Source organism: Deinococcus yavapaiensis KR-236 (genome assembly GCF_003217515.1).
GTDB classification, from domain to species: Bacteria; Deinococcota; Deinococci; order Deinococcales; family Deinococcaceae; genus Deinococcus_A; species Deinococcus_A yavapaiensis.
Genome location: NZ_QJSX01000012.1, coordinates 113061 through 164237 on the forward strand (window position 1 = coordinate 113061; position 51177 = coordinate 164237).

Annotated in this window: 42 protein-coding genes, 1 tRNA gene and 2 pseudogenes (1 of these 45 cut by a window edge); 14 read left to right on the forward strand and 31 right to left on the reverse strand. The window is 64.6% G+C overall.

Features of this window, described 5'->3' with window-relative positions; translation table 11 throughout:
* The 5 genes from DES52_RS15200 to DES52_RS15220 form a co-directional block, all read right to left on the reverse strand.
* Positions 1 to 302: the 5' portion of a 6-pyruvoyl trahydropterin synthase family protein gene (locus DES52_RS15200; protein ID WP_110887670.1), read on the reverse strand. Its footprint begins 109 nt before the window's first position; 302 of the gene's 411 nt are visible here — the first part of the coding sequence; it begins with the start codon at positions 300 to 302; its stop codon lies off the left edge, out of view.
* A gap of 2 nt (positions 303 to 304) precedes the next feature.
* On the reverse strand, positions 305 to 745 hold the full coding sequence (queF, locus tag DES52_RS15205; RefSeq protein ID WP_110887671.1) for a preQ(1) synthase: 441 nt from the start codon (positions 743 to 745) through the stop codon (positions 305 to 307).
* Between the two features lie 122 nt (positions 746 to 867).
* Positions 868 to 1068 (reverse strand): hypothetical protein, encoded by a 201-nt coding sequence (locus DES52_RS15210; RefSeq protein ID WP_146237313.1) that lies wholly within the window; start codon positions 1066 to 1068, stop codon positions 868 to 870.
* 56 nt (positions 1069 to 1124) lie between these two features.
* Complete coding sequence (locus DES52_RS15215) at positions 1125 to 2093, reverse strand: SRPBCC family protein (RefSeq protein ID WP_110887673.1); 969 nt, start codon at positions 2091 to 2093, stop codon at positions 1125 to 1127.
* 254 nt (positions 2094 to 2347) lie between these two features.
* On the reverse strand, positions 2348 to 5818 hold the full coding sequence (locus tag DES52_RS15220) for a TSCPD domain-containing protein (protein ID WP_110887674.1): 3471 nt from the start codon (positions 5816 to 5818) through the stop codon (positions 2348 to 2350).
* 282 nt (positions 5819 to 6100) lie between these two features.
* Here DES52_RS15220 and DES52_RS15225 point away from each other — a divergent pair, with 282 nt between their 5' ends.
* The gene (locus DES52_RS15225) at positions 6101 to 8443 is read left to right on the forward strand and encodes a penicillin acylase family protein (RefSeq protein WP_110887675.1); all 2343 of its coding nucleotides are present in this window, start codon (positions 6101 to 6103) and stop codon (positions 8441 to 8443) included.
* On the opposite strand, the gene DES52_RS15230 is transcribed toward DES52_RS15225, so the two are convergent.
* Entirely contained in the window at positions 8424 to 9098 is a 675-nt protein-coding gene (locus DES52_RS15230; protein WP_110887676.1) for a tRNA (adenine(22)-N(1))-methyltransferase TrmK, read from the reverse strand. The genes DES52_RS15225 and DES52_RS15230 overlap by 20 nt on opposite strands.
* On the reverse strand, positions 9095 to 9577 hold the full coding sequence (locus DES52_RS15235) for an MOSC domain-containing protein (RefSeq protein WP_110887677.1): 483 nt from the start codon (positions 9575 to 9577) through the stop codon (positions 9095 to 9097). The genes DES52_RS15230 and DES52_RS15235 overlap by 4 nt, the downstream gene beginning before the upstream one ends.
* A gap of 154 nt (positions 9578 to 9731) precedes the next feature.
* Here DES52_RS15235 and DES52_RS15240 point away from each other — a divergent pair, with 154 nt between their 5' ends.
* Entirely contained in the window at positions 9732 to 10235 is a 504-nt protein-coding gene (locus DES52_RS15240) for a vitamin K epoxide reductase family protein (protein WP_110887678.1), read from the forward strand.
* Between the two features lie 141 nt (positions 10236 to 10376).
* On the forward strand, positions 10377 to 11588 hold the full coding sequence (tyrS, locus tag DES52_RS15245; protein ID WP_110887679.1) for a tyrosine--tRNA ligase: 1212 nt from the start codon (positions 10377 to 10379) through the stop codon (positions 11586 to 11588).
* A 157-nt stretch (positions 11589 to 11745) separates the two neighbouring features.
* Here tyrS and pyk read toward each other — a convergent pair whose 3' ends face one another.
* From pyk to dnaA, 4 genes are all read right to left on the reverse strand, one after another.
* Entirely contained in the window at positions 11746 to 13167 is a 1422-nt protein-coding gene (gene pyk / locus DES52_RS15250) for a pyruvate kinase (protein WP_110887680.1), read from the reverse strand.
* 107 nt (positions 13168 to 13274) lie between these two features.
* Positions 13275 to 14567 (reverse strand): phosphopyruvate hydratase, encoded by a 1293-nt coding sequence (eno, locus tag DES52_RS15255; protein ID WP_110887681.1) that lies wholly within the window; start codon positions 14565 to 14567, stop codon positions 13275 to 13277.
* Between the two features lie 109 nt (positions 14568 to 14676).
* Positions 14677 to 15759, reverse strand: a complete 1083-nt coding sequence (gene dnaN / locus DES52_RS15260) for a DNA polymerase III subunit beta (protein ID WP_110887682.1) — start codon at positions 15757 to 15759, stop codon at positions 14677 to 14679.
* 314 nt (positions 15760 to 16073) lie between these two features.
* Positions 16074 to 17411, reverse strand: a complete 1338-nt coding sequence (gene dnaA / locus DES52_RS15265) for a chromosomal replication initiator protein DnaA (RefSeq protein ID WP_245901045.1) — start codon at positions 17409 to 17411, stop codon at positions 16074 to 16076.
* 104 nt (positions 17412 to 17515) lie between these two features.
* Here dnaA and mnmG point away from each other — a divergent pair, with 104 nt between their 5' ends.
* The 5 genes from mnmG to DES52_RS15290 all read left to right on the forward strand — a co-directional run bounded on the left by mnmG (position 17516) and on the right by DES52_RS15290 (position 21958).
* Positions 17516 to 19324: a tRNA uridine-5-carboxymethylaminomethyl(34) synthesis enzyme MnmG gene (gene mnmG / locus DES52_RS15270; protein ID WP_110887684.1), complete on the forward strand. Its 1809-nt coding sequence runs from the start codon at positions 17516 to 17518 to the stop codon at positions 19322 to 19324.
* 2 nt (positions 19325 to 19326) lie between these two features.
* Positions 19327 to 19662 (forward strand): hypothetical protein, encoded by a 336-nt coding sequence (locus tag DES52_RS15275; RefSeq protein ID WP_245901047.1) that lies wholly within the window; start codon positions 19327 to 19329, stop codon positions 19660 to 19662.
* Positions 19663 to 19715: 53 nt separating this feature from the next.
* Positions 19716 to 20381, forward strand: coding sequence for a 16S rRNA (guanine(527)-N(7))-methyltransferase RsmG (gene rsmG / locus DES52_RS15280; protein WP_245901049.1), 666 nt, complete (start codon positions 19716 to 19718; stop codon positions 20379 to 20381).
* Between the two features lie 7 nt (positions 20382 to 20388).
* Positions 20389 to 21138 (forward strand): ParA family protein, encoded by a 750-nt coding sequence (locus DES52_RS15285; protein ID WP_110887687.1) that lies wholly within the window; start codon positions 20389 to 20391, stop codon positions 21136 to 21138.
* Between the two features lie 70 nt (positions 21139 to 21208).
* Positions 21209 to 21958 (forward strand): ParB/RepB/Spo0J family partition protein, encoded by a 750-nt coding sequence (locus DES52_RS15290; protein WP_425451130.1) that lies wholly within the window; start codon positions 21209 to 21211, stop codon positions 21956 to 21958.
* A 61-nt stretch (positions 21959 to 22019) separates the two neighbouring features.
* Here DES52_RS15290 and DES52_RS15295 read toward each other — a convergent pair whose 3' ends face one another.
* The 5 genes from DES52_RS15295 to DES52_RS15315 all read right to left on the reverse strand — a co-directional run bounded on the left by DES52_RS15295 (position 22020) and on the right by DES52_RS15315 (position 28417).
* Positions 22020 to 23285 (reverse strand): VanW family protein, encoded by a 1266-nt coding sequence (locus DES52_RS15295; protein WP_245901051.1) that lies wholly within the window; start codon positions 23283 to 23285, stop codon positions 22020 to 22022.
* A gap of 46 nt (positions 23286 to 23331) precedes the next feature.
* On the reverse strand, positions 23332 to 24969 hold the full coding sequence (locus tag DES52_RS15300) for a ribonuclease J (protein ID WP_110887689.1): 1638 nt from the start codon (positions 24967 to 24969) through the stop codon (positions 23332 to 23334).
* 190 nt (positions 24970 to 25159) lie between these two features.
* Positions 25160 to 26095, reverse strand: coding sequence for a hydroxymethylbilane synthase (hemC, locus tag DES52_RS15305; RefSeq protein ID WP_110887690.1), 936 nt, complete (start codon positions 26093 to 26095; stop codon positions 25160 to 25162).
* Between the two features lie 152 nt (positions 26096 to 26247).
* Positions 26248 to 27156: a ribokinase gene (gene rbsK, locus DES52_RS15310; RefSeq protein WP_110887691.1), complete on the reverse strand. Its 909-nt coding sequence runs from the start codon at positions 27154 to 27156 to the stop codon at positions 26248 to 26250.
* 19 nt (positions 27157 to 27175) lie between these two features.
* Positions 27176 to 28417 carry an MFS transporter gene (locus DES52_RS15315; protein WP_110887692.1) on the reverse strand — a complete coding sequence of 414 codons (1242 nt, stop codon included), beginning with the start codon at positions 28415 to 28417 and terminating at the stop codon, positions 27176 to 27178.
* Between the two features lie 124 nt (positions 28418 to 28541).
* Here DES52_RS15315 and DES52_RS15320 point away from each other — a divergent pair, with 124 nt between their 5' ends.
* Positions 28542 to 28850, forward strand: a complete 309-nt coding sequence (locus DES52_RS15320) for a hypothetical protein (protein WP_110887693.1) — start codon at positions 28542 to 28544, stop codon at positions 28848 to 28850.
* 329 nt (positions 28851 to 29179) lie between these two features.
* On the opposite strand, the gene nagA is transcribed toward DES52_RS15320, so the two are convergent.
* The gene (gene nagA / locus DES52_RS15325; protein ID WP_110887694.1) at positions 29180 to 30286 is read right to left on the reverse strand and encodes an N-acetylglucosamine-6-phosphate deacetylase; all 1107 of its coding nucleotides are present in this window, start codon (positions 30284 to 30286) and stop codon (positions 29180 to 29182) included.
* Positions 30287 to 30353: 67 nt separating this feature from the next.
* Between nagA and DES52_RS15330 the strand changes: the two genes are divergently transcribed.
* From DES52_RS15330 to DES52_RS15340, 3 genes are all read left to right on the forward strand, one after another.
* Entirely contained in the window at positions 30354 to 31487 is a 1134-nt protein-coding gene (locus DES52_RS15330) for a deoxyguanosinetriphosphate triphosphohydrolase (protein ID WP_110887695.1), read from the forward strand.
* Between the two features lie 63 nt (positions 31488 to 31550).
* Positions 31551 to 31627: transfer RNA gene (locus tag DES52_RS15335), tRNA-Ile, on the forward strand.
* A gap of 293 nt (positions 31628 to 31920) precedes the next feature.
* Complete coding sequence (locus DES52_RS15340; RefSeq protein ID WP_110887696.1) at positions 31921 to 34056, forward strand: sensor histidine kinase; 2136 nt, start codon at positions 31921 to 31923, stop codon at positions 34054 to 34056.
* 385 nt (positions 34057 to 34441) lie between these two features.
* Here the strand turns inward: DES52_RS15340 and DES52_RS15345 are convergent.
* The 7 genes and pseudogenes from DES52_RS15345 to DES52_RS15380 all read right to left on the reverse strand — a co-directional run bounded on the left by DES52_RS15345 (position 34442) and on the right by DES52_RS15380 (position 41225).
* Positions 34442 to 35263: pseudogene (locus DES52_RS15345) on the reverse strand (YoaK family protein).
* Positions 35151 to 35966: a cysteine hydrolase family protein gene (locus DES52_RS15355; protein WP_110887699.1), complete on the reverse strand. Its 816-nt coding sequence runs from the start codon at positions 35964 to 35966 to the stop codon at positions 35151 to 35153. The pseudogene DES52_RS15345 and the gene DES52_RS15355 overlap by 113 nt, the downstream one beginning before the upstream one ends.
* Positions 35967 to 36097: 131 nt before the next feature.
* On the reverse strand, positions 36098 to 36487 hold the full coding sequence (locus tag DES52_RS15360) for a hypothetical protein (protein ID WP_146237314.1): 390 nt from the start codon (positions 36485 to 36487) through the stop codon (positions 36098 to 36100).
* 130 nt (positions 36488 to 36617) lie between these two features.
* Positions 36618 to 37925, reverse strand: a complete 1308-nt coding sequence (locus tag DES52_RS15365) for an alginate O-acetyltransferase AlgX-related protein (RefSeq protein WP_110887701.1) — start codon at positions 37923 to 37925, stop codon at positions 36618 to 36620.
* 11 nt (positions 37926 to 37936) lie between these two features.
* Positions 37937 to 39073, reverse strand: a complete 1137-nt coding sequence (locus DES52_RS15370; protein ID WP_170131082.1) for an alginate O-acetyltransferase AlgX-related protein — start codon at positions 39071 to 39073, stop codon at positions 37937 to 37939.
* A 9-nt stretch (positions 39074 to 39082) separates the two neighbouring features.
* The gene (locus DES52_RS15375; protein ID WP_110887703.1) at positions 39083 to 40519 is read right to left on the reverse strand and encodes an MBOAT family O-acyltransferase; all 1437 of its coding nucleotides are present in this window, start codon (positions 40517 to 40519) and stop codon (positions 39083 to 39085) included.
* 10 nt (positions 40520 to 40529) lie between these two features.
* Positions 40530 to 41225 carry an alginate O-acetyltransferase AlgF gene (locus tag DES52_RS15380; protein ID WP_110887704.1) on the reverse strand — a complete coding sequence of 232 codons (696 nt, stop codon included), beginning with the start codon at positions 41223 to 41225 and terminating at the stop codon, positions 40530 to 40532.
* A 759-nt stretch (positions 41226 to 41984) separates the two neighbouring features.
* On the opposite strand from DES52_RS15380, the gene DES52_RS15385 reads away from it, so the two are divergent.
* Positions 41985 to 43172, forward strand: a complete 1188-nt coding sequence (locus tag DES52_RS15385; RefSeq protein ID WP_110887705.1) for a branched-chain amino acid ABC transporter substrate-binding protein — start codon at positions 41985 to 41987, stop codon at positions 43170 to 43172.
* Between the two features lie 346 nt (positions 43173 to 43518).
* Here DES52_RS15385 and DES52_RS15390 read toward each other — a convergent pair whose 3' ends face one another.
* The 6 genes from DES52_RS15390 to DES52_RS15415 form a co-directional block, all read right to left on the reverse strand.
* A complete protein-coding gene (locus DES52_RS15390) occupies positions 43519 to 44187 on the reverse strand; it encodes a hypothetical protein (protein ID WP_110887706.1) in 669 nt (222 codons plus the stop codon).
* Between the two features lie 139 nt (positions 44188 to 44326).
* Positions 44327 to 45334, reverse strand: coding sequence for an adenosine deaminase (gene add / locus DES52_RS15395; RefSeq protein WP_110887707.1), 1008 nt, complete (start codon positions 45332 to 45334; stop codon positions 44327 to 44329).
* Positions 45331 to 46266, reverse strand: coding sequence for a nucleoside hydrolase (locus DES52_RS15400; protein WP_245901053.1), 936 nt, complete (start codon positions 46264 to 46266; stop codon positions 45331 to 45333). Before DES52_RS15400 ends, add begins: the two co-directional genes overlap by 4 nt.
* Before the next feature lie 36 nt (positions 46267 to 46302).
* Positions 46303 to 46797: a carbohydrate kinase family protein gene (locus DES52_RS15405; protein ID WP_110887709.1), complete on the reverse strand. Its 495-nt coding sequence runs from the start codon at positions 46795 to 46797 to the stop codon at positions 46303 to 46305.
* A 74-nt stretch (positions 46798 to 46871) separates the two neighbouring features.
* On the reverse strand, positions 46872 to 47897 hold the full coding sequence (locus DES52_RS15410) for a LacI family DNA-binding transcriptional regulator (protein ID WP_211317936.1): 1026 nt from the start codon (positions 47895 to 47897) through the stop codon (positions 46872 to 46874).
* Positions 47898 to 48208: 311 nt separating this feature from the next.
* Positions 48209 to 49414 carry a mechanosensitive ion channel gene (locus DES52_RS15415; RefSeq protein ID WP_110887710.1) on the reverse strand — a complete coding sequence of 402 codons (1206 nt, stop codon included), beginning with the start codon at positions 49412 to 49414 and terminating at the stop codon, positions 48209 to 48211.
* An 869-nt stretch (positions 49415 to 50283) separates the two neighbouring features.
* Between DES52_RS15415 and DES52_RS23020 the strand changes: the two genes are divergently transcribed.
* Positions 50284 to 50754 (forward strand): CAP domain-containing protein, encoded by a 471-nt coding sequence (locus DES52_RS23020; RefSeq protein WP_170131083.1) that lies wholly within the window; start codon positions 50284 to 50286, stop codon positions 50752 to 50754.
* Positions 50755 to 50880: 126 nt separating this feature from the next.
* Here the strand turns inward: DES52_RS23020 and DES52_RS15425 are convergent.
* A pseudogene (locus tag DES52_RS15425) lies at positions 50881 to 51177 on the reverse strand (hypothetical protein); the annotation flags it as partial.

The following is a 51177-nucleotide window of genomic DNA, read 5'->3' on the forward strand; positions in this document are numbered from 1 at the left end:
GTCTCGTGGTGGATGAAGGCGGCGATGACTTCAGCGGTGGTGTCGTCGCCGAGGGCGGGCAGATCGTTGAGGTACGCGTGGTCGAGACCGCCCGCGTCAACGTCCTTCTTCGGCCACTTGAGGGTCTTGAAGTCGGCGACCATGATGTTGCGCTTGACGTGCGCGCTCGGTCTGAGGCGGTCCGATTGCAGTTCTATGCGCACGCGGTAGGTGTGGCCGTGCAAGCGACCGCAGGGACCGTCGTACCCGGTGATGGTGTGCGCGGAGTCGAACGTGAACTCCGTCGTTAACTTCCAAGGCACGTTTACTTCCCGGGCGCCGTGTACTTCGCCGTGACGACGGTGTTGATGCCGCCGCGCACGCCGTAGTCGGCGGTGACCGTCATGCTCAGCGGATCGAGGAGTTTCACGAGGTCGGCGAGGACGCGGCGCGTGGCGTGCTCGTGGTAGATGCCGACGAAACGGTAGCTCGTGAGGTAGTACTTCAAGCTCTTGAGCTCCACGCACTTGTCGCGCGGCACGTAGCGAATCTCGAGCTTGCCGAAGTCGGGCAGACCGCTCCACGGGCAGACGGGGCTGAACTCGTCGGTGGCGATGACGATCTCGATGGGTTCGCCGGGGTAGGGCGAGAGGTCGTCTTCGCGGACGTGCTCGAAGGTGTCGAGGACTTGGGTGTCGATGGCGTCGAGGCCTTGCACGTCGTAACGGCGCGCGAAGCCCTGAGCGGGCGCTTCCTGCGTAGTCATTTGTAGGGTCTCCTTCTCGGCGGCATGTCACCGCCAGATCAGCAAAACAGGCCGATCCGCCGGTGATTCTAGCGCTCGCGGCGCACCGAATTGTGTACGCGCCGAGTCGGAGGGAGGTGTGATCACGCCGGTTTGGACGGTTTGCCCTCCGGGACTTTGGTCTTGTCGGCGTGTTCGATGGCGACGTCGCCGCCTTGTGTCTCGCCGAGGTCTTGGAGTTCCTCCGCGACCTTCTTCGACGTCTCGGGCGTCCAGTTGCGCGCGTGCTTTCCCGTCAAGAGGGCGGCTTCGCTCGTCTCGTCTTGTTCGTTCTCGTGCGGCATGACCAGACCATAGGGGGACGGGGCGGCGAGCGCGTGATGATCGGCTTTGCATCGATTCACTCTATGAACGCGCGACTCCTCGTCATGCCCGGCTCGCTTTGCGCTCGCTTGCGAACGACGTTCAGGATGCTTTGCTGCAAGTCGCTCATGATGGCGTTCACGGCCCAGCCCACGTAGCGGCCCACGTGCGAGTGAACGCGTTGCGTACTCGTGAGGTGCAGCAGCACGAGGCCGTTCCCGAGGCTCTCGATGTCGTAGCGTCCGGACACGACATCGAACGTCTCGCCGCCCACGCGGACGTGCCGATCGAGTCGGCCCGGATCGCGCGCCTCGATACGAAAGGCGAGACTTCGGCCCGGCTCCCACACAGTCACGGTCTCCCGAAAGCTCAAGCCGTCCGCGAAGGTGGCGGTGCGCACCCCGCCCACCCCCGCGCGGTCCAAAACGGCCGCCACCGGACGCGGCAACCCGATCGCGTGCGACCAGCTCGGCGTGAATTCGTCGTCGCGAATTCGAGGAACGCTTTGGATTTGACGCCACACGTCCGCGGGCGTGGCTTGGATGACGACGCTGTTTTGAGTGGTTCGGTACGTCGCGTCGACCGAGCGGGCGCGTTCGAGCGGCGCGGCGACGTACGGCACGGCGAGCGCGAGCATCACCGCGCCGACTTTCGTGGACCGTCCTCGCAAGAGAAAGCCGAGGCCGCCTCCGACGAACGCGGCGAGGTACAAGATCGGCAGGGCGAACACGAGGCAGATCAACCCTTCCCAAGCGAGCAGGAGGGCGGTGAGCGCGAAGGTCATGACCGACAGCAGCACCCGCAGGGCGACCGTTCCGAATCCCTCCTCGCGCCGCGTCAGGGCGCCCGAGGTCACGCCGAGCGCGAAGGGCACGAGCAGCAGGAACGACCAGATCATGAGGTCGCCCGCACGATCGAACAGAGCGTAGGCGGTGAGGCCGTACGCGACTCCGACGACCGCGCCGACGACCGTGACGATCCAAGTGTTGCGTCGTTCTTGCCTCATGGCTCAGCGTAACGTCCAAAGGCTTGGGCGGAAAAGGAGATGGCTCGAACGAAGTTCCTCCTGCCCGTTCCCCCGATCGAGCGCGCCTCGGGAGCCCGAGTTCACCCGCGAAGGCTCGCACGACAAGCGCGGTGACGCGGGAAGGATCAATCCGTCGAGGCGTCGAGCGAAAAACGAAAAAAGCGGTCTTTCGACCGCTGATAAGAAAAGGATACCGTGTTATTCGTCGTGCGTCAACGTATGCAGCCCGAAATTCAGCCGCACTTGCTGTAACCGCATGCTTGGCACTTGATGCAGCCTTCCTCGCGCACGAGGGCTTGCGATTCGCACACGGGGCACTTCGCGCCGCCCGCCGCCGCTTCCGCCGACACCACCTCGGCGATTGGCGCTTCACCGCTGCCGCCCGCGACGGGGGGCAGGTTCGCCGCGTTTTTGCCTTGGCTGAACGTCTCCAGGGCCACGGCGATGAGGTCGGCCTTCGAGCCCACGAGGCGCCCGTTGTACGAGCCGTACAGGCCGCCGTTGATGCCGCGCAGCGTCTTCACGAGCGCGTCGGCGGGCACGCCGTACTGCAGCGCGATGCTCACAACGCGGCCGAGCGCTTCGGAATCGGCGTTCGCCTCGTCGCCCGCGCGGCCCGAGATCACCATGACTTCGATGGGAGTGTTCTCGATGCAGTTCACCGTCACGAGGAAGGAGCGGCGGTGTCCGCTCGTCGGGTCGGTGAGCTTCACCATGTCGGTGATGCCGCTGAGGCGCGCGGGACGCTCGTAGACCGGCTTGCCGGGCTTGAAGGTAGGCGCTTGGGGTTGGGAAGGTTTCACGTCCGTCTTCACCTCGCTCTTGACCGGCTCGGGCGTCGCGGTCGCCTCGCCGAGCACTTCGGCGCCCGCGGCGCTCACGGCTTCCGACTTCTTCTCGTCCTTCTTCTTCTTGCTCGTGGACAGCACTTGGAATTGACGGCTGCCGTCACGGTACACGGTGATGCCCTTGCAGCCCGTCTTGTACGCTTCCGTGTACGCGTCTTGCACGTCTTGCACGGTCGCCTCGTTGGGCAAGTTGATGGTCTTGCTGAGCGAGTTGGCGGCGTAGCCCTGGGCGTCGAAGGCGCGCTGCACGACGCCTTGCATGCGCACGTGATCGACGGGCTTGATGTCGTGGGCGCACACGAACACCTGTTGAAGAGCCGCCGGAATGAAGTCGAGGCCGACGAGGCTGCCGTGGTTGCCGCTCACGGCGTCCGTCACGCGGTCCCAATCCCACGAGCCGTCCTTTTCCATGTTGCGCGCGGGCGGGTACGTCTCGAGGAGTTCCACGAACAGCGGGTGCAGCAGGGCGCGGTACTCGCTGCCGATCTTGCGCCAGATGAACGGGCTGAACACCGGCTCGATGCCGCTCGACACGCCCATCAGCATCGACGTCGTGCCCGTCGGCGCGACGGTCAGCACGGCGACGTTGCGGCGCGGCGCGTGCGGGATCTTGTCGGCGTTGTCGGTGTAGACGCGGTACACGCCGCGCTCGTGCCCGAGACGCTCGGACTCCGAGATGGCCTCTTCGCGCAACGCGCCCATGATCTCGTAGATGGCTTCGCGGCCCGCTTCCGAGTCGTAGCGCAAGCCCATTTTGATAAGGCAGTCGGCGAGGCCCATCACGCCGAGCCCGAGGCGACGCAGCGACTGCGACGCTTCGCGGTTGTCCTCCAACGCGAAGACGTTGACGTCCAGCACGTCGTCGAGGAAGCGCACGCACGTCCTCACGTCCGCGCGGAACTCGTCGAAGTCGAAGGTGCTGCCCTTGACGTACGCCGCGAGGTTGATCGCGCCGAGGTCGCACGGCTCGCCGACGGTGAGCGGAATCTCACCGCAGTTGCCGACGAGCAGGCCGCACGCGAGCGTGAACGTGTGCTCGACGGGCACGTTGCAGCAGTACACGTACTCCTCGGCGCCCGCACTTTCGAGCGCGAGCACGGTGTAGTTGCCTTCGACGTTCCCTGCCAAGGTGAGGGGCGGCACGTCGTGCACTTCGCCGCCGCGTCCCATCGCCACGACTTGCGCTTGCAAGTTAGGCACGCGCCGCACGGTCGCCAGCTCGTCTCCGACGCGCAGCTCGTCGAGGGCTACCCGCTCTCCGTCGGCGAGGATGAAGGTGTGGTACGGCGTCGCGACGATTTCCACGCCGCCCGACAGCGTCAACTTCTTGACGTTCGCGTGACGGCCCGTCACGTCGAACTTCGTTTGTGCCCAGTGCGTGCCCGTCCAGACGCGCACGAACTGCCCGGTCAGCATCTCGATCGGAAACGTTCCCTCGTCCGTCAGGACCATCGTTCCCGCCGCGAAGCACGGATTGGTAGAGCGGATTTCGTATCGCTCGCCGAGGTTCTTGAGGGCCGAGAGCTCGTTGATGCGATCGGCGAAGATCAGGCCGGGCTCGCCCGTGCTCCACGCGTGCTTGGCGATTTCCTCCCACAGCCACTTGGCGGGAATGCCGTCCTTGCCGTCTTTGGTCTTGAACAGGGGCACGCCGCGCGCGCCGTCCTCGGCGCGGTCGTGCAGTTCGGGCAGCTTGCCCGTGTACTTGCCCTTTTGCGGCTCCAGGTAGTACTTGCCGGGCACTTCCTGCGCGGCGATGCTCCACAAGCCGTCGGCTTGCAGCGTTTCCCAGAACTTATCGGACACGAGAATCGAGATGTTGAAGGTGGAGATGTCGCCCTCGGCGGCTTCGCGGTCGAGGTCCTTGGCGGTGAGGAAGTCGAGGACGTCCGGGTGGGCGATGTCGATGGTGGCCATGCCCGCGCCGCGCCGCGTGCCGCCTTGACGCACGACCCTCAGCACGGGCGCGTACACGAAGCGCAGGGTGTTGACGGGACCGCTTTCCTCGCCGCCTCGGTTGGCCCACTCCAAGAAGTTGTCGAAGATCTCGACAAGGAAGGACACGGGGCCGCTGCTGGTGCCGCCGGAGCCTTTGATGGGAGCGCCTTCGGGCCGCATGGCGCTGAGATCGATGCGCGGCTCCAAGCCGAGCTTGGCGTTCTCGGAAACGGCGCGCGCGGCGTCGACGATGCCGCCCATGTCGTCGGGAACGCCGTGCACGCCTTCGGGCAGGGCGCGGACGATCTGCACGCCGTTTTGCCGGGCGAGGGCGACGAGGTCGGGCGCGATGACGGCGCCGTACACGACGCGCGTCCAATTGCGCAAGCTCGTGGGCTGCTTGTCGCCGTCGGGTTGCGTGGGCGGACGCATCATGCCTTCGATGAAGTCGGTGACGTCGGGATGCGAGGCGCTCATGTACGCCCAGCCGCGCACGCCCGCGTCAGGGCGGGACGTGACGGCGCGCGGGCGGTACACGTCGAGGTTCACGCCGTTGCCGCCGCCGACCTTCGTGACGAGCGCGAGCTTCTTGGCGACTTCCATGACGCCTTCGAACGAGGACGGGTCGTGGTCGGTCGCGCCTTGAACGAAGCAGTTGAGCACGTTGCCGTGCTGCGTGCCCGCTCCCGCCAGGACGCGTCCGCCGGGGCAGAACTTCTTGTCGGCCATGAGATCGAAGAAGGCGCGGGTCCACACCTCGCGTACGCCCGCCTCCTCGGCGCTCGCCACCCAGTTCGCGACGCGTGAGAACAGCCCGGCGATGTCGCCGTCGCTCGGTTGCATGTACTGGCGTTTGGCGATGTGATGGGCGTTCTCGTCGAAGTTGGGAAGGCTGATGCGTTCGAGGGGCGTGGTCATGGAGCTCCTTGACAATGGGCTGGGGTTCCCGGCGAAATCGGCGGGAGAGGGGCTGGATGGGGTGGCACGACGAGTGGACGACGAAGCTCGCTCGCTTTAGGCATATGTTGTACCTGTTTGGCCGTCTCGATACAAGATCTTGACAGGAAGCGGCAGCTCCTCTATGGAAGCTGAGCGAGCGATGAGCTTGAAGCGAGGGTATTAAAGCACACCCGCCCGAACCGTTCCACCAAATGAGAAGCGCGCTACACTGACCTTCAGTTCAAGATTGGGAGGTCGTTCTTGCGTCTCTTGCTTCGTGTGCTCGGCTCACTGCTGGGCCTCATCGTCCTCGCGGCGGTCGCCGCGTTTCTCTTCGTGTCGTTCACGGCCGCGCCGCGAACGACAGGCACGGTTCGTGTGTCGGGCCCGAGCGGTCCCGTCACCATCACGCGCGACGTGCACGGCGTTCCCCACATCGTCGCGACGGCGAGCGACGAGGACGCCTTGTTCGGCCTCGGCTTCGTCCACGCTCAAGACCGCTTGTGGCAGATGGAATTCCAAAGGCGCGTCGGCGCCGGTCGCCTCAGCGAGGTGCTGGGATCCGCCGCCGTGGAACAGGACAAGTTTTTACGCACCTGGGGCTTTTACCGCGCGGCGCGCCAAGCGTTGCCCGCCTTGAGCGCACGCACGCGACGCCTGCTCACGGCTTACACGGCGGGCGTGAACGCGGGCATCGCGCAAGGCAAGCGCCCGCTGGAGTTTCGTTTGCTGCGCTTCGAGCCCGAGACGTGGACGGACGTCGACTCGCTCGTGTGGTCGAAGCTCATGGCCTTCGACCTCGGCGGAAACTGGGAAGAGGAACTCGGCGGGCAGGACGTCGCCGAGAAGCTCGGCAAGGACCAAGTTCCCCTCCTCTACCCCGCCTATCCGAAGGACGGCCCGACGATTCTCAGCGCGGTCGACTTGCAGCACGGCAACTCGGCGCGCGTCGCGCCTTCCACCTCCTCGGCCTTGCTGCCCGCGACGCGCGCCGCGCTGCGCGCTCAGCTCGACGTCGCGCACGGTCTCGGCTTTCGGCCCGACCCGGACAAGGGCAGCAACAACTGGGTGATCTCGGGCCGCTTCACGAAGAGCGGCAAACCTCTGCTCGCCGACGATCCGCACCTCGGCCTCTCGGCGCCGATGCTGTGGTACCTCGCCGAGCTGAAAGGTCCGACCCTCCACGTCATCGGCGCGACGATTCCCGGCTTGCCCGGCGTCGTGATCGGGCGCACCGAGCGCGTCGCGTGGGGCGTGACGAACACCGGACCCGACGTTCAAGACCTTTTCGTGCTGCCCGAGAACGCCAAGGTCAAGAGCCGCGAGGAAGTCATCAAGGTCAGCGGCAAGCCCGACGTGCGCCTCACCGTGCAAGAAAGCACCTTCGGCCCGATCATCACGGGGGTGGGCGGCGTGACGCGCCAGCGAGTGGCGCTTCGTTGGCCCGCGCTCGATCCCGGTGATACGACCCTCGACGCGTTCTTGGGTTTGAACTACGCGCGCGACTGGCAAGACTTCCGAACGGCGCTTCGGTCTTTCGTCGCGCCGATGCAAAACTTCGTGTACGCCGACGTGAGCGGCAACATCGGCTACATCGCGCCCGGCAAGATTCCCGTGCGCGACGGCTGGGACGGTCGTCTGCCCGTGACCGGCGACGGTTCGAAGCGCTGGACGGGTTACGTGGCGTTCGACGACTTGCCGTACGTGTACAACCCGCCCGAGGGGCTCATCGTCACGGCGAACAACAAGGCGGTCCCCGATTCGTATCCGTACCTGCTCGCGAACGATTCGATGTGGGCCGCGCCGTACCGCGCTCAGCGCATCCTGCAACTTGTGAAGGACAAGGTTGGCCTCACCGTGACCGACATGCAGGCCGCGCAATACGACGTGCAAAGCTTGCTGTGGGCGGACTTCAAGGACGCCTTGCTGAAGACGACGCCGAAAGACGACGTCTCGAAGTCGGCGCTGAACGCGCTGCGAAGCTGGAACGGACGGCAAACGCTCGACTCGGTCGGCAGCAGCGTGTTCGCCGCGTGGTACTCGGAATTGTCCACGATGCCGATGGACGAGTTGCGCCAAGACGGGCACTGGAACTCTCCGGCGTTCCTCTTGACGCAACTGCAAAAAGACGGGCCTTACTGCCGAGCGGCGCAGACGGTGACGTCGTGCGAAGACTGGCTGGCCGTGACGCTGCAACGCGCGACCGCCAAGCTCGCCAAGCAACTCGGCCCCGACGTGAGCGGGTGGCGCTGGGAACGTCTGCACAAGACGGCGAGCAACCACCGCGCGCTCGGCGGCGTGAAGGCCGTCAATTGGATTTGGAATCGCTCGATCGCCTCGGCGGGCGGCCTTTCCACGGTGAACGTCGGCAGTTACGACCTCGACACGTTCTCGCAGACGAACGCGCCGAGTTACCGTCACGTCGTCGATCTCGCCGACATGAACGCCAGTCGCTTCGTCGGCACGCTCGGTCAGTCGGGCAATCCGCTCGACGCGCGCTACGACGATCAGCAGGCGTTGTGGCGCGACGGGAAGTACCTGCCGATGAGCACGAACGAGCAAGACTGGGGCCGCACGCAAGTTCTCACGCTTCGGCCGAAGTGAACGCCAGCGCCCGCTCCACGAGGTCGAGGTCTCGCAGCACCTCGGGGCGGGCGAAGCGGCGGGCAGGTTCGAGGCGCCGCAAGTCCGAAAGCAGCACGGCGCGTAGCGCGGGGTCCCGCTTCCTGAGGAGGTGCGGACCCCACTTCACGGCGAGGTCGAGCGGAAGGCCGTCGTACGCGGGGTCTTCTCCCCCGCCACGCGTCAGCGACACGATGGGATAGCGCCAAAACCCCTCGGCGAGCGCCTCGTCCGCGACGTGATACCCGTTCGCCCGCGCCCACTGCCGCAGAAGGCCGGAATCGTCGTTGGGTTGCACGACGAGGCGAGGCGGCACCCTCGGCCCTCCCCTGTCCAGCACGCCGAGCATCGTGCGCACGCCGAGACCCGTCATGCTCGCGCTTTCGACCTCGCCGACCGAGACGGGATCGAAGCCGTCACCGAGCCGAACGTCCACTCGGTCTTCCAGCCGCGTCTTCACGACGTGACGGCGCGCGAGGGCGAACGGCGTCTCGTTCTTTTCGACGATGACGCAGCGCTTCACGCGGTCGCGTCGCACGAGTTCGATCGGAAGGCGCGCGTGATCCGAACCGATGTCGACGTGAACGTCGGCTCGGATGAAGGACAAGGCCGCTTCGAGGCGAGCTTCGAGCTTCACGCGGGCCGCACCACGTCCCCGACGCGAAGCACGCCGCCTTCGAGGACGCGGGCCGTGATGCCGCCATGGCCTCGAACGACGTTGTAGCCGCCCTCGCCGAGGTTTTCTTCCATCCTGGAGCACGGATGGCACGGCCCCGTTCCTTGCAGCAAGACGCTTCCGACGTAAAACCGTTCGTCCTTGAGGGCCAACAAGTTGATACCCGACACGACGAGGTTGCGCCGCAAGTCCTCGGGCGTCACGTCCCGCGCCGCGAGGGCGATCATGACGGGGAAGTGCTCGGCTTGAATGAGGGTCACTTGCCGTTTGGCGTCGCTGGGCGTCTTCGCGTCGCGGTGGTCGCCGTGGAGACCGACGCCGACGATGGCTTGCGTCTCAGGGACGTCGCGCATGGGTCCTCGGTGGCGCGTTCGCACGAGAACGCGCTCGATCCTGCCCGCTCTCGGCAAGGTCGTCATGAGGTCTCGCATCGTCTTCACGCGCGTCAGAATCGCATGGAACGCCCGGGGGGTATGTGATCCTCGTTTCGCCGCTTCGCGGGGCCTTCACGGGCTTCCTGAAGGCCAAGAAGAGCCAAGACGGGTGGAGGCAAGCTTCACGCATCGCACGGGTCGAGCTTCGACAGTGGGGAGCATGACGACGCCTAGGGAACTCAGCCATCAACTGCGCGAAGTGCAGACCGAAGACCTTCATCGTCGCCGCCTCCTCGTGGGGTTGTCGATGGTGGGCGCGGCCATGGGCCAGATCGTGTCGCTTTACCAGATGGGCGTGCTCAAGACCCTCCCCGATCCGCCCTTGAACATCTTCGACTCCAGCAAGGTGGACGCGGCCGAATACGCGTACGCGCGCTTCCAAACGCCCGACGCCCTCATGATGATCGTCAACTACGGCATCACCGCGTGGTTGGCGGGCGCGGGAGACAAGGACCGCGCGACGAACGCTCCGTGGATTCCCCTCGCGCTCGCCGCGAAGACGATCGCGGACGCCGCGACGGCCCTCGAACTCGGACGCGAGGAGTACGCGCAGACGAAAAAGCTGTGCTTTTACTGTCAAGTGGCGACCGTCGTGTCCCTCGCGTCCGTCGTCCTCGCCTTGCCCGAGGCGCGCAAGGCGTGGGGCGCGTGGCGCGGCAAGTGAAGCGTGTGTTACCTTGAGAGCGTGAAGGCCTCGTATTTCGCCTATCGAATCCGCCGCGCGTTGGACGGACCGGGCGAAGCGTAGCCGAAATCCACCCCCCGCGGCGTATCCCAGGATGCGCCGCTTTTTCTTGGAGAGGACATGACGAACACGAAGCCCGCGATCGACGAACAACTCGCGCTTCTCAAGCGCGGCGCCGTCCACCTTGTGGACGAGGACGACCTCAAGGCGAAGTTGCAGAGCGGCAAGCAACTGCGCGTGAAGCTCGGCGCGGACCCCACACGGCCCGACTTGCACCTCGGGCACGCCGTCGTGCTGCGCAAGATGCGCCAATTCCAGGACCTCGGGCATAAGGTCATCATGCTGATCGGGGACTTCACGGCGATGATCGGCGATCCCTCGGGCAAGAGCAAGACGCGTCCTCCCGTCACGTTGGAGCAGACGCGCGCGAACGCCAAGAGCTACCTCGATCAGTGCAGTCTCGTCCTCGACATGAATCCGGACGTTCTCGAAATTCGCTACAACGGCGAGTGGCTCGAGCCGATGGGCTACGAGGACGTCATCAAGCTCGCCGCGAAGTACACCGTGGCGCGCATCCTTGAGCGTGACGACTTCACGAAGAGGCTGCAGGCGGGCACGCCGATTTCACTGCACGAACTTCTCTACCCCTTGACGCAGGCGTACGACTCGGTCGCCCTCGACGCCGACGTGGAGCTCGGCGGAACCGATCAGCTCTTCAATTTGCTCGTGGGGCGCGACATTCAGCGAGACTACGGCCAAGAAGCGCAAGTCGTGCTGACGACGCCCCTTCTGGTGGGCCTCGACGGCGTCGAGAAGATGAGCAAGAGCCTCGACAACTACATCGGCTTGACGGACGAGCCCCACGAGATGTTCGCCAAGCTGATGAAGGTGCCGGACACGCTGCTCGACAACTACTTCACGCTCCTGACGAACTTGCCCAAGGAGCGCATCGACGAGTTGCTCGCCGGGCATCCCGTGGAGGCGCACCGCGTGCTCGCACGCGAGGTGACGGGGTGGCTTCATCCTGCCGCCGACCTCGACGCGGCCGAAGAGCGGTACCGCGAGGTCGCCAAGGGTGGAATTCCCGAAGACGTGGCGACGGTGACCGTGGCGTCGACGGAGTTCAACGCGGACGGACGCGTGGGCGTGCTGCGACTCGCGACCTTGGCGGGCCTCGCCGCCTCGAACGGCGAGGCCCGCCGCCTCATTCAGAACCGAGGATTGAAGATCGACGGCGAGACGGTGGAGGACGCGCAACTCGCCCTTTCCCTCGACGCGCCGATCGTGCTGCAGAAGGGCAAGGACAAGTTCGCGCGACTCATTCGGGCCTGAATGACGTGTGGGAGGACCTTTTTCGGTCCTCCCACGTTTTTTGCGCTCCAGAACGTTATGCACAGGTTGGCGAGTTATCCACAGCGTCCCTGTGGATAAATTCCCCAACCTGTGGATATGAAGCTACGCTGAAGAACGTCTTCATGGAGGATTTTGCTTACTTGAGGCGCTCCACGCGAATCATGTTGGTACTGCCGCGCACGCCGAACGGCACGCCCGCCGTCACCACGTACCGATCGCGCAGCTCCGCGAGATTGCTGCGGCGAAGCTCGTCGTTCGCGATGCGCACCATGTCGTCGGTGTCACGCGGATCCTCGGCGAGCATCGGCACGACGCCCCAGGTAAGCGACAGTTGGTTGCGCGTGCGTTCGTTGGGCGTGAGGGCCAAGATCGCCGTACGCGGGCGGTTGCGCGCCACGCGAATGGCCGAGCCGCCCGTGAGGGTGAACGTCACGATCGCCGAGGCGCCCAACGTTTCGGCAACGTCGCACGCGGCGTCGGCGATAGAGTCCGCCGCGAGTTCCGTGTCGATCGTCTGCGCTTGCTGCAAGCGGTACAGGTCGGACGCCTCGGCTTCACGCGCGATGCGGTCCATCATCTGCACGGCCTCCACGGGGTACAAGCCTGCCGCCGATTCCGCCGAGAGCATCACGGCGTCCGTGCCGTCGAAGATGGCGTTGGCGACGTCAGACGCCTCGGCGCGCGTGGGGCGCGGCAAGTTGATCATGCTCTCGAGCATCTGCGTCGCCGTGATGACGGGCTTGGCAGCTTCGCGACACGCGCGGATGAGCTTCTTTTGGATGACCGGCACTTGTTCGGGGCGCATCTCCACGCCGAGGTCGCCGCGCGCCACCATGATGCCGTCCGCTTCACGCAGAATCTCGTCGAAGCGCTCGACGGCTTGCGGCTTTTCGATCTTCGCCATGAGCTTGGCGCGCGAGTTGAAGCGCGCGAGGTAGTGCTTGGCGAGCAGCATGTCGTCACGGGAGCGCACGAACGACAAGGCCACCCAGTCCACGCCGAGCTCCGCTCCGAAGCGCATGTCCTCGACGTCCTTCTCGCTCATGGCGGGCACGCTGAGGTCCGCTTCGGGCACGTTGATGCCCTTGTTGTTCTTCAGCACCCCGCCGATCGTGACGGTCGTCTCGACGGCGTTGCCCTTGACGCTGTCGACGGTGAGGGCCATGTTGCCGTCGTCGAGGAGCAGCATCATGCCGGGCCGCACGTCTTCGGCGAGCCCTTTGTACGTGCTGGTGACGCGCGTCTCGTCACCTTCGACCTCTTCCATGGTGATCGTGAACTTCTGGCCGGCGGCGAGCGTAACGCGGCCGTCCTTGAAGCGTCCGACGCGGATCTTCGGGCCTTGCAGGTCCTGCAGGATGCCGATCGTGACGCCCTTCTTCTGCGCGAGGGACCGGACGAGATCGACGGTGTCGCGGTGGTCTTGCGGGTCGCCGTGCGAAAAGTTCATGCGCACGACGTTCATGCCCGCCTCGATCATACGTTCGAGCGTTTCGGCGTTGCGCGAGGCGGGGCCGACGGTCGCGACGATTTTCGTGGCGCGATCAAAGTGTTTCATGAGAGAACCTCATTCCTCAGCAATGGGACGGCGTCATCGCCGTCCCGACATCGTTTCCAGATTAAGCTTTGAGCGCCGGACCGTGTGAGAGCTCCGGTGAGCCGAACTCAACTTTGCGGCTGGCTGCCCTGCTGGTTGAAGGCGCCGCGCCCGAGGTACACCGCGCGCGAACCGAGCGCGTGCTCGATGCGCAGCAACTGGTTGTACTTCGCAATGCGGTCCGAGCGGCTCGCCGAGCCCGTCTTGATTTGACCGGCGTTCGTGGCGACGGCGAGGTCGGCGATGAAGGCGTCCTCGCTCTCCCCCGAGCGGTGGGAGATGACGGTGGTGTAGCGGTTGCGCTTGGCGAGTTCGATGGCGTCCATCGCCTCGGTGAGGGTGCCGATCTGGTTGACCTTCACGAGGATCGAGTTGGCGACGTGGCGATCGATGCCTTGACGCAAGCGAGCGGGATTGGTGACGAACAAGTCGTCGCCAACGAGTTGCACGCGGTCCCCGAGGGTCTGCGTGATGAGTTGCCAGCCTTCCCAGTCGTCCTCGGCGAGGCAATCCTCGATGGAGATGATGGGGTAACGGCTCGCCCAGTCGGCCCAGAAGTCGACCATTTCCTCGCTGGACAGCACGCGGCCTTCGCCTTCGAGGTGGTACTTGCCGTCCTTGTACAGCTCGGTTACGGCGGGGTCGAGGGCAATCATGATGTCCTTGCCGGGCTCGTAGCCCGCCTTCTGGATCGCTTCGAGCAGCACTTCGAGCGCTTCCTCGTTGCTGCCGAGGTCGGGCGCGAAGCCGCCCTCGTCGCCGACGTTGGTGTTGTAGCCGCGCGCCGAGAGGACCTTTTTGAGATTGTGGAAGGTCTCGGCGCCGTAGCGAAGCGCTTCGCGGAAGGTGGGCGCTCCGACGGGCATCACCATGAACTCTTGGAAATCGACGTTGTTGTCGGCGTGGGCGCCCCCGTTGATGACGTTCATCATCGGCACGGGCAGGACACGCGCGTTGCTGCCGCCGAGGTAGCGGTACAGCGGCACGTCGAGTTCGGTGGCGGCGGCGCGCGCCGAGGCGAGCGACACGGCCAGCATGGCGTTGCCGCCGAGCTTGCTTTTGTTGGGCGTGCCGTCGAGGTCGAGCATCACCTGGTCGACCTCGGCCTGCTGCGACGCGTCCATGCCCGTCAAGGCGGGCGCGATGACGTTCTCGACGTTCTCGACGGCGCGCAGGACGCCCTTGCCCATGTAGCGCGCTCCGCCGTCGCGCAGTTCGTTCGCTTCGTGCGAGCCGGTCGACGCGCCCGACGGAACGATCGCGCGGCCCGAGAAGCCGCTTTCCAGGTGCACTTCCGCTTCGACGGTAGGGTTCCCGCGCGAGTCGAGCACTTCGCGAGCCACAATGCGTTCGATCCTCATGACAGCCTCCATTCAACCTCGCGCTCTGAGTTGGACCGGGCGAGGTGTAGCGCGGACACTATACCCGGTTCGCACGTGCCGCGTGCAAGACTCGCGAACCGAGCCGTGCTCAAACCCGGAGCGGCACGACGACGGCGAGGTAGCCGCCTTGATCCGTGCCCTTGAACATCGCCGGACTGGTCGGCCCGCTGAACAGCAACTCGGCGTCTCCCTCGATCGGCCCGAGCGCGTCGAGGACGTACTTGGCATTGAAACCGAGGCTCATGGCGGGCTCCGCTCCGTCTTGCATGACGTCCAAGGTGTCTTGGGCGCGGCCGTAGTCGCCTTCGGCGGCGAGTTGCAGCTTGCCCTCCGAGATCAGGAACTCGACGCGGTTGTTGGCATTTTTGTCGGCAAGCACGGCGACGCGCGACACTGCCTCCTTGAGGCTGGCGGCGGGCAAGATCACGCGCAACTTGACGTCACGCGGAATGACGCGTTCGTAGTCCGGGAACTCGCCGTCGAGCAGCTTGACGTTCATGCGTACGCGCTCGGTGATGATTCCGAGGACGCCTTCGCCGTACGAGATTCCGACGTCACCATCGCGCAAGACCCGGACGATCTCGTCGGCGCTCCTGGCGGGCAGGATGAGATTTCGCGTGTCGCCATGCGACGGAAAGTCACGCAAGGCGAGCCGGAAGCCGTCGGAGGCCACCACGCGCGCCGACGTGCCGCGGCCTTCGAGTTTGATTCCTCGAAACACGGCTTGGAAGGCTTCGGTGGAGGCGGCGTAGCGAACGCTCGACAGTGACCGCGCGAAGTCTTTCGCGTCGAGCTTCGACTCGGCGCGGCTTGGAAAGCTCAGGTGCGGATAAGCGTCGAGTTCGCCGGTTTGCAGTTTGAAGTTGCTGCCGCCCGCCTTGACGTTGAGCTCGCTTTGCTGCAACGACAGTTCGACGAGTTCGCCGCCGAGGTTACGCACGATTTGCGAGAACAAGTGCGCGGGCACGACGAAGGCCGCTTCGGTATCGACGTCCGCCGCGACGAAGCAGGCCATGTCGATTTCGAGGTTGGTGCCGCTCATTGTAAGACCGTGCGGCGTGGCTTCGACTTTCAAGGAGGTGAGGAGGGGGTTGCTGGATCGAGACGGGACGATTCGTTCGAGAAGACCCAGTCCCTCTGCCAGAGTTTTTCGGGAAACCTGCGCTTGCATGGAAGTGGCTTAACCCCTTTCTGTTATAGATATTTTAAAACAGTAGTAGTAGTAGTAGGGCCTGTGGAAACTGTGGATAAGTGCCTTCAAGTTCGTCCACAACACACTTTGGCTTGTGGATAAATCTGTGGATAAGTCGGCCTTTCCTGTGGATAACCTGTGGACAACTCCTGGGGTTATCCACAGGCCTTTTTGGAACAAGTTATCCACAGGGTTATCCACAGGTTATCCACAGGGTTATCCACAGGGTTATCCACAGGAAGTGACACTTTTCTCAACCTTTTGGAACGCCAATTGGAAAAGGTCATTGAACTTCAAAAGAGCTCCTCGAGTCCTTGAACACGGCGTTTGAGCATCTCGATCTGCTGGGTGAGTTCCGAGTCTTTCCCGACTTGTTCGCCGACCTTTTGAGTAGCGTGCAACACCGTGGAGTGGTCGCGCCCGAAGAACATCCCGATTTCGGGCAGCGAGTGAGAGGTCATGCTTCGAATGAGGTACATGGCAATTTGGCGCGGCACGACGACCTCGCGGATTCGTCCAGCGCCCTTCAACGCCTCGATCGGCACGCCGTAATGCTCGGCGACCGCTCGCAGAACGTCCGACATTTCGATCTGCACGTCTTGCGAAGTGAAAACGTCGGTGAGGGCCTTCGCCGCCATCGCCTTCGAAATCGGCACGTTGTTGAGACTCGAATACGCGACGACGCGCACGAGGGCGCCCTCGAGCTCGCGAATGTTACTCGTCACTTGACGCGCGATCAATTCGAGCACGTCTTGAGGAACGTTGATGCGCTTGTGCTCGGCATTCATCTTCAAGATGGCGACGCGCGTTTCGAATTCCGGACTTTGAATGTCCGTGATCAAACCCCATTCGAAGCGGGATCTCAAACGACCTTCCAACGTTTGAATGTCTTTGGGCGGTCGGTCCGATGAAAGAATGATCTGCTTGTGATTTTCGTAGAGCGCGTTGAACGTGTGGAAGAACTCCTCCTGCGTTCGCTCTTTGCCCGCGAGAAACTGGATGTCGTCGACGAGCAGCAAATCTACGCTGCGGTAGCGATTACGAAACTGCGTCATCTTGTCGTCGCGAATCGCGTTGATGAGGTCGTTCGTGAAGCTCTCGGTCGTGACGTACTCCACGCGCTTTTCCGGATGCTTCTCGACGACGTAGTGGCCTACGGCGTGCATGAGGTGCGTTTTGCCGAGGCCGACGTCACCGTACAAAAACAGCGGGTTGTACGTCTTGCCGGGTGAATCCGCGACGGCGAGGGCGGCGGCGTGCGCAAGGTTGTTGTTCGGTCCGACGACGAAATTCTCGAAGATGTACTTCGGATTCAGCGAGCGGCGGCTCGATTCGCTCGGCACGATGATGGAAGATCGCGTACTGGGAGGCGGCGCCGGCGGATCCAAGGGCGAGATCATCGCTTCTTGCACGGCCGGCAACACCTCGAAGGTCACGGCCGGATGCTGCGCGCCCAAATGCCGAAGGGCGTCTTCCAGCAAGTCTTGGTAGTGCTTGCGGAACCACTCCATCGCGAAGGAATTGCGCACACCGAGCACGAGCGCTCCGTCTTGCACGCCAAGTGGCCGAACGGGGACGAACCACGTCCGATACTCCACCTCGGTGATATTTTTTCGGACGTACGTCAACACGTCCGCCCAGATTTCCTGTGAAATACCAGCACCTCCTTCGGGCGGATACCGACGCGCATCATAGCAAGCCGCACACCTCGGTTTTTGCAGTAGACTATGGCGTTATGGCGACGCGCTGGAACGTCATTGTCATCGGAGGTGGCCACGCCGGCATCGAGGCGGCGTGGGCCGCTCGCAATTTCGGCTCGGTCGCCTTGGTCGTGACGAATCCCGACACGATCGGCCGCATGCCGTGCAACCCGGCCGTGGGTGGACCGGGGAAAAGTCAGCTCGTGTTCGAAGTGCACGCTCTGGGCGGTTTGATGGGCCGCGTCGCGGACGACACTGCGATTCACACGCGCATGCTCAACGCGTCCAAAGGGCCCGCCGTGCAGTCGCTCCGAGTGCAGAACGAACGCGACGAGTACGCGACGCGGGCCCAGGAATACGTCCTTGGGACGGCCGCGCTGGACATCGTGCGCGGTGAAGCCGCGGCGCTGGAGCGTGACGGTGACGATTGGACGGTCGTCACGACCGACGGTCGACGCTTGCGTGCGCGCAGCGTGGTCCTCGCCACCGGCACCTTCCTGCGCGGCCAGACTTGGTACGGCCGCGCCTCGCGGCCCGAAGGACGTCAGGGCGAGCCGCCGTCTCGCTTCCTCTCCTCTACCCTGGAGCGTGGCGGCCACGTCTTGAAGCGCTACAAGACCGGGACGCCTCCGCGCATTCGCGCCGACTCGGTGAGGTTCGAGGACTTGATGGAACTTCCCGCCGACGCCGATCCTCGCTCGTTCGGCGGACGTCCGGGACCGCGCGCGGCGTCCACACCGACGTGGCAGACGTACACGACGCCACGTACCCACGAGCTTATTCAGGACAATTTGCACGAGTCTCCCATGTACGCGGGCGACATCGAAGGCTTGGGGCCACGCTACTGTCCGTCAATCGAGGACAAGGTCGTGCGCTTCGCTCATCACGAACGCCACCTGCTGTTCGTCGAGCCCGACGGGCGTGAAACAAGCGAGGTGTATTTGCAGGGTTTTTCGAGCAGCTTGCCGCCTCGCTTGCAAGACGAACTCGTGCGAACGCTGCCGGGCTTCGAAGCGGCCGTCGTTCAGCGATACGCTTACGCGGTCGAGTACGACGTGGTCGACTCGCGCGAGCTGACCTTGAACCTCGAGTCACGCTTTTTGCCCGGCGTGTTTTTGGCGGGCCAAGTCGTCGGGACGAGCGGTTACGAGGAAGCGGCGGCCCAAGGCCTTGTGGCGGGAGTCGCGGCGGCGAGGCGAGCGGCCGATTTGCCCGAGCTGTTCTTCCAACGAGCTCAAGGATATCTTGGCGTGCTGCTCGACGACCTCGTGCTGCGCGGCAGCGACGAGCCGTACCGCATGATGACCAGCCGAGTGGAACATCGCCTGTTGGTTCGACAGGACAACGCCGACGAACGCCTCACGAACTTCGGTCACGTGCTCGGCGTGGTCGGCGAGAGCGAAGTCGAGCGGGTTGGAGCGAAGTACGCGCGGATCGAGAGTGGGATGGCGGCCCTTCGTCAGCAGCGTGTGAACGGGGTTACCGGCGACGCGTGGCTTCGCCGCCCGGAAATGTCGCTGGCCGATGTGGAAGCGCTCGGCATGACCTTGCCCGAGTTGAACCGCGATGAGCGTGAAGCCGTGGAAATCCGTGTGAAGTACGCGGGCTATATCGAACGAACGAAGCGGCAGTTGGAAGCCGAGGCGTCCTCCGACAGCGTGGAACTCGGCGACTTGGACTTTCATGCGGTGCCCGCTTTGTCTCTGGAAGCACGCGAGAAGCTGGAGCGCGCCCGACCGAGAACGCTCGGCCAAGCGGCGCGCCTTCCCGGCGTCCGACACTCGGACATCAGCGCCCTTCTCGTTCACCTCAAGTCGGGCAAACGCGTTTCACGGGAAACTTGACGGTGAAACAAGTCGTCCTCGGTGAGTTCGATCAAGGCCTCCTTCTCGGCATTCTCGTCGGCGAGGGGCATTTCGGCGGCGACGGTCTTCAACCGCACGTCACCGTTCGTATGCATACGCGTCATGAGCGGCTCTTTCGCCGCTTGCTCGAATTGTGTCCCGGATCGAAGCTGTACGGGCCGTACCACCATGGTGGCCGCAGCTATTTTCAGTGGATGGCGCGCGGAGAAGTTTTGCGGACCTTCCTCGTGCCGCTGATCGACGCGTTGCCGCTCGAAGCCATTGACGATCACGCCTTCGAACGTTACCAAGACATGAAACGGAAGTACGACTTGTGACGCCTGAAGGACGAGCGCTCTTGAAGCGAGGAGCGCTTGAGCTCGGCGTCGACGTGAACGATCGAATCGACGCTTTCGCGACGTTTCTAGACCTTCTGGTCGAAGCGAGCGGGCGCATGAGCCTCACGACGATCCGAGACGAAAGTGGCATCGTCGCGAAGCACTTCGTCGACTCCCTGTCCTGTCTGCGCTCGGAGGTCTTGAATTCGTCGATGAGCGTCATCGACCTCGGAACGGGCGCAGGCTTTCCGGGGCTGCCGCTCGCGATCGCGTGTCCGCATCTCGATGTCCACCTACTCGACGCGACACGGCGCAAGATAGAGTTCGTGGGCAGCGTGATCGAGGCATTGGAATTGCCCAACGCGCACCCGCACGTCGGGCGAGCCGAGACGCTGGGACGCCAAGAGGGGCAGCGCGGTAGGTACGACCGAGTCGTCACGCGAGCGGTCAGCACGCTCGCGACCCTGGTGGAGTTGAGCTTGCCCTTGCTCCGAGACGGGGGCGTCTTGATCGCGCAAAAAGGACCGAGCGTCGTCGACGAGCTCGAAGCCGGCCGCAAAGCAGCGAAGCTCGTCGGGGGAGAGGTCGAGCAGGTCATCGAGTTCAGGCTTCCCATCACGGGCGAGACGCGCTCGCTCGTTCTAGTGCGCAAAACGCGCTCGACGCCCGCCGCGTACCCACGACGTGAAGGTGTGCCGCACAGGAGTCCGCTATTCTAGCGAGAGCGTGAGAATCGTCGGAATTGTGAACCAAAAGGGCGGCGTGGGTAAAACCACGACTGCCGTCAACCTGGCGGCGTACCTGGCGGCGTCCGGCAAACGCGTGCTCGTCGTGGATCTCGATCCTCAAGCCAACGCGACAAGCGGCCTCGGGCATCGCGGCTCGGCGCGAGGCGTCTACGACGCGCTCGACGAGGAGGCGAACGCGTCGGACTTCGTATGCGAAACCAGCCAAGACAACCTCTTTTTGCTGCCAAGCACGCCGGATTTGGCAGGCGCGGGCGTCGAACTCGCAGAAATGCCTTACGCCCTGCGCGACATGCTGCGCACGTTGAACGGCTACGACGTCGTCATGATCGACGCGCCGCCGAGCCTCGGACCCCTGACCGTCAACGTTCTGGCCGCTGCCAACGCCTTGCTGATTCCCTTGCAGGCCGAGTACTACGCCCTCGAAGGCGTAGCGGGCCTCATGGAAACGGTCGACCGCGTGCGCGCCGCCCTCAATCCGAGCTTGCGGGTGCTCGGGATCGTTATCACGATGTTCGACGGACGCACCAACCTCGCGCAGCAAGTCGAGGAGAACGTTCGCGCGCACTTCGGCGAGCTCGTCTTTTGGAGCGTCGTGCCCCGGAACATCCGACTCAGCGAAGCGCCGAGCTTCGCCAAGCCCATCAATCAGTACTCGCCTTTGTCGAGCGGCGCGGGCGCCTACAAGCGTCTTGCCGAGGAGGTGATGCAGCGTGTCCAAAAGATCTAGCCTCGGACGCGGGCTCGACGCCTTGTTGGCGCGTCCCGCTTCGGACGCGCACGACGATGGGCCGCGCACCGTGAAGGTCGATAAACTTCTCCGCTCTTCGTATCAGCCGCGTCAGCACTTCGAGCCGACGGCCCTCGCCGAGCTCGCTCAGAGCATTCGCGACAAAGGCGTCCTTCAACCGCTGCTCGTCCGGCCACGCGGAGAATCGTTCGAAATCGTAGCGGGCGAACGCCGTTGGCGCGCCGCGCAACTCGCCGGCCTCACGGAAGTTCCCGTCGTCGTGCGCGACCTCGCCGACCGCGAAGCGCTCGAAATCGCCATCATCGAGAACTTGCAGCGCGAAGATCTCGGACCTTTGGAAGAGGCGCGGGCGTATCAAGCGCTGCTCGATCAAGGCCTCAGCCAAGAGGAGGTCGCGCAGGCGGTCGGCAAGGGCCGCTCCACGGTCACGAACGCCTTGCGCCTGCTGGCGTTGCCCACGGGCGTGCTCACGGCGTTAGAGGCGGGTCAAATCACGGCGGGGCATGCCCGCGCAATTTTGGCGCAGCCTGACAGCGACCGCGCTTGGGCGCTCGAGCAGATTCGCACGCGTGATCTGACCGTGCGCGAAGCGGAGGCGTTACGCCGCGCCGCCGCGCCGATGATCGAGCCGAAAGCGTCGACGACTCGCCCGTGGCGGCAACTGGAGCTCGACCTTAGCCGCCGAGTGGGAACGCGCGTGAAGATCTCGGGCGCCGACAAGGGCAAGGTGGAACTCAGTTACGGTTCGCAAGAGGAACTCGACCGCATTTTGGCCTTGCTCGGTCACGAACTCGAGTAGCAAGAGCAAGCATCGAAGAGGGGAGGGCAGGCACGCCTGCCCTCCCCTCACCGTGTCTCCTTCAATTCGAGGGGCCGACGAGGTAGATGTTCGGCCAGGGGCGGTACACGCTGCGTAGGGTGTCGCTCCGCACGACCTGACCGTTCTTCGTGAAGCGTCGCACGACCTCGATCGTGGCGCCCGGAGCGGCCCAATCGACTTGGACGCGGCGTCCGGGCGCCACGGTCCGGTCCACGACAAGCCGATCGGCGAGCGCCGGTTGCGTCTTCAAGGTGCGGGGAGCCAAGATCTCCACGAGTTCGGCGCGCGGCTTGCCGAACACCTGGATGCTGAGACGCGCGTCCGCGTCGTCCCAGTCGGCTTGGAACCACAAGGAACCGCCTGTGTCGTTGTCGAACTTGAGGTCCTGGCTTGGCTGATAGATCGTGGCGTCGAGCCCTTGCGGATCGTAGTAGTGGACTTGGTACGAGTGGTTGCGGCGCTCGCGAATCGGCAGGCCCGCCGCGTACAGCGAGCGGAACGCCGTCGTCGACACTTGGCAGATGCCGCCGCCGATGCCTGTCGCCGTACGTTCCCCGGCGATGACGAGGCCCGGCACGAAGCCGTTCTTGGCGCTCACTTCCCCGATGAAGGCGTTGAAGGAAAAGGTCTTGCCTTCGAACAGGCGATCTTGGAAGTGGCGAGCGCCCGCGTGGATGTTCGTGACGCGCGCACGCGACGAACCGACGTAATAAGTGTTGCCTTCACCGAGGAAGTGCGTGAGGCCGCGCGACGCGAACCACGACAAGGTGCGCTTCGGAAAACTCGTGGTGTACACGACGTTCGCCTGGGCCGCTCCCGGATCTTTGAGCGCCGAGGCGACGTTGGCCAGCGTGGCCTCCACGTCGACCTTCACGCCGCCGCGTTGTACGACACGCCATACGCCCGTCGCCGAAGCGAACTCGAAGCGCGCGTCTCGCGGATCACGCTCGAGCGTCTTCGCGAAGCGCTCGATGTCCGCGCGCAAGCTGGACGTCACGCCGAGGGCGCGCAACTGCGCCGTGCGGTCCCGCCCGAGCGCCAGCACTTGACGGGCACTTTCGGTGCCCTTCAGGCCGTTCACGAGGACCGGCACTTGCTCGCTGAACACGATCGACAGCGGTTGGGCCGCTTGGGGCGTGGCCGTCTCCGGAACGCTCGCAGGAGAAGAAGGGGCGGGCGGGGCGGGCTCCGGCTGCGGCACGGGCGCCGGCGTGGTCTCGGCGGATGGGGAAGAGGAGGGCGGCGTGGACTGCTGAGCAAAGGCGACGCCGAGGGACAACATGACGAACAGGGCGCGACGAATCACGCCCTGAGTATTTCATTCCCTCGATCGCCTTGCTTGAGGATGGTCTTCACTCAACGAGGACGGGGATCAACACGGGATTGCGGCCCGTCACCTTGCGGACGAAGCGACGCACGGCGCCGTACATGTCGTCTCGCACGTCCTCCAAGCGCTTCTTTTCGCGCAAGCCCGCCTCGACGGCTTCGAGAGCCACCTTGCGGATGTTGCCCTCCAAGTCGCGGTTGGCCTTCACGAAGCCGCGCGACACGAGTTCCACGTGCGGCGTGGGATGCAGAACGGCCGTCATGATGAGCACGCCGTCCTGACTCATGGCGAGGCGGTCTTGAATGATGTCGTCGCTGATGTCGCCGACACCGAGCCCGTCGACGTACACCGCGCCCGACGGAACCGTGCCCGTCACGCGGAAGTCGTCGGCCGTGAGGCGGACGACGTCGCCGTTCTTGGCGATGAGGGTACGCTTCGGCGGCTTCGGCATGCCCTGCGCGAGTCGCGCGTGGTTGATCTGGTGCCTGGGCTCGCCGTGCCACGGCAAGAAGAACTTGGGATTGGCGAGGTTCAGCACCATCTTGAGTTCCTCTTGAGAGCCGTGGCCTGACGCGTGCACTTTGTACGTCGGCGGATAGTAGACTTCCACGCCGATTTCGTACAAGCGGTTGATGACGGTGTTCACCGCTTCCTCGTTGCCGGGAATGGGGCTGCTCGACAAGATCACGGTGTCACCGCGGTGCAAGGCGATCTTGGCGTGATTGCCGAACGCGAGGCGCGACAAGACGCTCATCGGCTGCCCTTGCGAGCCCGTGCACAAGAACAGCACTTGAGAATCTTGCAAGTCGCCCATTTCGTCCGTGCTGACGAGGCCGTCCTTCATCTCCAGGTAGCCGAGGTTCAGCGCGACTTGCGCGTACTTCACCATCGAGCGGCCTTCCATCACGACGCGCCGCCCCAGTTTCTCGGCGACGTGAACGACGTTTTGAAGACGGTGCGTGTGCGACGCGAAGGTCGTGACGAACACGCGGCCCTTGGCGCCCTCGATGATTTTCTCGATGTTCGCGGCGATGTCCGCCTCGCTCATCGTGGTGCCAGGCCGCTCGGCGTTCGTGGAATCCGAAATCAGCATCAGCACGCCTTCGGCGCCCGCCTGCGCGATCTTGGCGAGGTGGCTGGGCTTGCCGTCGGTCGGATGCTGGTCGAGCTTGAAGTCGCCGGTGTGCACGATTCGTCCGACGGGCGTGTGCAGCACGTACCCCATGTTGTCGGGAATGGAGTGCGTCATGCGGAAGAAGTCCACGGTGAAGTGGCGCCCGATACGAATGCGCGCGTCCGTGTCCACTTCGCGAAGATCCACGTCGTTCTCGCGAATGCCGAACTCGCTGAGCTTCTCTCGCAGCAAGCCGAGGGTGAGCTTCGCCGCGTGAATGGGCACCTTCGGCAAGCGCGGCAGGATGTACGGCAGCGCGCCGATGTGGTCCTCGTGACCGTGCGTCAGCACCCAGCCTTTGATGAGGCCCGCGTTTTGCTGCAGGTAGTCGATGCGCGGAATCAGCAAGTCGATGCCGAGCATGTGAGAATCGGGAAAGGCGAGACCGCCGTCCACGATCATGATTTCGTCGCCGTAACGGTAGGCGAACATGTTCTTGCCGATCTCGCCCATACCGCCGAGCGGGATGACTTCGAGGTGCTTGTCCATTCAAAACTCCTTGGGAACTGCGCGGTCGGGGACTGCTCGAACAGAGCCGCTCAATAGGTGCGGCGATGCGTTGCAGCATGAATGAAGCGCGCCGAAACGGACGCGCAGTCGTTCCAGCGTACCATGCGGCCCCAAAAAACAAGGTGCGCTTCCTGGAATTGATGGAAGGCGCACGGCGAGATCGTTCATTTCACGACAAAGCGACCTTGGCGGCCTCCACGAGGTCGCGCGCGCCTTGCGCGAGCATGTCCTCGGCGAGTTGCGCGCCTAAGTCGGCGCACTCGTCCGGCTCACCCTCGATCGTGGCGCGGATGACTTTGGTGCCGTCGAGCGCGCCGACCCAGCCTTCGAGCAGCAAGGTGCCGCCCTTGACGTTCGCGAAGGCGCCCACGGGCGCGAGGCAGCCGGCGCCGAGCCCCGCGAGGAACTCGCGCTCGGCCGTCGTGCGGTCGTCGGTCGTCCGGTCGTGGATGGCGTACGCGACTTCGATGGACAGATCGTCGTCGCTTCGCGTCTCCAGCGCGAGCGCGCCCTGCCCGGGCGCGGGAAGCAGCACGGCGGGATCGACGAGTTCGTCGATGCGGTGGCGAAGGTCGAGGCGGATGAGTCCGGCGGCAGCGAGAATGATGGCGTCGTAGCCGTCTTCGCTCACGGCGGCGAGGCGCGTGTCCACATTGCCGCGCAGATCGCGAATTTCCAAGTCGGGTCGCACGGCACGCAAAAACGCCTTGCGCCGAACGCTGCTCGTGCCGACGCGGGCGCCCGAGGGCAGCTCGGCGAGTTTCTTGAAGCCTTCCTTGCCGATCAAGACGTCACGCGCGTCGACGCGCTTGGGAATGCTGGCGATTTCGAGGCCGTCGGGCTGCTCGGTCGGCAAGTCCTTGAGCGAGTGGACCGCGATGTCGATACGGCTGCTTAGCAGCGCGTCCTCGATGTCCTTCACCCACAAGCCCTTCTCGCCTTTGGCAGCGGTGACGAGCGCGCGACGATCACGATCTCCTTTCGTGGAGATCGTCTGGATTCGGAAGTCCGTGTCCGGCCACTCTTCCTTGAGACGCGCGACTACCCAGCGAGTTTGAGCGAGCGCCAAGGAACTGCCGCGGGTTCCGATGGTAATGGAACGCATAACATCGGTCATTATAGGCAGTTCGCCGCGCCGTGCGGGACATCCCGCCTTGGCGAAGGCTCCACGTTGAGCGGGCACGACCCACGGCGGCGCCGCCGTGAAATCGCTGGGAACGGTCGCCGCGAGGCGCTCGCGCGCACCTCGGCGGGCATTCAGCCCAAAAGAACTTCGACTTGCGAGCGCGTCGGCAGTGCGTCTTGCGCGCCGCGCTTCGTGACGGAAAGGGCGGCGGTGGCAGACGCGAAGCGCAGCGCTTCGGGCAGCGAACGGCCCTCGGCGAGGGCGGCGGCGAATCCACCGTTGAAAGCGTCGCCCGCTCCGACCGTATCGACCGACTCGACGTCGAAAGGGTCGACCGGCAAGACGCCGCGCTCGTCCACGTAGAGCGCCCCTCGATCTCCGCGCTTCACGACGACGCTTTTAGGGCCTCGCGCCAGCAAGTTCCGAGCGGCTTGCAGCGCCCCGTCGAGCGTCGACGCGTCCACGCCCGACAAGAGGCGCGTCTCCGTCTCGTTCGGCGTGAGGAAGTCCACGAGGCTCCACAGCGCGCTCGGCAGATCGGTGGGCGCCGGGGCTGGGTCGAGCATGACGAGCGCGCCCTGCTCTTTGGCGATGCCGGCGGCGGCCACGACGACGTCCAAGGGAATTTCGAGTTGCAGCAGCAAGAGATCGCCCGGCTTTAGGCGAGCTTTCAGGCGGGCGAGATCGTCGGCGCCGACCTCGCCGTTCGCGCCGGGCACGACGACGATGCGGTTTTGGCCGTGCTCGTCGACTTCGATCAAGGCGACGCCCGAGGAGCCGAGCGTGGGCGTCACGCTTCCGATATCGACGTTCGCCGTGGCGAGCGATTGCAGCAAGGTGTCGCCGAAGGCGTCGCGCCCGACTCGTCCGACGAAGGCGACGGGCGCTCCGAGCCGACCGCACGTGACGGCTTGATTGGCGCCCTTGCCGCCCGGCACGGTCTCGAAGGTGTCGCCGAGGACGGTCTCGCCGACGTTGGGAAGGCGCGAAGCGCGCGCCACGAGATCCATGTTGACGCTGCCGAACACGACGATGCTCATGCGCGAAGCATACCCTCGCTCAAGACTGCTCGTACTCGGCGCGCAGCTCCCAGCGGGTGAGGTCGCGCCATCGCCAGGTGGCGAACCCGACGATGCCGAGGGTGACGAGTCCGCCGAGCACGGTCGCACGCACGACCCCGAGGAAGTGCGACGCGACGCCGCTTTCGAGGGCGCCGATCTCGTTGCTCGTTCCGATGAAGACGAGGCTGACGGACCCGACGCGTCCGCGCATCTCGTCGGGCGTGCGCGTTCGCACGATGGCGCGGCGAACCAGCATGTTGATTCCGTCGAAGATTCCGCTCCACGCGAGGGCGATCAACGACAACCAAAAGAATCGCGACACGCCGAAGACCATCATGGACAGGCCGAAGCCGCCCACGCTGACCAGCAGCCACCAGCCGGTATGCCGCAAGGGTGGGCGGCGTGTCATCCACAGCATCACCAGCAAGGCCCCGACGGACGGAGCGGCCAGCAGGACGCCGAGGCCTGCCGGACCGACCCCAAGAATGTCGCGCGCGAAGATGGGCAGCAGCGAGATGGCGCCGCCAAACAGCACGGCGAGCAAGTCGAGCGCCATGGAGCCGAACAGCACTTGATCCTTGAAGACGAAGCGCAAGCCAGCCTCGATGCTCGCGCGAACGCCTTCGTGCGAGCGCGGCGCGGGAGGCGGCACGGGCGGCATGCGCTGCAAGGCGAGCCACGACGCTCCGTACAGCACGGCCATGATGAGGTACAGGCCGCTCGGGCCGAGCCGAGCGAGCAAGGCGCCTCCCAAGATAGGTCCGGCGATGCCCGCCACTTGCCCGACGGTTCCGAGCCAGGCGGACGCGTTGACGTAGACGCTTTGAGGCACGATGCGCGTCTCGAAGGCGGAGGACGCGGGATCGCCGAAGCCGCGCGCGAAGCCCATCATGACGACGAGCAGGTACAAACCGGCGACGGGCGTGGACGGTCCCGCCAGCGAGAGCGCCGCGAACAGCAAGGCGGCGACGATCAGCAGACCGCGCGTGACGAGCAGGATGCGGCGACGGTCGAGGCGGTCAGCGAAATGTCCGCCGAGCAGCGCGAGGCTCAGCGACGGCAACGCCGAGCACAAGCCCAGCACGCCGAGGGCGAGGGCGCTGTTGGTAAGCTGGTAGACCTGGTAGCCGATGACGACCGAGAAAGCTTGTCCGGCGAACGAAGCGCTCGCGGACGACGTGAGCAGACGACGAAAGTTGGGATAGCGAAGGGCGGCGAGAGAATCTTGAGGCGTCGTCATGGGTTGCAAACCTCGTCAGTCTACCGCACTCTCCGCAGCGTCCCTCGAAGTATGAGAACAAATGAGCTTGACAGATTATGTTTGACGCGTAACAATGGATGAGTTGCACACTGCAGGAGGACGTATGCCCACACCGCTGTATCGCCACGGAGATGTCCTGATCGCCCTCGTGCCCGCCTTGCCACTCGGCGCGCGACCCCGCCCCGATCTCGTCCTCGCGCCCGACGAGTTCGGCGGTCACCGCCACCGCGTCGCCGAACCGACGGCGGCTCGGCTCTTTTCGCACGGCGATCTGACCTTCCTGCAAGTCACTGCCGAACGTGCCACCGTGATCCACGAAGACCACCGGCCGATCGAACTGCCGCGCGGCACCTACCGAGTGTGGCAACAGCGCGAATACACGCCCGAACGCGTCCGGATCGTGCTGGACTGATCATCTTCGCACACGGGTTCGGCGTCTTCAGCCCGCGAACCCGTGCGCCTCGCCCCGACTGCGCGAATACAGGGTGATCTCATCGGCAAGCGGAGGGTCCGCTTTCGGTCTCGACATCCAGTTTCCAAGCGAAAGTCACGTAAAGGGCGCGCCCTCCATCGTGGAGCGCTTCGAGTCCTGGGGAGACGAAACGTTCTACCGCGCGGTCAACGCCATCGCCGGACCGCGTTCGTCATGGATCACCTCACCACCGCGCCGCCGGGCAAGTCGTACCTCGCGAGCGGTGACCTCTGATGCTTCGTTCGTGCTTCGTTCGAGCGACTTGAAGGTCACGCGATCCGCTCGCCGCCCACGTACACCTCTAATACCCGAAGCGCCTCGTCCAAGACCACGAAGTCGGCGCGCAAGCCGACCTCGATCCGTCCCCGATCCGAGAGACCCAGCAACTCGGCGGGCGTGCCGCTCAGCATCCGCGACGCTTCCTCTATCGGCACTCCGACCTTCACCGCGTTTCGAAGCGCCACGTCCAAGGTGAGCACGCTGCCCGCGAGCGTGCCGTCGACGAGAGTGGCGCGCCCGTTCTTCACGAACACCTTCTGCCCGCCGAGCTCGCTCTCGCCGTCCGGCAAACCCGCCGCACGAATGGCGTCCGTGATGAGCAGCAAGCGGCCCCGTTTCGCCGCCCGCGCCGCGAGAAACGCTCCCGAGTACACATGATGCAAATCGAAAATCAGTTCCGCGAATGCGGCCTCGTCGGCCAGCAAGGCGCCCAGCACGCCCGGCGCGCGTCCCATCAGCCCGCTCATCGCGTTGAACAGGTGCGTACCCGACACCGTCCCGCCTTCCTCGCGCACGGCCGCCGCGACCCGGACGGCGTCCTCGTACGCTCCGACGGTGTGTCCGAAGCTCACGCGCACGCCCGCACGCGAGAGCTTCCTCGCCGCCGCGTCCATGCCTTCGAGCTCCGGCGCGACCGTCGTCAAGCGCACGACGTTCAACGCCAACGCTTCCTCCAAGAGCGACGCGGACGGCAAGATCGTCTGCGGAGCCTGCGCGCCCAGCCGCTTCGGACTGATGAACGGTCCCTCCAAGTGCGCGCCGAGGACATCCGCGCCGCCCTCCACTCCACGCGATCGAACCTCCGCCACGCCTCGCAACGCGCTCATCACATTGGACCAGGGGGCCGTCACGGTCGTCGGGAGCATGGACGTCGTGCCGTGCGATCCGTGAAAACGCGCCATCGTCTCCACGCCCCGCTCGCCGTCCATGGTATCGCCGCCATTTCCGCCGTGCACGTGCACGTCGATGAAGCCCGGCAAGATGTACCGACCCGGAGCGTCGCCCGCCTCTATGTCCTCGATGGTCCGCCCGAAACTCACCGCGCCCGTCACGAAACCGCGCGACGTAAGAATTCTTCCCTGCAAGCGCGTGCTCATGAGGCTCATCATGACATTCCGAGCTGAAACGGCGTACGAAACACGCGAAGACTGCTAGCGTGAAAGCATGCTCTTCGACCGCGAGCAACTTCAGGCGCACGAACGCGCCGTCCTCGCGCCGTACGCCACCTTCTCCGACGCGTCGCGCGGCCGCGCCCACCCCGAACCCGAAGTGCTCGGTCGCACCCCCTTCCACGAGGATCGCGAGCGCGTCTTGCACACCGCCGCCTTTCGGCGCCTGCAGTACAAGACGCAAGTCTTCGTGAACTTCGAGGGCGACCACTACCGCACCCGCCTCACGCACACCCTGGAAGTCGCGAGCGTCGCACGCAACGTCAGCGTCTCGCTCGGCCTCAACGAGACGCTCGCCGAGACGATCACCCTCGCCCACGACCTCGGCCACTCGCCGTTCGGTCACGCGGGCGAACGCGCGCTCAACGAACTCATGCGTGAACACGGAGGCTTCGAACACAACCGGCAAAGCGTCCGTGTCGTCACGAAACTCGAAGAGCGTTCCAGCGCCCACCCTGGCCTCAACCTCACTTGGGAGACCTTGGAAGGGCTCGCGAAGCACGAGCCCCTTGCCGAAGGCGACCGAACCGTGGGGCGGCCCAGCCTCGAAGCGCAACTCGCCAACGTCGCCGATTCGGTCGCGTACAACGCCCACGACCTCGACGACGGCCTGCGCAGCGGCCTGATTTCGCCGCGCGACTTGCGCGACGTCGAACTTTGGATGTACCTCGTGCGCCGACTCGGCGTGGACGAACGTGACTTCGGCGACCGCGAGCGGCGCGCCGTCACACGCGAACTCCTTAGGTGGATGACCGACGACCTCATTCGAGAAAGCAACCGCCGCTTGGAAGACGCGGGCGTTCACAGCCCCGAGGATGCGCGAAGCCACCCGGCGACGCTCGTCTGCCACTCGCGCGAAGCGCGCGACCTTCTCGCCGACCTCGGCCGCTTCCTCTTCACACACCTCTACCGTCACCATCAAGTCGTGCGGCAAATTCACCAAGCCGAGCTGATCCTCGGCGCCCTCTTCGACGCGTATCGCGCCCGCCCAGCCCTCTTGCCGCCCAACGTTCGCGCGCGCGAAGCTACCAGCGGATTGGAGCGCACCGTTTGCGATTACCTCGCTGGAATGACCGACCGCTTCGCGACCGACGAGTACCGTCGCCTCTTTCAGCCACGCGCCTGGTGACGGTAAAGCGCGCAGCCGTTGACAGCTTGTTCGTCCTCTGCTAGCCTACTATCCGCTTGACCTGCGGGAGTAGCTCAGCTGGTTAGAGCGCACGCCTGATAAGCGTGAGGTCGGCCGTTCAAGTCGGCCCTTCCGCACCAAGAGAAAACCCCGTCTTTGGCGGGGTTTTTTATTTTGACCGTGACTGAGTAGGAGTAATGAAGTGAGCGGCGACTGTAGTAGGGCTAGCTCGCTGCCCATTTCCATAGTGGTGTTGCACGGCAACGAGGCACGAACCCTATAGCTCTCGTGCTGTCTACAAAGATGAAGCCGCGCTCAACCCCTACGGCGTTCCCACCTACTCTTGTTGGATATCCTCAACAACAGCCTCATGACCTCCGATGCCAACTCATCCTCGCGTAGGCACGACCCGCTCTTCGAACACGAAGGCGAGATGGCAGCGCGCATGCGCGACTTCGACTGGACTGCCACACCCCTCGGCCCGCCCGACACCTGGCCGAGCGCCCTGCGCACCTATGTCCATCTGATGCTGACGTCCAGGCAACCGATGTACCTCGCGTGGACGCCCGACCTCATCGCGCTGTACAACGACGCTTACCGCCCGATCCTGGGCGCGGACAAGCATCCGAAGGCCCTGGGGACGCGTACCGCAGACATCTTCGGCGACGACGGTTATCCGGGACTCAAGCCGGTGTTCGACGCGGCGCTCCGAGGTGAAAGCGCCGCGTTCGAGAACCTCCTCGTGCCCCTCGTGCGCCACGGGTACTTGGAGGAGGACTACTTCGACGTGAGCTTCTCCCCAGTGTACGTGGGGACGCAGGTCTACGGAGTGTTCTCGTCGGTCACCGAAACTACCGAGAGGGTCCTCAGCGCACGCCGCACAAAAACCCTCGCGGCCCTCGCCGCCACCCTGCTCGGCGCACACGACCTCGCGCAGATCGTGCAAGCCACGCTCGACCTGGCTCAGCACAACCCTACCGACTTGCCGTGCATGTTGCTGTACGTGCCCGCCATCTCAGGAGAAGGGCAACTGGCCGACGCGGTCGGCTGGCGCGACGAAGACCTCGCCGAGTGGCGCACCCGGCCCTCGACTTGGCTCACCGAACGTGAAGCGCGCGTCGTCCCGATCACTCCCGTCGCGGCGGGGCCGTGGCCGGAACGGGTGACGCACTTGGTCGTGCTGCCCCTCGCTTCCAGCGACGAGCAAGCACAGTTAGGCGTGTTCGCTGTTGGCCTCAATCCACGCAAACACCTCGACGACGCGTACCACGATTTTCTCCAGTTCTTCAGCGCCCAACTCACTTCCGCATTGCGCAACGCCCACCTCACCGAGGAGTTGCGGGAGCGCAACACCGATCTCGCCGCGCGCAACCACGCTCTAAGCGCCTTCGAGGAGTGGACGCGCGACCTCACCTTCGACCTCGACGCAGACGAGTTGATCGAGCGGGCGCAAGCGCTCGTGAGCGATCTGCTGCCCCTCGACGCCGCCGCGTATTACGAGCGCGAAGGCGACCGATGGTTCTTGAAGCACCTGCGAGGTGAGTACGGCAACGAAGACCTCCGACGCGCTCACGAGCAATGCTTGCCGCACGCCACGACCGACAGCATGCGCATTCCGTTCGAAACAGGCGAAACGTTCTACCAAGACGCGTACGACGTGAGCACCGACAGCTTGCCGGAGCACACCGCGCACGTGAGCGCCACCGTCATGATGCCGCTCAAGACGACCCGAGGCGTGCGCGGTATTTTCGGCTTGGCGGTGTTCAGTCGTTCAGGCTGGACGACTGCGGAACGCGCCATTATCGAGACGGTGGGGCGCAGCTTGAGCCTCGCACTCGACCGGGCGGAAAAGATCGCGGATCTCGCGCGGGAACGCGCCTTGCTCGCGAGCGCCAACGAGGAACTCGACGCTTTCGCGTACAGCGTCTCGCACGACCTTCGAACGCCGGTGCGACACATCATGGGGTTCAACGAGTTGCTGCGCAAATCGTTCGGGGCGGGGCTCGACGCGAAAGCCACTCGGTATTTGCAGGTGGTGGACGATGCGGCGGCGCGCATGAATACCCTCATCGACGCGATGCTCGACTTGTCGCGCACGTCCCGCTTGTCGTTGCGCTGGGGCATCGTGGACCTCAGGGCGATCGTGTCCTCGGTGCGGGCCGAGTCGCAAGCGGACGTGCTGGAGCGGCACGTGACGTGGCGGGTGTCCGCGTTGCCGCTTGTGACGGCCGATCACGATTTGCTGCGTCAGGTGATGGTGAACTTGCTCTCGAACGCGCTGAAGTACACGCGCACGCGAGAGGAAACGGTGATCGAGGTGTGGGCCGAGGAACGCGAGCGGGAGTGGGCCGTGTTCGTGCGGGACAACGGGGTGGGCTTCGATCCGCGCTACACGGACAAGCTCTTCGGCGTGTTTCAACGCCTGCACCGCCAAGAAGAATTCGAGGGTACGGGCGTGGGGCTCGCGAACGTGCGGCGCATCGTGCAACGCCACGGGGGGCACGTGATGGCACAAAGCACGACGGGGCAAGGCGCGACGTTCGGCTTCACCTTGCCGAAGCACCCCTGACGGCGCTACGTGAAGCCGGCGGTTTCGACGGGTTATACAAGTAAACCAATGTGGACGGTGGACTAGTGCAAGCTCGAGGCGGCCCGTTGCGAGGGCTTCGGGGGCGCGAAGAGAACTGGTGCTTTGGCCCGCACTTCGTCGTCCAAGACATGCCGGTAGATGTCGAGGGTGATGCTCACCTTCATATGACCCTTATGGATGAGAATCCTGCTCACCACCTTCCTGTGAAAACGCCAGACGGCTCGCCTTCAGCACGTCGTCACCCTCTTGAGGGCGAAAATGGCGGGCGCGTTCGCTGCACAGTACGTCTTCTGCTGGCCTTCGTAGGCACCGTTCCTCGTTGCCTGACCGACTTCACTTCTGCGTAGATCATGTGCGCTGATCGTCAAGGCATGGAGCCTTCTTGCGCCTCCTCGATGAACTTCGGCGAGACGGCGCTCCAAAGCACGAGTGCGAACAGCACGCTCACGGGAAGCCACAGCGCCCCGAACCCCAACTTGGCATGACCCAGACCGCCGCCGACTTCGCCGATGGCGAAGCACAACCACAAAGAGGCGAGACGACGCGCCTCCCGTCCCGCTTCGCGCAATCCTGTGAGGCGCGCCGCGATCATCCGCCCGAACTTCGCGAGCGTCCCGGGAACGTACGTGACGCCCACGTTCCCGAGGTCGGTGCGGCTCAGCGCGGCGTTCTGCACCCCCATTGCAAGCACCGTCAGTACGAACGCGGGTGAGAGCTCGTTCCCGTCGTCCGGAAGCATCGCGGCGCCGCCGAGCAGCAACGCCTCGGTGAGCCGCACCACCCGGAATGCGCGGCGGACCGCCTAAAATGCGACGAGCGCGCCCACGCAGGCTCCACCTACATAGAGCAGGATCGGAAGAAGGCTGAGGGCCGCGCCACGCACGTCGCTCCGAGCGGCCTCCACACTCATCTGCGTGGTATTCCCGCTCATGAACGACACGAACACTTCTGAAAAGCGGAGGAACCCGACGGCGTCCACACAACCGGCCGTCGCGGCCAACACCCATGTCAGTGCGCGTAGGAAGCGCCCTCCTCGGAGGGCGCTTCGCGCTTCAGGGGCGCCTCGTTCACGATCAGTCGAAGGGCGTGGCGCTGGCAAACTGCTCGGTGGTGAGCGAGAAGCCCCAGCACTGCCGCGTGTTGAACACCACCGCCTGCTGGCAGAAATCCGGGCTGGACGTCGCACAGGCGTCTTCGAGCAGTACCGCGTTGTAATCGCGGAAGTACGCGTCCTCCATCGTCGTCGAGACGCACTGATCGATGTTCACGCCCGCCAGGAACAGGGTGCTGATGCCCTGCGTGCGCAGCACTTGGTCGAGGTGCGTGCCGTAGAAGCCGCTCATGCGCACCTTCTCGATGTGGATGTCCTCGTCGCGCATCAGGATTTTGAGTTCGTCGATCATCTGCGCGCCCCAGGAGCCCTCGGTGAGGACCTTTCCATGGTCCAATTCCTGGCCGATGCCCTTCTGCGAAGGTTCGTGCTTGAACGAGTACAGCGTGGGCGCGCCAAGGTTGCGCAAGTCCTCTCGGTTGTGCCAATACACCCAGATCACCCACATGCCGCGCTGACGCGCAACCTCGAGCGCCCGCACGACCCCCGGAATCGCCTCGCGGCAACGGCGGTAGTCCAAGCCGGACGCGTCCGTCCAACCGCCCGGAGAGCAGAAGTCGTTCTGCATGTCGATGATCACGAGGGCCTGTCGATCGACGCTGTCCACGAACGGTTTGAGCTGCGCGTCGAACCGCAGTAGGCCCTGTTTGCCTCGCTGAGGAGCGAGATGAACGTAGTCCTCGTGAAGGTGCCAGCGATCGGCGCTCGCCGCGAACTGCACTCCGCCGTCTTCGGCCTCGGCGTAGATTTCCCGGTGATGGCTCTGCTTCTCGGTCATCTCGTCTCCTTTTCGCCCTGCACGATAGACGGCGAGCGCCGAGTGGCGAGGCAAAGAAGGCTCAAGTGCGCGTTCATGCACGGCCAAGTCCAGCTCTCCCCACTTCTTCCAAGGATGCCTTTGGACGCTTCTCAACCCACCCACGGAAGTTCGTGTGACACTCCACGTACCCTACCGAGGAGGTCGCGCGCGTGAATCAATCCGAGGATTTCAATCAAGTCGACACGGTCGGCCGAGCGCAACGCCAGGAACAAGCGCAGGATCACGACGAGGCCTCCGCTCACGACCATGGCGGTGATCGGCCCGGCGATCAAGGAGAGGGGGGCGTGGGAGCCGACCGAAGTTACGGTGATTTCCCCGGTTTCCCCGAGCACTCGCCGAGCGAGCCACAAGCGCCCGGAGAGGATGGAGTGCCGGGCATCAGCGACGTGGACCGAAGTTACGGTGACTTCCCGGGCTTTCCCGAGCATTCGCCGGACGAGCCCGCTGAGTAAGCGTCGGAAGATGATGCGAACAGTCACGCGCACCTTCACCATGGATGAGGGCACGCTCGGCGAGGTGCGCACGCGCCCATACGGAAGTGCCTGTCAAGAATGGTCGAGGTTTACGCTGTAGGGCGGTACGTTCCCAAGGCGCGGTACTTTCCGAGATTCAGGGCACGTGGCGGCACACCGAGACTTGGATGGTTCCCTGAGGGGCCGTGGGAAACCGCAAGAGGACGCGGTCGAGCGGGCCCGGCGGTAACTCGAGGTAGAAGGTGCCGGTGTTGCTCGTTCGGGAGTGGAGCGCCGTCTCGGCTCCGTTCAAGTTGACCGTGCGAATGGCGCGGTCGGTCAATTGCAGGTGCACGTAATCTCCGGTCGTGACCGTGACGGGGGTGGGCAATGGCAGCGACGTCTCGGCGGCGAGTGCCTCCACGGTCCCAGCGAACACTCGCCGCGTACCCGTACAAGGGCCTTGAACGGCGGCCGCCATTCGGGCCAGGAAGCCGGGCTGGATACCTCCGGTCTCGAACGACCAAATCAGGAAGCGAGGAGGAGCCGCGCGGTAATTTCCTGAAAGCAGGTAGGTTTCCAGCGGCGCGGTCGCTGCCCCGCCGGGCACGGAGTGGTTGACAAGGTCGCGTTGAAGCTTTTGGCGCAGCAGGGTGGCGAACGTCGACTCGACGCTGTGACTGTCTCCGACGAGGGCGATGCCGGGCTCTTCGGCGTCCAGCAGGTCGCCCCCGGCGCCCGTCGTTTCCGTCACGAGCGACACGTACGGTTCGGGCGGCAAGATCTGACCGCAATACTTCTTGACCATGGCGGCGAAGGAACCGGGATACAACGCGTTGTACCGGCGCACCTTCGGCTCGAACGCCGGTAAGTCGCGGTAAGCCGCTCGACTTCGCATCTCCTTGGCGAGGTCCTCGGCGACCAGTTCGGCGAGACGCGGCGTCCAATGGTGATCGTAGCGGAAGTAGAGCGCCTGACCGCTCGTGTCGGACAGGCCGAGCGCCACGACGTTCGACGCGTACACGCCCGCCGACCGAAACGACGCGATGTACTCGGCGTAGCGCGAACGCAAGAAGTTGATGTCGGTCGGACGGCGCAGCGTGGCGACGTCGACCTTGTCCCAAGTCACGAGGCCCTTTCCGGGAATCACCACCATCAGCAGTTCGGTGCCTTGGGCGCGCAACGCGTCACGAAAGCGGATGAACTCGTCGCGCATCCGTCCCGTCAAGGCGGGCGGGCTGTTCTCGAAACTGTAATACCCGAACAGCCAGCCGTCCTTTCCTTGATTGACGAGCCGCGCCCAGGTGTCCTCGGGCGCGTACCGCCGCGCGTCGAAGGCCGCTTCGCAAATCGGCGTGACGGCGGTCGGCGCGGCGCTTTGCGCGGCGGACGTGGAAGCGAGCGTCCACGCTCCGAGCGCACTCAACATCGTTCGGATGGCGGCTCGCACGGGATTTCGCTTCATGAGGCATCCTCCTAGGGGTGTCGAGCGGCGACGTCGGAAGCCACCGCTTCGGCAAAGTCTTGAGCGACGAACCGTTCGGGAATTTCCCAAATCACCAGCTTCGGGGGCGTGTCGGCGAAGTCCGGGCCGCTCAGATAACGTGCCATGGGAATCGCTGGACCGACGCCTTCCTCGGCGGCGTTGAGGACGTCCGCTCGCAACGCCTCGGCCAGCCAAGCGGCGAATCCCCAGCGAGAAGCGGCGCTGTAACTCGTGCCCACCAAGACCACCGGCACGTCTTCCTCGCCCAGCAAGCTCGATTCGCCGAGCCGCTCCAACCGCACCGTCGGCACGTCGTCCGGTCGCGGCCCGAGACGCTCGCGCCACGGGCCGAGCGGGACGAAGCGCGTGAGATCCCCAGCATACGGTACCCGGTTCAGCGTCCGCACGGTGAAGTCGCTTCGGGGCAACTTCGAAGTGAGCCGCGTCACGTACCCGGCCACAGCCCGCGCGGCGGCCCGAGCGCCGAACGGAGACCAGTGCGTGTCGGTTCGTAAAAAGACGGAAGCGGTGCGTTGGGCAGCGATCAACGGGCCGCTCAAGTCCAAGGCGTTCACGCCGACGTCGCTCAAGCGGGCCGTGAAGCGCTCGGCGCGTCGGCTCACGGACGACGGAAGCGCGTAGCGCCCGAGGTGATCGCGAGCGAGCCGCGCTTTGGCCGGCACGACGACGACGAGCAAGCTCGCGTCTCGCGCCGACAACTGCCGAGCCACCTTCGCTACGAAGGTGGCGTTGCGGTCCATCTGACGTGTTTCGTCACGTGCCCTCGAGAACTCCTCGGTGGTGTACAGCCAGCCGTTGCGTCCCACCAGCGCGCCCGGCCGCGCTTCTCTGAATACGAGGTAATCGAAGGCGCCCCAGGCCGTCACGCCCCAATTCCGAAGTACCAACGATCGGTCGAGGCTTTGCTCGGTGTCCTTGGCCCACGTTCCACGGAGCAAGGTCGTGCGGGAGACGTCGGGGCCCAGCTTCAACGATGGAAGCGCGAGCACCGCGCCGACCGTCAGGCAGGCCAGGAAGTAGACGCCGGACGCCCACGCGACGCTCCTCTCTCGCGCCGTCTCGGCGTTCGGGGGAGGTCCGACTGACGAATTCTCGGAAACATTCACCGTCACACCTCAAAACTGGAAGTACAGAAAGGGCGTGTACGACTGAGCGTTGAGCTTCAGCACGCTCAAGGCGAACAAGGGCAGCACGACGAAAGCGACGGCGCTTCGCAACGCGAAGCGCATCCCGGCCTTCTTGATGTTCAAGGCTTCGCTCCAGCGGGACCACGACGGCGAGACGAACACGAAGGCGAGCGCGAGCAGCATCACCGCCACTTGGCTTCCGCGCACTTGCCAAGCGAGGTCGTCGCTGAGGGCCAAGCCGTTGAAGCCGAACAACCCTCGATAGACGGTCCAAGCCGAGCCGACACTTTCGGCTCGAAACAACACCCAGCCGAGCATCACCAGCAGCAAGGTGCCGAGCATGGCGAGGACGGGCGGCTTGGAAGTCCTCGCCGAGGCGTTCTTCCCGGCTTCGCCATGCCAGCGTTCGAAAGCCAGCAGACTGCCGTGCCACGCGCCCCACAGCACGAACGTCCAGTTGGCTCCGTGCCAAAGGCCGCCGAGCACCATGGTCAACCACAAGTTGACGTAGGTGCGCGCGCGGCCTCGGCGGTTTCCACCCAAGCTGATGTAAAGGTATTCGCGCAGCCAACTGGACAAGCTCATGTGCCATCGACGCCAAAACTCGGTGATGGAGCGGCTGATATAAGGATGATCGAAGTTCTCCGGAAAGCGGAAGCCCAGCATCAACGCGAGGCCGATGGCCATATCCGAGTAGCCGCTGAAGTCGAAGTACAACTGCAGCGTGTACGCCACCGTGCCGAGCCAAGCGTCGGCCATGCTGGGATTCGGCAAGTCGAATGCCTGACCGACGAGCGGCGCGATGGTATCGGCGATCAGCACCTTCTTGGCAAAGCCGATCATGAAGCGGTGGGACCCTTGCCCGAACAACGCGAAGGAATGGACGCGCGAGCGGAACTGCTCGGCGAGCAAGTTGTACTTGAGCACCGGACCGGCGATGAGGTGCGGAAACAAGGCGATGAAGGCGGCGAAATCGATGAAGTTGCGAGTCGGCGCCGCGCCGCCACGGTACACGTCCACGAGGTACGAGATCGCGTGAAAAATGAAGAACGAGAGCCCGATCGGAAGCAGGACCGGCGCCCACGCGAACGGCTGCAATCCCAAGGAGCTCACCAGGGTGTTGAACGACGACACGCCGAAGTTGGCGTACTTGAAGTAAGCCAGCACGGCGAGGTTGCCCACTATTCCGGCGCTCAACCAGGCACGCCGTCGAAATTCCGGAGCGCGTACCATTCCCAACGCGACGAGGTAGCTTGCGAGCGTGACGGCGAACAGCAACGCCAGAAAATCGAAGCGCCACCAACCGTAAAACGCGTAGCTGCCCGTCAAGATCCAAGCGCTCTTGGCGCGAAATGGAAGCAGGAAATAGACGGCCAGGAAGATCGGCAGGAAAACGAACAGGAAGATATTGCTGCTGAAGACCATGTCGACCGCTTCAGGGCCGCAGCGTACTGTTGCGTGTGAGTGTGGCCGACGTCTTCGTCACGACGACCGAATAGGCCGCGCCGCGTTCGAGTTCCACTTCGCGGAACGTTTCGATGGCCTTTCCGGCGGCAAACACGGCGAAGGTCACGCGGACGCCGTTGACGAGCCTCTGCGCCGTCAGGCCCCGCTTGACGTCTTCCAAGACGGTGGTCTTTCCATCGGCGGTGCGTAGGTCGACGCGTTCGTGCTCTCCGAAGTTGTACAGCACCACCAGCGCGCGGCCGCGGTTGGTCACGTCGGGATCTTCCACGAGACGCGGTGATCCGTCACCCACCACGACCGAGTAAAACCGTCCGGCGGCCACGCGTAACGTCTGCCGGACCGCGCCTGAAGCGACCACGACGTTGCCTTGTCGCACGACTCGGTAAGGGCTGGGATTGCCGGACGGCACCGAGACGGCGGCCGAACCGAGGGTGGCCGTGACGTCGCGCGCGGCCGTGTTGATCAGCCGAACGAACGCGCTGTCGGGAGGCGGGGCCGCTTCGTACAAGCCGTCGTCGGTTTGTGCCGAGGAGGGCGAGAGCGACAAGGACAGACCGAGCCCCAAGGTCAGCAGTGCGGGCATCCACGGCCGCTTCGCCGCGTGCCGGGGAGACGTGAAGGTCGGTTGGCGTGATGACTGAGCGCGTGATCGGGCATTCCACATGTTCGAACCTCCAGCAGAAGGAGAGAGGCACGCCGCCGAAGGGGAATGCGTATGAGAGGTGGATGCGAGCCCAATGCAATTGACGAAGGTGAGCAAAGCGTAGTCAGCCGATTTTCGCTGCTTTGTGGCTTTGGTCACACTGTGTTGTTTTGACCAACACGGCTCTCTCGCTTCGCTCCGAAGTCAATCGTCCCGATCAATGCGTTGAAGGGCGGCGTGGAACCGCGTCTCGTTCATGATGGCAGCGAACACTCGCATCCACGTCCGCTTTCCTGTGATAAGCGTCGGTCGCTCACCGAAGGCGTGTGCGGCGCCCAAACCATACCGGGGGTGACGCACTGTACGAATGACGCTTCGAGCGCCACCGCTTCCGACTTTCCGTACTGTGGCGGTGAGTCGGAGAGAGGAGAGGCCTGTCTCACCCTTCTCTTTCGTCGTGGATCGACTCAGCACGAAAAGCAGCTATAGATTCGCGTTGCCGCTTCGCGCTCAAGATTCGCTTCGCAATAAACCGTGACCTTCAAAGCCTTGTCTTGTGCGTACCGTGGAATTGTTGCTGCCGATGCAAGGGCAGCAAGGTCAAGGTGAACACGCACGGCCTACCCAATTGCCCGAGCGCGTCCAAGAATTCATCCACGATCTCTTGAAGAGATCTCGAATCGGCCTTCGTCGAGGCGGAAGGGAGCCGCTTCAATCGGCGTCCTTCAGATTGGTTCTGCAAGATTTCTGTGATTTCGGCAGTGACAATATGGCTGCGTGATGTTCAAAACTCATCGTGCCTGTAAAGGCACTCTGCGGGTGGCTTTGACGGCCGCCCTTCTGACCGGTGTCGCCGACGCCGCTACCCTCAAGATCGCCACCATGAGCCCGCTGACCGGGGAGTTGAGCGCCATCGGAGTGGAAATCAAACGCGCCACGGAACTCGCCATCAAAGACCAAGCACCCGCCTTTCGCGCCTTGGGGCACACGGTGGTGCTCGCGTCGTTCGACGACAAAGGCGCGCCCGTCACGGCCGCGCAGGAAATCAAACGCGTGATCGCCGATCGAAGCATCCTCGGCGTGGTAGGGGCGTACAACTCGGCGGTGTCCAACGTCATCGGGGAAGCCACCGCGGCGTCCAATCTCGCCGTGATCTCCCCGGCGAGCAGCAACGACGCGTTGACCACCCAAGGATGGACTCATTTCAGCCGTCTGGTGCCACCCGACAAGTCTCACGCGGTCGCCGCGTTGAACTACATGACGACTGAACTCGACGCCAAGACCGCTTACGTGATCTCCGACAACACCGGCTACGGCAACGGCCTGACCAAGACAGTGATGGCCGAGATGAAGAAACGCGGTGTGAGCGTCGTCAACTTCGTGGGGGTTTCCACCGAAGAGGAAGCCGCCGCTACCGTCAAGAAAATCAAGACCGCCGATGTGGACGTGGTGTACTGCGGCTGCTACGAGAACGTTCTGGCTCCAGTCCTCAAGAACCTGCGTGCCGAAGGCGTCAAGGCTACCTTCATGGGCGCTGGAACTCTTGACTCTCCCAGCTTTGTCAAGCGCGTGGGCATGGACGCGCAAGGTGCCGTGTTCACCACCGGCTTCGGGCCGATCACGTCGTTCACCAGTGCCAGCGGCTTCATCGAGAAGTACAAGACGGCGTACGGCACCGTGCCAAGCGGGATGGCGGGCTACGCGTACGACGCGGCCACCACCTTGCTGTTGAGCATCCGCACCACGGGCGGCAGGGGAATCCCGAGTCGGGCCGATGTGGCCGCCGCGGTTCGCAAAACGAACCTCCCGGCTTGCCTTAGCACCGCCGCCGGTAACTGCGTGACGGTGTCGGGCGCCATCGGCTTTGCCCCGGACGGCGATCGCGACCGTTCTCGCCTGCTGGTCATGAAGTTCAGCAACCTGCTGCAACCTCAAATCGAAAAGATCTACATCATCAACGCCCAGTAAGCCCCTGAAGTACGCTTCCCTTCTGCTTTTCAGCGCCTCGGGCACCCCGGATTCGAACGTCGGCGGGGCGCCCGAGATTGGCATTCGCGGTGGGAACCTCGCCGACGTGACGTCGTCCGCGACGCCGAGCGGCGTGATGCGGACCAGCATCCCCTGAAGGCAAGAGGTGGAAAGGAACGTCCCATCACTTTCTGCAGCTACGTCGCCTGGCCTTGAAGGCTTCCCTCGTCACTGGGTGCGCATGTAGGCGTGCTCTTCACGACGGACGCGGCGGGGAACACGCGTGGTCTTCCTTCAAAGCTCGATTTCACCTCCAGGATCGACAGAACCTCGACATCCACGCGCTTCAGGCGCATCGATTGCTCTTGTTGCGCGCCCAAGGCTCGCCATCGACGAGCATCGTGCCGTTTTGCAACGCGATGGGCACACGCGTACGACTTCCGTCCTGCATTTCCAGCAGCACGACGGCCGTCGACGCTCCCGTCGGAGCGACACGCCAACGTCCGAACGCTTCCTCATGGCTGGGATTCGACAAGTTCATCCCAGGAAACTCCGTACCTCCCGGCACGCTCACGCTCGCGTTGAAGGCACGGAAGAAGGCGTACTGCCCGTCGGAGCAGAAGTGCGCGGACTGCTCCGACGTGTGATTGGCGCTGGAGCTCACCTTGCGCACCATCATGCCTTTGAGGGCCTCCTGCCACTGCCGTACGAGGTTCCCCTGCTGCGGAGCGGTGAAACGAATGGAACCGATGAGGCCGTCGAGCACTTGCGCGTCGACGCGCTCGTGAGACGCCCGGAAGAGCACGGCGATGATGGCGTGTCCATGCGGCCCGATGAAGGCGCGTGCTTCGCCCAGCCACGCCTGAGCGGCGAACGACGCGGTCACTTGATTTCCTCGCGTTTGTGGCGAGCGTGTCACGGCCAATTCGAGGTCACCGAACACGAGCGGTTGCGACAAGGACTCCTTGATTTCGGCGGCGGACGCGTTGGGTTGGAACGTCACGAGGATGGCCACGTCCCGGTTTCGATGCTTCTCTCGATGAGGCAACTGCCGGGGAGCATGGTCCTGCCAACGGCGAGTTGATTCGCGAGCGTTCGAACGACCTGGGGCGCAACGTCGAGGAGCGTCCGTCCTCGAGGCTGACAAGCTCGAGTCACGAGGCGCCGTGAGGCAAGAGGCACGTGCGCACGCGCGCCTTGACCTCCGAGGACGCGAACGACGCATCCACGGCCATGAGGTTGCACGCCAAGAAGTCACTCGCCGTCCAACCGAACGTGCGTGCGAGGCGCTCGTACTCCTGTGTCAAGGTGACATTCGACAAGGTGCGCGTATCCGTATTGACGCTCAACGCGACGCCCGCGCGGCGCAGTCGGTCGACCGGGTGCTCGGCCAGCGTCGGGAACACGCCGATTTGCACGTTACACGACGGGCAGAGTTCGAGGTGGATGTCTTCGCGCTTCAAGTGTTCGATCAGCGCGTCGTCCTCGATGCTGCGCACGCCGTGCCCGATGCGCGAAGGACGCAAGTGTCGCAGCGTTTCCCACACGCTCTGCGGCCCGACCGCCTCACCCGCGTGCGCGGTGCGGTGAAGTTCCTCGCGCACCGCGAAATCGTAAGCCGCGACGTGCGCGGTCAACGGGAAGCCCGCCTCGTCTCCTGCCAAGTCGAGCGCCACGACACGCGTTCCTCGCCATTCGCGCACGAGCCGCGCCGTCTCGAAACTGGTTTCGGCATCGAAGTGCCTCAGAGAGCACAAGATGACGTTGGCCTCGACGCCCGTTCGCGCCACGGCCTGCTCGACGGCGTCATTCACGATCTGCACGGCGTCACGCGCCGTGAGGTCTCCTTGAGCATGCAAAAAGGGCGCGAAGCGCAGTTCGGCGTATACGACGCGGTCGCGCCGAAGTTGCTCGAACACGTCGTTCACCGCGAGGCGAAGCGCCCGCGCCGTTTGCAGCAGTTCCACACTGCGCGGCGCGCACCTCAAGAAGTCGGCGAGGTTCGTGCATTTCGCGGGCGCGACGAACTGAGACTCGAACTCGGCGCGCGTCACGGTCGGATCGAGGAGGTGCACCGTCTCGAAGCTCAGCGAGCAGTCGAGGTGCAGGTGCAACTCGACTTTCGGCAGGGCGGCGAGGCTCGCCGGGGTCTCGTCGTTCACGGCGTCGGCGTCCTTGCGGCGACGGCCGCGTGCAGCATCGCGAGAAAACGCTCGCGGTCCACGCGCAGCACGACGTAGACGTTCGGAGCTCGGCGTGTCGTGCCGATGTGGTCGACGACCGTTTGCCCGGTCGTGAGCTCGCCGCGCGTCTCGACATCCACGAACAGGCGGCGCGCCTCGGTGACGATGGCCGGGTCGAGGGCGACGGCCATCGCGATCGGGTCGGGCAGGTCGAAGCCTTCGATCTGCGTGTTTTCGCGCGCCCAGCGGTCGAGCACCGCTTGGATGTCCACGGAGAAACGAGCGAGCGGCGTGCCGACATCGCGCAGCGTGGCGATGTCGCGCGGTGAGAACATGGCGAATTGCCACGACACGTCCCAGCCGATCATGGTGAGCGGAAGGCCCGAAGCGAACACGATCTTCGCGGCCTCCGGGTCGGCCCAGATGTTGTACTCCGCGACAGGCGTGATATTGCCGTGCATCTGCCCGGTGCCGCCCATCACGTAGCAGGCCGCGACTTTGTGCGAGATGGAGGGGTCGCGCAGCAGGGCGGCCGCGACGTTGCTCAGAGGCCCCAAGGTGACGAGGGTGAACTCGCCGGGGTGCCGATTCACAAGGTCCACGAGGACGTCCACCGCGTGGCCCGGAGCGGGCGCGCGGCCCACGAGAGGCAGGCCAATGTCGCCCATTCCGTCCTCGCCGTGAATGTGCTGCGCGGTGTGCAAGGGGCGCAGCAAAGGCTTGTCAAGCCCTTCGTACACGGGGACGTGCGCGCCGCACAGTTCCAAGGTGTACAGGGCGTTTTGCACGCCTTGCTTCATAGGCACGTTGCCCGCGACGATCGTGATCGCCTCGACGTGCACGCCTGGGTGCTTCAAGGCCATCACGAGGGCGACGGCGTCGTCGCTGGCGGTGTCCGTGTCGATGATCATTCGTTTCACGATAGTCCTCCGGGAAAGGCTTCGAGTTCAGCGCGGGTGAGCATGGCCGCCTGCGCGCCTCCACTCGTGCAGACGAGGGGAGCGGCCGAAGCGGAGGCGACGAGGGCCGAGGACGCCCGAGAACGTCCCCGCAGCCCTGCCTGGGACGCCGAGCGTCACGATCGCGGTGTGCGCGCACAAGCGCTCGGCGACCTTGGTCCCGTGGCCTCCTTGCACGACGAGGTCGCGCGCTTCGCCGTGGTCGGCGGAGGTGACTCGAGTTGCATCAGCAGGGGAGACGACGCCGTAGGGGTCATGTTCGCCGCTGGCTTTCGCGATGACGACGATGGCGTTCTCGTCGAGGCCAAGCACACCGCCAAGGGTCACGTCGTGGGCAAGTCGTGCGGCGGCGAGCGCCTGACTTACATCCTTGCCGACGCCTGTCGAAGCGTCAAAGCGATCGCCTCGCGGCTCGCGCAGCTTCGGCAACGCGCGGACGCGAACGACGATGTCGGCGTTGACGGGGCCTGCCTCACGGGTCATGCGCACCTCCTAAGTCACACGTGTGACTTAGGCATGGTACGGCGTTTCCTTACAAACGGCAAGCGGTACGAGACTCAGCGGGGCGGCGCGGACGAGCTTCGAATGACCAGGCGAGTCGGGAGCACAGTCGGGGCCGCCTCGACGGTCACGCCACGCAACACGCCGAGCAGCGACTCGACCGCTTGACGCCCGAGTTCCTCGGGCTCGGCGGCGACCGTCGTGAGCTCCGGCTCGACGACGCGCGCCACGTCGAGGTTCCCGAACCCAACGACCGACAAATCGCTTGGAACGACGACGCCTTCTTCACGCGCCGCCTTGAGCAGCGCGGCCGCGAGCAGATCGTCGTCACACACGACGGCGGTCGGTCTCGGCTCGGCCCGCAGCAAGGCGCGGGCGGCACTTCGAGCGGCATCGAACTCGAGGGGAGCGCGCGCCGACCACGCTTCTCGCATCCCGAGGCCCGCCTCGGCGAGGGTACGCACAATCGCCTCGGCACGCACCGCGAAAGTGTCGTGCGCGAGATCCGCCGCGAAGTGACCGATCCGGCGATGACCAAGGTCGAGCAAGTGCGTCACGGCCGCCCGCATCCCCCCCGGCACATCCAGCAGCACCGATGCCATACCGTCGCGCTCGACCTCGACGAGTACGCACGCGCCGCCCAGCGCCTCGAACGAGACGCTCGACGGCGCACGCCACAAGACGAACCCGGACACCGCGTGCGAGGACAAGGTGTGGATCAAGCGCTCTTCCCAAGCGGCGTCCTGCTCGGCGTTCACGAGCAAGACGGCGTATCCGTGCCGCCGCGCTTCTCGCTCGGCACCCCGCAGGACGGACGCGAAGAAAGGATTGGAGGCTTGTGGCACGACGAGGGCGATGACGTTCGTGCGCCCCAGGCGCAACGAGCGTGCTGCCGCGTTGGGACGGTAACCAATTTCGTGCGCCGACCGCTCGACCGCTTCACGAACGGCGTCGGAGACGCGGCCTTGCGCTTTGCCGCTGAGCACGAGCGAGACGGTTGAGCGGTCCACCCCGGCGAGACGCGCGACGTCCGCACTCGTAGGCTTGCGCCGATTGGTCAGGTTCCGAACGTCCTCGCCCACCTTGCGTCAGCTTAGCGCGGAGACGAGAACGGAACTCGTGAACCAAAGCGAGAGCCGAGGCGTTTGCCCATCGACTTCTCTTCGCTCGGCGAGGGCAGCCTTCAAGCAAGCTCGAGCGCGCGGACAGAAGAGCCTCGACTGAACCGCGAGGCTTACCCTCGCCAAAAGCATCTCGACTCGCACACATCGGACCCCTCCTTCTCGACGCTCCACAAGAACTGCTCCTGCTCTTGATGTCGGCAGCAGAAAGCCCGTCATCGACGGGCTTTCTGCTGGTGCTTCGACTGTGCAGGGCCGTTCCGCTCCGCTCGTCAAGCATTCGGGCCGCGTGGCCCCGAACCTTCCTCCAATTGAGCACGCCAGCGCTCGGCAATTCGACCGGCGGTGTCCCGAGCGCCCAGCCCGAAGGCGAGCGCGAACGCCACAGCGATGGCGCCCAGCGTCAAACCGAACGCCAAGTTCACGATCTCGTTCGCGATGCCCATTTGCCGCAAGGCCATCGCTCCGAAGAGCGCCACGGTCGCCCAGCGCGCGACGCCTGCCAGCAACCGCGCGTTCGTTCCTCCCGCGCCACGCACGAGGCCCGCGAACAGATTCGCGAGAAAAAGCCCCACCGCGAAGATCACGAGGCCCAGCAGGATCTGTCCGATCAGCTGAATGAAGTTTCGCGAGAGGTCCGCGAGGTTCTGGGCGCCGAGCAACTCGAACGCGCTGATCAAGGCAAACAGGACGATGGCCCCTTGCGCAAAATAGCCGGCGATGACCGACGGCGCGGTCGCTCCCGTGATGTTGGCACCCAATCCGAGCGCACGAGGCAAGCGGTCGAATCCGACGTTGGCGAGCAGGCCCGTCACGATGCCGCTCACGACGCGCCCGACGAACCAGGCGATGCCGACCACCGCGACCGCCGCGACGATGTTGGGAAGGGCCGCGAGAATGCGGTTCAGCATATTGCTGATCGGCGCCGTGATCGCCTCGGCGTTCAACGCGTTCAGAGCACCCAGAATGACCGGGATGATCACGAGGCCGTAGACGATCAGCCCCAGCAGGTTCGACAGCCGCGTCGTGGGCGGAAGTCCGACGCGCGAGGTCACCCGGTCGACGCCTGCCGTGGCGGTCAGGGTGGTAACGAGTTGCCGCAGCAAGTTCGCGACGAAGAACCCGATCACGAGGATGAGCGCCGCGCCGATGATGTTGGGCAAGTAGTCGAGGATGTTGTTGATGAAGTTCGTGGCAGGAGTCAGGAGGGAGCGCAAACCGAGCGCGCCGAGCACGCCTGGAAGGAAGAACAGCAAGACGAGCGCGTAGACGATGCTTCCAATCGGGGCGGATACTCCCGGAGCGTCCGGTCGGCCTCGCGTGACGCGTTCGTCCACGCGGGCGCCGCGCAGCAACCTCACCGTCACAGCGCGGGCGATGGCCGCGACGATGAAGGCGACGATGATCAGCAAAATTGCCGTGAGGAGGTTGGGCGCGTAGTTGAGGAACTGATTGTAGTACGCGTTCAGGCGATTCACTCTGAGCTCACCTTGCCCTTTCTCCTACAGAGAGAGGCCAGGACCGGGCAGGGAAAGCAAACGGAACTACAGTGTGGGAGCACACCCAACTGGCGCTCAACAAGTGCTCAGAAGAGGTGAGAGGACCGGGGCCCGCCTCATGTCTCGAGAAGTCGAGCGCCTCCTTCACTCCGTGAGCGTGTCATCCAACAAGCTTTCCAGGAGAAGCTGGCTGTTCACGGCAGCCTCGATCCGACATGCCGACACCTACCGAGAGAAATTGGAGACTCAGATTCCTTGGCGGTGCGTCTAGACTTGCCGGACCAAGCAAAGGTCTCCTCCACGATCGAGGACACGATGAAGCCAGGGGGGACTGGAGGCTCGACGCCTTGCGACAACCCGTCGTAGCCACTCGGCCCACCGGCCTCGGTCGTTCGCTGCGCGGCTGCTTCCACAGTCCATCGCGACGCCAGACGCGGTGGTCGTGATCCACGGTCTGCCACGGCGGAAGGGTACAACGTCCTGCCGCGTCGCTCAAGGAACGCTCTGTCCCGCGCAAGCCGCGTCGGAATGGAGCGTCTTAGCATGAAGTCATGGTCGTCAGGGGCGTCCTCCTGCTTGCTCTCGCCTCGCTGGCAACGGGGAGCTTGCGCATCTCTCCGAGTCCTGAATTGACCCACCCGGCGAGGCCCGTACTCGCGACGCCACAACCCGCCCTCACGACTCCCGAACCTGCAACGGCCACACCTGTGACCCCGCCCACGGCGATCTCCACGCCTGAGCTTGCCCCGGTGACACCTGAGACCCCACCCGTGACGCCGCCACCGACGATTTCGACGCCTGAGCTTGCCCCACCGGGAACACCTCCGTCCCCACCGCAGCCCACCCCCTTGTCGACCGAGGCGCCAGCCGAGCCGCCGAACCCTGCCGTCAGGAAGAGCGATTCGGTCGAGACCCAACTCCTCGCGAACCTCGACGACTTGCGCGCGAGCGGTGTCACGTGCCCCGGCGAAGCGAGTGCGCGCACGAGCGGGCCAGTCACGGCCGATCCTCGCCTCGCCCGCGCCGCCCAGCAACAAGCGGAATTCATCGCCGCCTCTGGGCAGGTGGCGCACGAAGGACCAGACGGCACGCGTCCGCGCGACCGCGCCGCCGCGCAGGGCGTGACGTCCTCGGCGGTCACGGAGATCGTGTACTTGGGGCAGCGTGGTTCGTTCGACCGCGCCGTGACGTGGTGGCTCGACTCGCCCATTCACTGCGAGATCATCGCGGATGCCCGCTACCACTCGGCGGGTGTGAGCGTGCAGCATGGCGAGCACGGCACCGCGTACGTGGTGGTTTTCAGCGACAGGTCCGAGTAACGGCTTGGCTGACGAGTTCGCTTCCATCCTGTGCTCGTTCACGAGGCGCTGGAGTTTCGCAAGGCAGCAAAGTCGAGGACCGAGCAAGTCATGAGCACTTGTCGCCCAGAACTGCTGTACGTCACTTCAGGTGAGATACGGCACGGGCGGGTGATACATGCGCTTCACGGTGAACCGCTCGGTGAACTTCGCGCCCGTTTGAAAAGACGCTTCCCCTCGCTCGATCTTGAACCGCTCCATCGGAAGGTCACCGGTCGCCCCGTACAGGTGACGCGCGTAGTACCAGTACACTTGCGCAGCGACCTCGACCGTGTCCGTCACATCGACGTGGACGATCGGCAAGGTCGGGTCGGGCGTGCCGTACTGCGCGTACTGGTAGAAGTTCACGTTCCCTCGGTGTCCCTCGGGCTCCTCGCCTTCCGC

Excerpts from the sequence above, each read along its gene's own strand:
- DES52_RS15365 (WP_110887701.1), bottom strand. The coding sequence starts at position 37,925 with ATGAAGCGAAATCCCGTGCGAGCCGCCATCCGAACGATGTTGAGTGCG.
- eno (WP_110887681.1), bottom strand. The coding sequence starts at position 14,567 with ATGAGGATCGAACGCATTGTGGCTCGCGAAGTGCTCGACTCGCGCGGG.
- DES52_RS15355 (WP_110887699.1), bottom strand. The coding sequence starts at position 35,966 with ATGACCGAGAAGCAGAGCCATCACCGGGAAATCTACGCCGAGGCCGAA.
- DES52_RS15340 (WP_110887696.1), top strand. The coding sequence starts at position 31,921 with ATGGCAGCGCGCATGCGCGACTTCGACTGGACTGCCACACCCCTCGGC.
- mnmG (WP_110887684.1), top strand. The coding sequence starts at position 17,516 with ATGGCGACGCGCTGGAACGTCATTGTCATCGGAGGTGGCCACGCCGGC.
- queF (WP_110887671.1), bottom strand. The coding sequence starts at position 745 with ATGACTACGCAGGAAGCGCCCGCTCAGGGCTTCGCGCGCCGTTACGAC.
- DES52_RS15215 (WP_110887673.1), bottom strand. The coding sequence starts at position 2,093 with ATGAGGCAAGAACGACGCAACACTTGGATCGTCACGGTCGTCGGCGCG.
- DES52_RS15330 (WP_110887695.1), top strand. The coding sequence starts at position 30,354 with ATGCTCTTCGACCGCGAGCAACTTCAGGCGCACGAACGCGCCGTCCTC.
- DES52_RS15385 (WP_110887705.1), top strand. The coding sequence starts at position 41,985 with ATGTTCAAAACTCATCGTGCCTGTAAAGGCACTCTGCGGGTGGCTTTG.
- DES52_RS15405 (WP_110887709.1), bottom strand. The coding sequence starts at position 46,797 with ATGACCCGTGAGGCAGGCCCCGTCAACGCCGACATCGTCGTTCGCGTC.
- DES52_RS15300 (WP_110887689.1), bottom strand. The coding sequence starts at position 24,969 with ATGGACAAGCACCTCGAAGTCATCCCGCTCGGCGGTATGGGCGAGATC.
- DES52_RS15220 (WP_110887674.1), bottom strand. The coding sequence starts at position 5,818 with ATGACCACGCCCCTCGAACGCATCAGCCTTCCCAACTTCGACGAGAAC.
- tyrS (WP_110887679.1), top strand. The coding sequence starts at position 10,377 with ATGACGAACACGAAGCCCGCGATCGACGAACAACTCGCGCTTCTCAAG.
- DES52_RS15320 (WP_110887693.1), top strand. The coding sequence starts at position 28,542 with ATGCCCACACCGCTGTATCGCCACGGAGATGTCCTGATCGCCCTCGTG.
- DES52_RS15375 (WP_110887703.1), bottom strand. The coding sequence starts at position 40,519 with ATGGTCTTCAGCAGCAATATCTTCCTGTTCGTTTTCCTGCCGATCTTC.
- DES52_RS15240 (WP_110887678.1), top strand. The coding sequence starts at position 9,732 with ATGACGACGCCTAGGGAACTCAGCCATCAACTGCGCGAAGTGCAGACC.
- DES52_RS15380 (WP_110887704.1), bottom strand. The coding sequence starts at position 41,225 with ATGTGGAATGCCCGATCACGCGCTCAGTCATCACGCCAACCGACCTTC.
- nagA (WP_110887694.1), bottom strand. The coding sequence starts at position 30,286 with ATGAGCACGCGCTTGCAGGGAAGAATTCTTACGTCGCGCGGTTTCGTG.
- dnaN (WP_110887682.1), bottom strand. The coding sequence starts at position 15,759 with ATGCAAGCGCAGGTTTCCCGAAAAACTCTGGCAGAGGGACTGGGTCTT.
- DES52_RS15400 (WP_245901053.1), bottom strand. The coding sequence starts at position 46,266 with ATGATCATCGACACGGACACCGCCAGCGACGACGCCGTCGCCCTCGTG.
- hemC (WP_110887690.1), bottom strand. The coding sequence starts at position 26,095 with ATGCGTTCCATTACCATCGGAACCCGCGGCAGTTCCTTGGCGCTCGCT.
- pyk (WP_110887680.1), bottom strand. The coding sequence starts at position 13,167 with ATGAAACACTTTGATCGCGCCACGAAAATCGTCGCGACCGTCGGCCCC.
- DES52_RS15210 (WP_146237313.1), bottom strand. The coding sequence starts at position 1,068 with ATGCCGCACGAGAACGAACAAGACGAGACGAGCGAAGCCGCCCTCTTG.
- rbsK (WP_110887691.1), bottom strand. The coding sequence starts at position 27,156 with ATGAGCATCGTCGTGTTCGGCAGCGTCAACATGGATCTCGTGGCGCGC.
- DES52_RS15315 (WP_110887692.1), bottom strand. The coding sequence starts at position 28,417 with ATGACGACGCCTCAAGATTCTCTCGCCGCCCTTCGCTATCCCAACTTT.